This window comes from Bradyrhizobium sp. 33ap4 (assembly GCF_032654765.1).
GTDB classification, from domain to species: Bacteria; Pseudomonadota; Alphaproteobacteria; order Rhizobiales; family Xanthobacteraceae; genus Bradyrhizobium; species Bradyrhizobium australafricanum.
Genome location: NZ_JAUMTJ010000045.1, coordinates 1 through 57,671 on the forward strand (window position 1 = coordinate 1; position 57,671 = coordinate 57,671).

At 58.5% G+C, this 57,671-nt stretch carries 46 protein-coding genes and 4 pseudogenes; 18 read left to right on the forward strand and 32 right to left on the reverse strand.

All coding sequences use genetic code 11. From position 1 onward, the window contains the following. Positions 1 to 604: 604 nt before the first annotated feature. The 4 genes and pseudogenes from Q2M23_RS29540 to Q2M23_RS29555 all read left to right on the forward strand — a co-directional run bounded on the left by Q2M23_RS29540 (position 605) and on the right by Q2M23_RS29555 (position 4,920). Positions 605 to 823 (forward strand): hypothetical protein, encoded by a 219-nt coding sequence (locus Q2M23_RS29540; RefSeq protein ID WP_069276352.1) that lies wholly within the window; start codon positions 605 to 607, stop codon positions 821 to 823. Between the two features lie 984 nt (positions 824 to 1,807). Beyond that, entirely contained in the window at positions 1,808 to 2,008 is a 201-nt protein-coding gene (locus Q2M23_RS29545; RefSeq protein WP_316397929.1) for a hypothetical protein, read from the forward strand. 43 nt (positions 2,009 to 2,051) lie between these two features. Then, positions 2,052 to 2,300 (forward strand): hypothetical protein, encoded by a 249-nt coding sequence (locus Q2M23_RS29550; protein WP_316397930.1) that lies wholly within the window; start codon positions 2,052 to 2,054, stop codon positions 2,298 to 2,300. Positions 2,301 to 3,438: 1,138 nt separating this feature from the next. Further along, positions 3,439 to 4,920 (forward strand): annotated as a pseudogene (locus Q2M23_RS29555) (TAXI family TRAP transporter solute-binding subunit). 538 nt (positions 4,921 to 5,458) lie between these two features. On the opposite strand, the gene Q2M23_RS29560 reads toward Q2M23_RS29555, so the two are convergent. Together Q2M23_RS29560 and Q2M23_RS29565 are read right to left on the reverse strand one after the other, a co-directional pair. Next, a complete protein-coding gene (locus tag Q2M23_RS29560; RefSeq protein WP_316397931.1) occupies positions 5,459 to 5,800 on the reverse strand; it encodes a hypothetical protein in 342 nt (113 codons plus the stop codon). Between the two features lie 26 nt (positions 5,801 to 5,826). Then, positions 5,827 to 6,393 carry a hypothetical protein gene (locus tag Q2M23_RS29565; RefSeq protein WP_316397932.1) on the reverse strand — a complete coding sequence of 189 codons (567 nt, stop codon included), beginning with the start codon at positions 6,391 to 6,393 and terminating at the stop codon, positions 5,827 to 5,829. A 446-nt stretch (positions 6,394 to 6,839) separates the two neighbouring features. Between Q2M23_RS29565 and Q2M23_RS29570 the strand changes: the two genes are divergently transcribed. Continuing rightward, positions 6,840 to 7,061, forward strand: a complete 222-nt coding sequence (locus tag Q2M23_RS29570; protein WP_316397933.1) for a hypothetical protein — start codon at positions 6,840 to 6,842, stop codon at positions 7,059 to 7,061. A gap of 146 nt (positions 7,062 to 7,207) precedes the next feature. Here the strand turns inward: Q2M23_RS29570 and Q2M23_RS29575 are convergent, their stop codons facing one another. Beyond that, positions 7,208 to 8,299, reverse strand: coding sequence for a nucleotidyltransferase domain-containing protein (locus Q2M23_RS29575; RefSeq protein WP_316397934.1), 1,092 nt, complete (start codon positions 8,297 to 8,299; stop codon positions 7,208 to 7,210). Between the two features lie 490 nt (positions 8,300 to 8,789). Then, the gene (locus Q2M23_RS29580; RefSeq protein ID WP_316397975.1) at positions 8,790 to 9,374 is read right to left on the reverse strand and encodes an ImmA/IrrE family metallo-endopeptidase; all 585 of its coding nucleotides are present in this window, start codon (positions 9,372 to 9,374) and stop codon (positions 8,790 to 8,792) included. A 719-nt stretch (positions 9,375 to 10,093) separates the two neighbouring features. Here Q2M23_RS29580 and Q2M23_RS29585 point away from each other — a divergent pair. Together Q2M23_RS29585 and Q2M23_RS29590 are read left to right on the forward strand one after the other, a co-directional pair. Continuing rightward, the gene (locus Q2M23_RS29585) at positions 10,094 to 10,867 is read left to right on the forward strand and encodes a helix-turn-helix domain-containing protein (protein ID WP_316397935.1); all 774 of its coding nucleotides are present in this window, start codon (positions 10,094 to 10,096) and stop codon (positions 10,865 to 10,867) included. Beyond that, complete coding sequence (locus Q2M23_RS29590) at positions 10,851 to 11,516, forward strand: nucleotidyl transferase AbiEii/AbiGii toxin family protein (RefSeq protein WP_316397936.1); 666 nt, start codon at positions 10,851 to 10,853, stop codon at positions 11,514 to 11,516. Before Q2M23_RS29585 ends, Q2M23_RS29590 begins: the two co-directional genes overlap by 17 nt. Before the next feature lie 518 nt (positions 11,517 to 12,034). On the opposite strand, the gene Q2M23_RS29595 is transcribed toward Q2M23_RS29590, so the two are convergent. Further along, on the reverse strand, positions 12,035 to 12,820 hold the full coding sequence (locus tag Q2M23_RS29595) for a cyclic nucleotide-binding domain-containing protein (protein WP_316397937.1): 786 nt from the start codon (positions 12,818 to 12,820) through the stop codon (positions 12,035 to 12,037). Positions 12,821 to 13,384: 564 nt separating this feature from the next. Then, entirely contained in the window at positions 13,385 to 14,767 is a 1,383-nt protein-coding gene (locus Q2M23_RS29600) for a carbohydrate porin (RefSeq protein WP_316397938.1), read from the reverse strand. A gap of 694 nt (positions 14,768 to 15,461) precedes the next feature. Here Q2M23_RS29600 and Q2M23_RS29605 point away from each other — a divergent pair. Then, on the forward strand, positions 15,462 to 15,827 hold the full coding sequence (locus tag Q2M23_RS29605; protein WP_316397939.1) for a response regulator: 366 nt from the start codon (positions 15,462 to 15,464) through the stop codon (positions 15,825 to 15,827). 92 nt (positions 15,828 to 15,919) lie between these two features. Here the strand turns inward: Q2M23_RS29605 and Q2M23_RS29610 are convergent, their stop codons facing one another. The 3 genes from Q2M23_RS29610 to Q2M23_RS29620 all read right to left on the reverse strand — a co-directional run bounded on the left by Q2M23_RS29610 (position 15,920) and on the right by Q2M23_RS29620 (position 18,187). Then, the gene (locus Q2M23_RS29610; RefSeq protein WP_225648806.1) at positions 15,920 to 16,147 is read right to left on the reverse strand and encodes a hypothetical protein; all 228 of its coding nucleotides are present in this window, start codon (positions 16,145 to 16,147) and stop codon (positions 15,920 to 15,922) included. 587 nt (positions 16,148 to 16,734) lie between these two features. Beyond that, positions 16,735 to 17,046: a hypothetical protein gene (locus tag Q2M23_RS29615; protein ID WP_316397940.1), complete on the reverse strand. Its 312-nt coding sequence runs from the start codon at positions 17,044 to 17,046 to the stop codon at positions 16,735 to 16,737. A gap of 25 nt (positions 17,047 to 17,071) precedes the next feature. Next, positions 17,072 to 18,187: a DUF1236 domain-containing protein gene (locus tag Q2M23_RS29620; RefSeq protein WP_316397941.1), complete on the reverse strand. Its 1,116-nt coding sequence runs from the start codon at positions 18,185 to 18,187 to the stop codon at positions 17,072 to 17,074. 225 nt (positions 18,188 to 18,412) lie between these two features. Here Q2M23_RS29620 and Q2M23_RS29625 point away from each other — a divergent pair, with 225 nt between their 5' ends. Next, entirely contained in the window at positions 18,413 to 18,640 is a 228-nt protein-coding gene (locus tag Q2M23_RS29625; RefSeq protein ID WP_057019402.1) for a hypothetical protein, read from the forward strand. Positions 18,641 to 18,913: 273 nt separating this feature from the next. Here the strand turns inward: Q2M23_RS29625 and Q2M23_RS29630 are convergent, their stop codons facing one another. Together Q2M23_RS29630 and Q2M23_RS29635 are read right to left on the reverse strand one after the other, a co-directional pair. Beyond that, positions 18,914 to 19,426: a PRC-barrel domain-containing protein gene (locus tag Q2M23_RS29630; protein WP_253603894.1), complete on the reverse strand. Its 513-nt coding sequence runs from the start codon at positions 19,424 to 19,426 to the stop codon at positions 18,914 to 18,916. Positions 19,427 to 19,590: 164 nt separating this feature from the next. Further along, positions 19,591 to 20,109 carry a glycosyltransferase gene (locus Q2M23_RS29635; protein ID WP_316397942.1) on the reverse strand — a complete coding sequence of 173 codons (519 nt, stop codon included), beginning with the start codon at positions 20,107 to 20,109 and terminating at the stop codon, positions 19,591 to 19,593. A gap of 314 nt (positions 20,110 to 20,423) precedes the next feature. On the opposite strand from Q2M23_RS29635, the gene Q2M23_RS29640 reads away from it, so the two are divergent. The 3 genes and pseudogenes from Q2M23_RS29640 to Q2M23_RS44135 form a co-directional block, all read left to right on the forward strand. Next, positions 20,424 to 20,609 (forward strand): hypothetical protein, encoded by a 186-nt coding sequence (locus tag Q2M23_RS29640; RefSeq protein WP_057019405.1) that lies wholly within the window; start codon positions 20,424 to 20,426, stop codon positions 20,607 to 20,609. A gap of 748 nt (positions 20,610 to 21,357) precedes the next feature. Then, positions 21,358 to 21,516, forward strand: coding sequence for a hypothetical protein (locus tag Q2M23_RS29645; protein ID WP_176731286.1), 159 nt, complete (start codon positions 21,358 to 21,360; stop codon positions 21,514 to 21,516). Positions 21,517 to 22,645: 1,129 nt separating this feature from the next. Beyond that, positions 22,646 to 22,740, forward strand: a pseudogene (locus Q2M23_RS44135) (DNA ligase); the annotation flags it as partial. Positions 22,741 to 23,016: 276 nt separating this feature from the next. On the opposite strand, the gene pyk reads toward Q2M23_RS44135, so the two are convergent. The 5 genes from pyk to Q2M23_RS29670 form a co-directional block, all read right to left on the reverse strand. Next, complete coding sequence (gene pyk / locus Q2M23_RS29650) at positions 23,017 to 24,429, reverse strand: pyruvate kinase (protein WP_316397943.1); 1,413 nt, start codon at positions 24,427 to 24,429, stop codon at positions 23,017 to 23,019. Positions 24,430 to 24,543: 114 nt separating this feature from the next. Next, a complete protein-coding gene (locus tag Q2M23_RS29655; RefSeq protein ID WP_253590501.1) occupies positions 24,544 to 25,020 on the reverse strand; it encodes an Lrp/AsnC family transcriptional regulator in 477 nt (158 codons plus the stop codon). Positions 25,021 to 25,364: 344 nt separating this feature from the next. Then, positions 25,365 to 27,143, reverse strand: coding sequence for an FAD-dependent oxidoreductase (locus tag Q2M23_RS29660; RefSeq protein WP_316397944.1), 1,779 nt, complete (start codon positions 27,141 to 27,143; stop codon positions 25,365 to 25,367). A 30-nt stretch (positions 27,144 to 27,173) separates the two neighbouring features. Further along, positions 27,174 to 28,004, reverse strand: a complete 831-nt coding sequence (locus Q2M23_RS29665; protein ID WP_233443082.1) for a phosphoenolpyruvate hydrolase family protein — start codon at positions 28,002 to 28,004, stop codon at positions 27,174 to 27,176. Then, complete coding sequence (locus Q2M23_RS29670) at positions 27,991 to 29,244, reverse strand: Tm-1-like ATP-binding domain-containing protein (RefSeq protein WP_316397945.1); 1,254 nt, start codon at positions 29,242 to 29,244, stop codon at positions 27,991 to 27,993. Before Q2M23_RS29670 ends, Q2M23_RS29665 begins: the two co-directional genes overlap by 14 nt. 221 nt (positions 29,245 to 29,465) lie before the next feature. Here Q2M23_RS29670 and Q2M23_RS29675 point away from each other — a divergent pair, with 221 nt between their 5' ends. Then, positions 29,466 to 29,966: a hypothetical protein gene (locus Q2M23_RS29675; protein ID WP_316397946.1), complete on the forward strand. Its 501-nt coding sequence runs from the start codon at positions 29,466 to 29,468 to the stop codon at positions 29,964 to 29,966. 1,502 nt (positions 29,967 to 31,468) lie between these two features. On the opposite strand, the gene Q2M23_RS29680 is transcribed toward Q2M23_RS29675, so the two are convergent. From Q2M23_RS29680 to Q2M23_RS29705, 6 genes and pseudogenes are all read right to left on the reverse strand, one after another. Beyond that, on the reverse strand, positions 31,469 to 32,380 hold the full coding sequence (locus tag Q2M23_RS29680; RefSeq protein WP_316397947.1) for an ABC transporter permease: 912 nt from the start codon (positions 32,378 to 32,380) through the stop codon (positions 31,469 to 31,471). 103 nt (positions 32,381 to 32,483) lie between these two features. Continuing rightward, positions 32,484 to 34,025: a sugar ABC transporter ATP-binding protein gene (locus Q2M23_RS29685; protein WP_316397948.1), complete on the reverse strand. Its 1,542-nt coding sequence runs from the start codon at positions 34,023 to 34,025 to the stop codon at positions 32,484 to 32,486. Further along, positions 34,022 to 34,984, reverse strand: coding sequence for an ABC transporter permease (locus Q2M23_RS29690; protein ID WP_092090605.1), 963 nt, complete (start codon positions 34,982 to 34,984; stop codon positions 34,022 to 34,024). The genes Q2M23_RS29685 and Q2M23_RS29690 overlap by 4 nt, the downstream gene beginning before the upstream one ends. A gap of 67 nt (positions 34,985 to 35,051) precedes the next feature. After that, positions 35,052 to 36,227, reverse strand: a complete 1,176-nt coding sequence (locus tag Q2M23_RS29695; protein ID WP_316397949.1) for a sugar ABC transporter substrate-binding protein — start codon at positions 36,225 to 36,227, stop codon at positions 35,052 to 35,054. 207 nt (positions 36,228 to 36,434) lie between these two features. Beyond that, on the reverse strand, positions 36,435 to 37,949 hold the full coding sequence (locus Q2M23_RS29700) for an amidase (protein ID WP_316397950.1): 1,515 nt from the start codon (positions 37,947 to 37,949) through the stop codon (positions 36,435 to 36,437). A gap of 252 nt (positions 37,950 to 38,201) precedes the next feature. Beyond that, positions 38,202 to 38,953: pseudogene (locus Q2M23_RS29705) on the reverse strand (IS5 family transposase). A 215-nt stretch (positions 38,954 to 39,168) separates the two neighbouring features. On the opposite strand from Q2M23_RS29705, the gene Q2M23_RS29710 reads away from it, so the two are divergent. Then, positions 39,169 to 40,140, forward strand: coding sequence for an MBL fold metallo-hydrolase (locus Q2M23_RS29710; protein WP_316397951.1), 972 nt, complete (start codon positions 39,169 to 39,171; stop codon positions 40,138 to 40,140). Positions 40,141 to 40,458: 318 nt separating this feature from the next. On the opposite strand, the gene Q2M23_RS29715 is transcribed toward Q2M23_RS29710, so the two are convergent. Next, positions 40,459 to 40,836 (reverse strand): nuclear transport factor 2 family protein, encoded by a 378-nt coding sequence (locus Q2M23_RS29715; RefSeq protein WP_316397952.1) that lies wholly within the window; start codon positions 40,834 to 40,836, stop codon positions 40,459 to 40,461. A gap of 1,359 nt (positions 40,837 to 42,195) precedes the next feature. Here Q2M23_RS29715 and nodU point away from each other — a divergent pair. Further along, positions 42,196 to 43,905: a nodulation protein NodU gene (nodU, locus tag Q2M23_RS29720; RefSeq protein ID WP_316397953.1), complete on the forward strand. Its 1,710-nt coding sequence runs from the start codon at positions 42,196 to 42,198 to the stop codon at positions 43,903 to 43,905. 154 nt (positions 43,906 to 44,059) lie between these two features. On the opposite strand, the gene Q2M23_RS29725 is transcribed toward nodU, so the two are convergent. The 8 genes from Q2M23_RS29725 to Q2M23_RS29760 form a co-directional block, all read right to left on the reverse strand. Continuing rightward, a complete protein-coding gene (locus tag Q2M23_RS29725) occupies positions 44,060 to 45,814 on the reverse strand; it encodes a phosphoenolpyruvate hydrolase family protein (RefSeq protein ID WP_410469789.1) in 1,755 nt (584 codons plus the stop codon). A gap of 51 nt (positions 45,815 to 45,865) precedes the next feature. Continuing rightward, positions 45,866 to 46,975 (reverse strand): sn-glycerol-3-phosphate ABC transporter ATP-binding protein UgpC, encoded by a 1,110-nt coding sequence (locus tag Q2M23_RS29730; protein ID WP_316397955.1) that lies wholly within the window; start codon positions 46,973 to 46,975, stop codon positions 45,866 to 45,868. After that, positions 46,975 to 47,799, reverse strand: a complete 825-nt coding sequence (locus tag Q2M23_RS29735; RefSeq protein ID WP_316397956.1) for an HAD-IIA family hydrolase — start codon at positions 47,797 to 47,799, stop codon at positions 46,975 to 46,977. Before Q2M23_RS29735 ends, Q2M23_RS29730 begins: the two co-directional genes overlap by 1 nt. Further along, on the reverse strand, positions 47,792 to 48,562 hold the full coding sequence (locus Q2M23_RS29740; RefSeq protein WP_069276330.1) for an SDR family NAD(P)-dependent oxidoreductase: 771 nt from the start codon (positions 48,560 to 48,562) through the stop codon (positions 47,792 to 47,794). Before Q2M23_RS29740 ends, Q2M23_RS29735 begins: the two co-directional genes overlap by 8 nt. After that, on the reverse strand, positions 48,559 to 49,500 hold the full coding sequence (locus Q2M23_RS29745; RefSeq protein ID WP_316397957.1) for a ribokinase: 942 nt from the start codon (positions 49,498 to 49,500) through the stop codon (positions 48,559 to 48,561). Before Q2M23_RS29745 ends, Q2M23_RS29740 begins: the two co-directional genes overlap by 4 nt. Continuing rightward, complete coding sequence (locus Q2M23_RS29750; protein WP_316397958.1) at positions 49,497 to 50,357, reverse strand: carbohydrate ABC transporter permease; 861 nt, start codon at positions 50,355 to 50,357, stop codon at positions 49,497 to 49,499. Before Q2M23_RS29750 ends, Q2M23_RS29745 begins: the two co-directional genes overlap by 4 nt. An 11-nt stretch (positions 50,358 to 50,368) precedes the next feature. Beyond that, the gene (locus Q2M23_RS29755; protein WP_316397959.1) at positions 50,369 to 51,301 is read right to left on the reverse strand and encodes a sugar ABC transporter permease; all 933 of its coding nucleotides are present in this window, start codon (positions 51,299 to 51,301) and stop codon (positions 50,369 to 50,371) included. 80 nt (positions 51,302 to 51,381) lie between these two features. Further along, entirely contained in the window at positions 51,382 to 52,767 is a 1,386-nt protein-coding gene (locus Q2M23_RS29760; protein WP_316397960.1) for an extracellular solute-binding protein, read from the reverse strand. A gap of 760 nt (positions 52,768 to 53,527) precedes the next feature. Here Q2M23_RS29760 and Q2M23_RS29765 point away from each other — a divergent pair. From Q2M23_RS29765 to Q2M23_RS29775, 3 genes and pseudogenes are all read left to right on the forward strand, one after another. Further along, positions 53,528 to 54,388: a site-specific integrase gene (locus tag Q2M23_RS29765; protein ID WP_316397961.1), complete on the forward strand. Its 861-nt coding sequence runs from the start codon at positions 53,528 to 53,530 to the stop codon at positions 54,386 to 54,388. A gap of 9 nt (positions 54,389 to 54,397) precedes the next feature. Further along, positions 54,398 to 55,567 carry an IS91 family transposase gene (locus tag Q2M23_RS29770; RefSeq protein WP_316397962.1) on the forward strand — a complete coding sequence of 390 codons (1,170 nt, stop codon included), beginning with the start codon at positions 54,398 to 54,400 and terminating at the stop codon, positions 55,565 to 55,567. Between the two features lie 441 nt (positions 55,568 to 56,008). Beyond that, positions 56,009 to 56,720: pseudogene (locus Q2M23_RS29775) on the forward strand (IS5 family transposase). On the opposite strand, the gene Q2M23_RS29780 reads toward Q2M23_RS29775, so the two are convergent. Next, a complete protein-coding gene (locus tag Q2M23_RS29780; RefSeq protein WP_316397963.1) occupies positions 56,687 to 57,565 on the reverse strand; it encodes a hypothetical protein in 879 nt (292 codons plus the stop codon). The pseudogene Q2M23_RS29775 and the gene Q2M23_RS29780 sit on opposite strands and share 34 nt — an antisense overlap. Positions 57,566 to 57,671: the final 106 nt, after the last annotated feature.

Here is a 57,671-nt window from a genome sequence, read left to right on the forward strand (position 1 = left end):
CTCGATGCTGCCGCCATGCGGGCGATCGACATCGGCGCGCGCACCTACGGCTCGGTCAAATCGATCCTTGCCAACAATCTCGATCGGCGTCCTTCACCCAAGCGCCCCGCGGACAACGCGCCGGTCCGCCGAAATGCTCTAGGATCACGCGACCGACTTGCCGATGCGGTTGTGGACCGTCCGCGCGCTGCATCGCTCCCGCTCAGCCATGGCCAGATAGGTCATCGTGCGCCCATGCCACGAGCCGCTGAACGCCGCCGTGGTGGTGTCCTAGCCAAGCTAGCCAATCGGCCACGGTCTGGGCCTGGGCGATTTCACCAGCCTTCGGCACGATCCGGACGCGGGTCTCGTTGTAGCCCTAGGCCAAGACAGCATCGGCCGCCGTCCAATTCCAGACCTGCGACGCTCTGAAACTTGAGCTCGGAGTCGCCGAGCGCGTCGAGCACTACGATCCCACGGTTGATCGCACCCTTAAGGGTGGAGTGCTGCTGCTTCGGTGTCATCGGACAGCTCCCGCTTCGCGCTTGCGCTTCAGCTTAGGAACAGCACCGATCGATCCCGGTTGACTTCTGAAAAGGCGAGGAATGCTCCGGTGCCCGTTACAATGGTAGCCGCGAAGGATCTTGAGCTTATCGCGCTGCGCGAAATCCGCAGCTTCCCCGGCGCAGAGTACGTCTGCCACGTCGAAGTCGAACCGGCTGGCAGCGATTGGGCGATAACGGCAATAGCCCGCGACGGCGCCGATCTCGATCGCATCCAGTATGCCGTCAGCCTGACCACCAAGAGGCTGAAACAGCGGTATGCGGTACGGTTCGATTGGTGAGCTTGTGCGTGGCGAAAGGTCATGGGCCGACGGGCTGCGCAATTCCGGTCGCCATCGAGCTCGAGACGGTGCAACCAGGCCTGGCCGCGCGCGTGCTGCGCGCAAATACTTCAACGAGCCATCTGACGGCCTCAGCGTCGTGGATCACAGGCATCGACGAGCGGATATTGCCTCTTGTTCGTGGCCGAGCAATGCCATTAGGAGCTACGCCCGCCCCCCTCCGCCGGAAAACGATACAAAAATTTGGGCAAGGCGTTCGCTACGTCTGCTGATGAGAATGACCATTAGGAAATCAGCAACCCGCTAGGCGCACGCTCCTTTGAGGGACGGGACCGTTGGGGACGCAGTACGGTCGCGTTTCGGAGGAGCTGGCGTGTAGGCCCTGACGTCGGCTCCTCTTTTAAAAGTTGTGTGAGGTGGGCAACTGCCGTTTCTCCGCGTACCCGCTAAAGGAAATGACACTGGGAATTTCAGGGCCCCAGCACTGGGAATGACAGGGCGCCGCCGCCATTTCGTTTTTGCCGCCGCCGCTTAGAGAGTAGCCAAGCTGATCAACGGCGATCGCCTCCTTAGGTGGCAGTGCGAGCCTTTCCGGCCGGCGAGGTCGGTGTCTGGCCCTTCCGCGCCATGGGTCCTCGACTTCGTTAATATACGCGAGAACACGGCGACGCGGGCAACGGTAGCAGGACGGGTTGCCGCGAGAGCCCTTGGGTGGTCTACCGTCTCCTCCCCGACGCACTGGATGGAGGCGCACCGCTGGTCCAGTACGCCCGCAACGGGACGCGCCCCCGCGCGCACCTTGCGGCTCTCTGATGACTTCATTGGCGCCGTAACCGCATGGGCCCCCAGCAGCCAGACGCCCCCGGCCACTCGAGGCCGCCGGCTGGTGGAGTTGGGTGTGCAGACTAAGGTCAGATGAGTTGACCAATAGGATCGAATGCTAGCGCCACGCGTTGTTTTGAGCCTGGAAAGGAGTTCAGCGCAATGGTCAACGTTCGAGAGCGAAGGAGCACACCAACAGGCGCAGAGAGAGAAGCCCGCGAGGTATTCAGACAGGCAGAAGCCAAGGAAGCTTTGACCGATTACGCTAAAGCGCAGAAGGCATTCCACGAGAATCGAGAACGCCTAAAGGCAGAACGGCTGGCGCGGGAGGCCGAAGCCGCCGGCCGCACCAAGGCAGATTGAGCGTCACAGAGGACCAAGTTTGGCCCACCCGGTGGAGGGTGAAATGGCCCTGCACTTCAGCCGCGTCAACACCGGCGATCTGGAGATATGGATCGCAAGCAGCGATGACTATTCATTCGTTATCTGCAGTGAGAGCCGAAGTGGAGCCGGATTGCACGGCTTTGTTGCGTCATACCGCCCCGACTTTGTGAATATGCCCGCGGCTCAAGTAGCCGGATCGCCTTTTAGCACGTTCGCTGAAGCCGAGCGTGCTTGCAATGCGTTTCTGGGTCGTCTCATTATTAAGGGATGACTACCCGAGGCTGGAGCGCGGTCTAAAGGCAAAAAATAGATGGATGCAGTCAAGACCGCGATTGGATGGTTGGAGCTACCCCACTGGCTCATCGCTGCGGGTGCATTACTGGTGATCGCCGGGCTAATTGGGCTTGCGATGAATCGTAGGCAGACGGAGATGGCCCAGAATCATCCTGTCAGCGCTCCGAGTGCTAAACCGCGTCAGCAACTGCCTCCGCTGCCGGATCTTCTCGACTCACGGCCACGAAGCGATCAGCGCTCGGCGCCTACCGACGGAAATCCGCCACTTACGAGTAACGATCCTAAATAGCGGTCCGAGCGTGAGAATCACGTAAGCTGCGGCTGTCTCAGCAGAGGGGATCGATCTTTTGCAAGCCGACGCAGCGACTTTTCGAGTTGGCGATAAAGTGCGTCTTAGCCAGCTCGGGGCCGACCGGATCAGGAAAGCCCCCTCAAAGACGGGACGCGTGGTGGGCGCCGGCAAAGCAAGCAAACTAGCATTCCGCGTCCTATTTGACGGAATGAAGTCCCCGGTTAGCCTGCATCAAAGCTACCTCGAATTGGATGACAGTTAGGAACAATCCGAGTCATTCCTGTCTACACCCCCGACTTGCGGTAGACCTGCTCTGTTCCGTATCTCAACCTTATTGACGATTTGCCCACTCTTCGATTCCTGCTCCTCATTGGGCGCGCGAACCCCCAGGAGTACATGTTCGGCGCAACCGTCCGGCATTTGGCCGAGCGGGCAAGAGGAAGCACGGCACCTATGCCGTCAGGGACCGCGGGCTGCCGCAAGATCGAAGGCCAACTCGGTTTAAAGAACTTTTCGAATCATCAGAGTAAGCGCGAGTTTCTAGAATCCCACGTGTGAAGCGCGTCGCGTCACTTTCTCCCGATCGCCAGACTTTATTCCAAGATCCGCGCGACAGCCAAACGGCTATCGACAGAAATGGCCGCCGCCGGCCACTGCGCTCGTTCCCGCCGCACAGGAGTGCTCCGCAGCCCGGCAAGTCGCCGCAAAAAGCCATTCAGTTCGCCGGATGAACATGAACCAAGGCATCCACCACGACGTTATTCTCGGAAACACGCAGTATCTGGGAAGCAGGAATTGCTTTGGATCCCGACTGGCAGCGGCAATGTTCTCGTCCAACGATGCGAGTAAAACCAGTGAGGCGGCCCGCCGATTGCGGAGAAGGAGCAATTCCTTATTGCTGGTCTTAGTCATTGGATTTCTGTTTTTTGGGGCCGCAGCGGGCGCTCTGTATTATGCGTTGCAGCCGGAAGTTCTCCGGATTGCAGTTGGACCGCCGGGAAGCAACGATCACAAGGTAGTTCAGGCGATTGGCCGATGCTTTCGCGAGCGAAAGCCGAACTATCAGGTTATCTCCGATCGCGACAGAGGGGGCAGTCGAAGCCATCGCTCTGCTTGGTGCTGGCAAGGTCGACCTTGCGGTCGGCCGTGGTGATCTGGAGATGCCGGCCGACGCGCAGACAGTTGCCACGGTACGCAAGAACTTCGTTGTGCTGTGGTCGCCTTCCGGACTTGCGGGCCAGAGCGCCAGGAGAAAACACGGACCGAAGATCAAGGAGATTGCCGACCTCGCAGGGCATCGTGTCGGCGTGATCGGCAGGACACCAGCGAACGCGACGCTGCTGCGGGTCATCTTGAGCGCCTCCGGCGTTGAGGTGGACAAGGTCGGGCTTTCGCACTTTGGCACGGACCACATCGATGAGCTGGCGCGCGACCTGACCATCGATGCGTTCATGGCGGTCGGTCCGCTCGACAGTAAAATCACGTCCGAGGCCATCGCCGCAACGGCCCGCGCGCGAGGTGAGCCGAAGTTTCTCCCGATCGACGCTTCGGAAGCCATCGCTTTGAAGCACCCTCGTTATGAATCCGAGGAAATTCCACCCAGCGTCTTTAATGCGAAGCCGGCTTGGCCGGACGACAAGGTTGAGACGGTCAGCGTCAGCCACCTAGTCGTGGCGCGAAAGACGCTGTCTGAAGCGACCGTGGCGGCCTTTTTCCGACAGCTATTCGCCATCCGTCAGGCGATTGCCAGGCAAGTGCCTGGTGCCGTGCACATCACCAAGCCAGACACTGAGAAAGACGCCGAGCTGCCGGTACATCGCGGAGCGGCGGCCGTCATCGACGGCAACGAACGCACTTTCCTCGACAGGTACGGCGACTACTTCTGGTTCGCGCTCCTACTTCTCTCCGGGATCGGTTCGGCCGGAGCTTGGTTGCGTCGCTATTTGAATCGGGACGAAAGGGAAGAAAATACCGGTCATCGCAATAGACTCTTGGCGATGGCCTCTAGCGCGCGGGCCGCGGAGTCAAATCAGCAACTGCTGGCTTTGCAGGGAGAGGCCGATGCCATCATCAGTGAAACCCTCGAATGTTACGATGACGGCGCGATCGAGGAGGAGGAACTCGCGGCCTTTGGCCTTGTGCTCGAATTGTTGAGGCATGCCATCGTGGAGCGGTGAGTGGAGCTGCAAAGGGCGCAGCCCGAAATCGGCTCGCGGCGGGGCGATACACCGCAGCCTCACGCCGCAAGGATGATCCGGCCGGGCGAAACCTGACAGCGCGATCGGTACTGGTGTCGTCAATTTAAAGGACCGGCCAAGGGCCCGGCACTGGTCAGTACTTGAGCTTGTGTCCGTGACGCACCTCGGTAGCTATGGCAGCCCCTGTAAGCCGGGCCGCAGCAAGACGCCAGCCTGGAAGGCGCTTATCGGCTCCTGGAATCGCCGCGGCTGCTGTGCTCGGCCGTCGTTCTGCTCGCCGGACGGAGGGGGATTGCTGTCGGAGTTTGGGCCCGAATCCGACGATCTCGAACACTTATCACAGGGACACTTGACGGAGATAAAACCGGACCTCGGCCGCGCCGGCTAATTCCGTAACTGCCCCTCCGAAAAAGGGGATAAAGTGCCCCGGGGGCGAGGAGCAGCAACATGACCTTACAAATCCCCGAGATAGTTTCCACCGGGATCGACTGGTGTCTTCACGATCGTGGGCAACACGATGCCCCCCCGAGATCCTGACGACGACGAAGAGGACGAAGAGCAAGTGTTGGTCCACTTTAAGAACAACTCGCTTGGGCTATAAGAGCGACTCGATTCCGGGCTCTGAGAACGACTCGATTTTGTAAGTCATTGCCAGATCATCTCAAACCGGCAGAAAATCTCGAACCCAAACATTAACGCTGCGCTGATTTCACCGTGAGTGCGGTAGGCGATTTCGCTGCGATCGCAACTATGGTCAGCGACCGCCGGGCCGTCGGCTGATCCGACGGCGTTGATCGCGATGCGAGGATGGTATTGCCGCTCGTGCTGGTGCCGCTGCTGGTAGTGCTGGAGATAGTGATGCCGGGGACGATCATCATCGACATGCCGACGAGCAGCAGCACCATGCTGATCATGCGGCGCCGATGATCGGCGCCTGCTAGGCGGTTTCTCTGGGTCCCATTCGTACATGCCGACGATGATGATCATCGTCGCGTCGCTGGCATTTCCGGCGCCTACTCTCGAGCGGCATCCAACTCGGCCAGCCGCTCCAATGCTTGATCTAGTGACCGGTCGTCCGCCTCGGTCTGCGCGCGCGAGACGTCGCGGTCCAATTGGTAGACCAGATCCGCAAGATCACGGTCGTTCAATGAGGGAACCAGAACAAAGGCCTCATGCTCGATCACCAAAAGCGGGACAACGTCTTCACCGTAAAGCTTGAACGCTTCGGTCGTCTGCTTCGGCAGCCACCATTCGCAGTCCCGCAACGGGACGCGGAATGCGCCGTCGTATTTCGTGAGAGCAAGGCGGTTGCTCAGCAGATCTTGATAGTCCTCGTCCCCGTTGAGCTCGAGCCCGCGCCTGACGGGCCCGTTCGTAAACCGCGCGTCTGGTTGCGCGAAGAGCGTCCATCTCCCCGCGGCGGCATTGCTGGCGAACGCCAACCCGCCGCCCTTCGCGGTTCGCGCCAGAAAGCCTTTTTTCTCGGATAGGCGGCCTTTGTAGCCCTTTTTGACCGTACAAGCCTGCCAAACGTCTACAACGGTAAGCGAGGGCAGTCCTCGAAGAATTTGGGACGGCACCCCTCTTCAAGCGCAACGGATGATATTCCAGAACAGAATGCAATCCAGTGTCGTAGACGGCGGTTAGCCAGTCCCGATGAACGCGCAAATGTTGCGGTTGAGCATTACACAAGCTTCTTTGTGTCGTCGACGACCTGCACGCTCCACTCTCCGACCCTGGAAGGCATCACCTGCCTGACCAGCGCCGCAAACCTTTCATCAGCCAACCTCGGCATCCGTCGCCCCTCGCTTTATGCCGTTTCTGCTCTCGCTTAGGCTTCCAGAAGATTAAGCCGGGGCCGCCGACGGCGATCCCGGCGGGACATCCGTCGATTCTTCCTCAACGAATCCTTGGAAAGTCGCAGGAGCCTTTAGTTCGAAAGCAACGGATTCTTTCGGCGATATGAATCGGAGGCAATTCTCTCCCGCGACGTCTCCAATTTTACGACGCACGTCGCGAGGCCACCATGACTGCTGCAGCCGAGAAACCGGCTCCAAAGGTGCCAGGCAATGATCTCCAGAAGGTGATCGATTTGCTCGGCAGGCCGCGCATCCTGCCACGCCGCATCACAAGCACCCTGGACGCCTACGAACTGCTGCTGGACGGCCTGCCCGGCTCCGTGTGGGCCCACTTAGTCAGTCACCTCCTCTTCATTCAATCGGACGCGCTGGAAAAGCCTTCGGAATGACCCTTCGCACCTTTCAGCGACGAAGGACGCTCCGGATAAGCCGCTCAGCCGGGAGCAACGCGGGCGGACCTGGAAGTTTGCCGAAATCCTGGCCAAGGCCACGGACGTGTTCGGTTCGCCTGGGCGCTCCTCTTCCGGTCCAGTTCCTACATGCGCGGCGCGGTACCGCTTTTCGCGAACAGAGGCGTCGCTTCGTCCACCACGTCCTTCGGCAACATGCGCAGTTGCTCCGCATCGAACGGCAGGTGGGTCAGATAGTTGGTCACCAGGGCGGCCACGGCTTCTGCCTGCGCTTCATCGCGCTTGCGCTTAAGTGGCTCCCTGTCTGCTCGACGAGACAGCCAAAGCTTATGCGCAGCCCAAACCCGCGGATCTGGAGCGACGATGCGTACCGGCTCTCCTTTTTCGTCGATAGCGATCGCCTCAAATGCCGGAGAATTTTGCAACCAGTCGAGTCCTTCGATTTGGACCGCATTAAGATCTTCGGGATCCGATCCGACCGTGTCTCGAGCTTCTTTCCAAGGAGGGTTCTGCATTGGCTTGATCAGGTCGACGAGATATCCGTCGCGATTGACGGCACGGAAGGTCTGCTTGGTCCTCTCGAAACTCGTGTCGACACGCTGAAGTATCTTCAAGAGTGAAGAATCCGAGACGTCGTCATCAGCGACGAACGTGAGCCTACCGCGTGCATCAAACAGCAAGTCGATGTCTTCAGTCGTGGCGAGGCCTGGATCGATCCTCACTCCCGACGAGGCCTCATAAGCATAGATCGCGTTTGTTCCGAGAATCCGAATACCGGCCCCCAGCATTCCAAAGCCGTCGAGTGCACGCATGATCCGAGCTCCGATCAGAGGGACACGGCCCAGACCGAGGGCACGATTGACGGCAGCTTGGCGGTCCATCGTATTCCGCAAGTTCTTCCATCGGTTCTCGGCCGCAGCGCGTCTTGCTTCGAAGTCGGCTTTCATTTTCTCAGTTTCGGGGGAGCGCGCGCCGAGCGAGCTTTGCTTCCGAAGCCCAGCTTTGTCGTAATAGCTGCGGGCGAGATATTCGCGTCCCTTGGATTCCACCCAGGTTACCGAGCCTCGCTGCGCATCCAACGTTGTTTTGGCGTGCCGGAGCGCTTGAAAGCGCTGCTGGCTGTTGACTACCTCGCGCCGTTGATCATTGTTAAGTTCTTGAAAATCCATGGTTTCAACACCTAGATGCGATTTACGCCGCCACTGTTGAAACTTCATTTATCATGTATTATCAATAGCTTCAACAGTTCCATCAAAAATAAGATCAAACTGTTGAAACGCGGAACTTTTGGTCTTTCGCCAAGAGCGCCGACGAGGCTGGTCCTCGAAGAGGTTGGGCTGGCACCTTCTTCAAGCTAGGCGGATGACAAGCCAAAACTGAATGCAACCCGATGTCGTTATGGTGGCCAGCCAGTTCCGATGAACACGTAGGAGGCTGCGGTCGAACATGACGCATGCTTCTTCGTGGTCATCGACGACCTGCACAATCACCGAGCCTGAAGGCACCTTCACGAAATCGCTGCCGCCGCTGGCATTACCCTGTGCCGCCCCTATCGGAGGGGCGGTCAACGGTCGGCGGCACGAAATGCCGGGGTGCCCTCTCGGCCCAATCGGCATGCAGACGCTGCTCGGCGGCACCGGCGCATGCCTCATCCGCATTGCATGATGGGCACCGATCAAATTGCTCACCGCGCGGCGGCAATCGCGATCATGCTCCTCTTGGCCCATCGGCCAACGGCCGTCCTTCAGGACAATACGATCTCGACGTCGAAACGCCGTCCCGCGACTTCTTGCGTGCCGGCCAACTTGCTGGCACCTCCGGCGCGAAGTCCAATTCCGGAGGCTCTCTAAGCCTGATCTTATGTATGCTGAACTGCTTCCAAAGATACTGCGCCTGGCCTTCGTTGATAGCGCCCGCCCGCTTGGCAGCAAATACCAATGACGCCATAGAGACGCGCCACTCCGGCTTCAAGGCAGCCAAGAGAGGTAAGTCGACCTTACGACCAGCGAAATAGGGCTTCACGTCCTCAGTGGGCAAGAGAAAATTCGACGTGAACTGGTCAGCCTCATTTTCCATATCCGGCGTCGGAAACTTGTGCATCACTATATGGCCGAGCTCATGCCCCAAGGTGAAGCGCATCCGATCGGCGGGTTGAGTTGAATTCAGAACGACGAGAGGCGGCATGCCAGCCACCGAGAAGGTGACTCCACTGATCGACGATCCGCCAAAGTCGGAATGCGCAACGACAATTCCGGCGTCCTCTCGCCTTGCCTCGGCAACATCGGCCGCCAGGGCGGGACTGGATCCTGTTCAGCCGCCGCCAGAGGAATCGGGCTACGGCCAAGGCAAAGACAGATCCTCCGCCGTCGCCGCTGTGCGCGCCGTGCTGCCGGCCGCGGATCGCGAGGTGTCGGCCATTGAGATCGGCCGGCATTCCGGCGAGCCAAAAGTGCCTGGCCGGGCCGGACTCCAACACCTTGCAGGTTTGCTAGGCGCGGTGGATTACGATGTGCCAGCGGCTTGCGGGACATTCGCGATCTGTCAAGCCGCGAGGTCGGGCTCGGCTTCGACGTTGACGATGCCTGCAGAGTTCTTTTTTCGGCGAGAGCCGCTTCCAATAGTTCGACGGCCTCGTCATAGCCCGGTTCCTCGGCCCAGGTGGCCAGCGTCCTACAGCGGATCTCATAATTCCAGGTCGCAGCGAACAATCCGGCATCGGGCGCCGGCATTTCCTTGAACGCCTTTAAGAGTCCTTGCGCGGTCCTGTTGATGGCGGCGCACGTCTCCGCGCGGGCTTGCCGACGATCTTGAAAACATTCAAGCCGCCTACCTGGACGCCGGTCTCTGGCGACAATCGCGATAAAATTGGAGGGCCGCGCCCCTAAACGAAAAATGCAATTTATGCGAGTTCTGGCGGTCGCCTACCACCTGCATGCGACGCCCGAATTTACAGCTTGTTAGGATGGCTAACAGATATTACATATATTTCATTTATTACAGATGGAGGTTACATGGCCGAAGCTCTGACCCGTCTCAAGATTGAAAGTAACGAACGTGATGAGGCGCGGAAGGGAGCCAATTTCCTGAGCAGTGCCGCAATGCTCAAGCACGCTGGTCTTTTTGTCACCCAGGCTGACGGGGAGATAGTCGCAGCAGAAATGCCGCCGTCCCTGCTCCTTGCCATGAAAAGCATTCTCACGGTACTGGCTGAAACGGGTGAGGTTCTCCTCCTCAGGTCAGACCCTGAAATCTCACCCGAGAAGGCGGCCGAAATTCTCGGCATCTCACGGCCACTGGTTTACCAACGGATGGATTCCGGCAAACTTCCGTTCCGGTTGGTTGGGAGGCACCGACGTGTTCTCGTCAACGACGTCATGATGCTGAAGCGCCTCGAGGATCAGCGGCGCGGCTTGACGGATGCGCTTGATGTCGACACAGACGAAGCGACAGATCCTGCGACAACAACGGAGAAGAGCAGCCCCTTCTCCGCTCGCACCTCCAAATCAAGCGATATCGATCAACTCGTGCTCGGCACCACAAACGCTCCATATCGCCGAACGATGAGCGCGACCGATCTTGTGGCTCGCATCACCTCGAGGGATTGGCGAAATTGGATTGCACATATCGTAACGTTCTTCACGGAAGTGCGTCCCGAGCTTGTTCTGGAATTTGCGGAACGGCACGCCATTCCCATTCAAGATTTGGCGGCTTCCTATGAATCGATGAAGTCAACAACCGGCGAAAGCAGCCCAGCATTGGAGAGTGCACTTGAGCGGCTGGTGTAGACTCCTTGGTCGAACGCTCGACGGGCTGTCGGACCTCAAGCGGCAGGGACAGCCAGTCCCCGATTGGGTTCTGGGCGGCGGCACGGCCCTGATGATCTACGCCAATCATCGGCTGAGCCGTGACATCGATGCGTTCATCGATGACCCGCAATACCTTGCCTTGTTGTCGCCAGATACCACAGACGTATGGAATTGCATCGGCTGGGACAACACCGCGCACTATCTCAAACTCAGATATTCCGAAGGAGAGATCGACTTCATCGTCAGCGGGACTCTCACGGACCTTGATCCGATTGAAAAGGAAATCGACCTGACGTCAATTCGAACGGGATGGAAGCCAACGATCATGATCGAGCCGCCGGCGGAGATCGCGCTCAAGAAGATGTACTATCGTTCAACGATGCTTAGGCCACGCGACATCTTCGATATCGCGGTCACCAAGAAAAATTACGGCGACACCCTCACCGCAAACCTAGGCGCAGTTACTTCGAAGAAGAAAGACCTTCTTCAGCGTGTCAATGGCATCCGTGTCGACTACCTCAAGGCCGATCTTGCAGAGCTCGACATCCAACCTGGATGGGAGCATGAGCAGGAGACGTGCCTCGACACCGTTCGCGCACTCGTGGCACGGATTCCAGAAGCCGGCTAAGCATCAAATCGTTCGCCCTGGGCGGGGATTCTTGCGACTATTTCGGTACCTCAAGGTAAATCGATCAAACAATCCGAGGACTTTCTCGCAGCAAAACATAATCAACTAGAACCGCCGGATTCCGTCGAAGATCTTGTGCTTGATGAGACCAAACTAAGCGAAGGCGACCGGCAGGCAATCGAGCACCACATTTTGAACATCCGCGCTGCTACGGCGCGGGCGCTGTGATTGAAAGAGATATGCGTCGGCGCTTCCCTACCGGATGAATTCGTGGCCCGTGTGCTGACCGACCTGGCAACCGCCGAAGCGGAGACGCCCGGATTCGTCCTTTATCCCTTGACCAGCTTCGGCATGAAAATGCCCGGACTCTTCCAGTCCGATCCGGCTCTGAAAGACTACATCGTTTTCCGAGCCGCAGGGTTCGCACCGAGTACGGATGACCGCTTCGAACTTAGGTCGTGGCCGCGCAGACGGCGGCGAAGTACCCGACGGCCGAAATCCATCGCCCCGAACTGCTATCAGTTCGCGAAAGGCGCATGCGGCGCGATCTGGTTCTGCGCGATGATGGCTTCGGCACGCGCGAGATTTTCCAGCAGGCGCTGGCTGGTCAAGACGAGGAAGTAATAGCCGAACTGCGGGTTTTGGAAGTAGATCTCGAGCAGCTTTTCATAGCTGATAGTCAGGACGCGGCCATCCTCGATACATTCGATCGTCGCAGTCCGGCGGTTGTCGGGCGTAAGGAAGCCAAGCTCGCCCATCAAACGCCCCGCTGGAAGCTCAACGTTGATTTCGATGACCCGGAATTTGCCGGTCACAGTCAGTAGCATTTCATTGGCTGGGTCACCCTTCTTCATCAAGATATCGCCCTTGCGATACTTGCGGTCGGTCATGAACGGCTTGAGCCACTCCATCGACATGTCCCCCTTTGTTGCGGTGCGCGCCTTCTTCACGAGAGCGACCATTTGACGGAGACGATAGGCATTGATGGGAATCATCAGGAGATAAAGAAGAAATGTCGTGACGGCTCCGGTGAGCGCACCGAAGATGGCGAAGAATGCGCAACCGATCATGTTCGCGACCCGCAGCGGCACCATCGTGTGCGTCAGCAATGTAGCGACAAAGAAGATCGCGCCGACCAGGGCGAACATATTGGCAAGCGTGATGTTGTGCAGAAAGATTTCCAGCAGGCGGTTGAAGATGGCGTCCCAGGTCACGTTGTTTGGATCGAGACCCATTTGGACCAGAATCTTCGCGAACCTGAAATTGTCGGTTGCTGCATCAAGAATGCGGTCCAGCATGGACATATCTCCTTTGTAGTCAGTGAAGCCAGCTTACCGGAAGTGGCTTTATCGCAGCACAGCAAAACTTGGTCGCCGACTTCCGAGACGGTCATTTTCGACGGTTTCAGCGGTGATTGTCGGCTGCCTGATGTCCGCCTCTTTCCCGGAAGCGTCGCACCGGGGCCTGCGGGGAAGCGTTGCGTTGGCCAGACCCTGTGATTCAAGCTTCCAAACTGGGGCTCGAATCATGCCCTCCGAACTTGCCATTATGAATGGATTGCCATGCTGGTGAACAAACCGCGTGGCGTTCCTCGGGTTAACGACGGCCGATTGCACGGCCTTCACCATCTTCGGCAGTGTCTTGATGATCTTGTTCTCTGCGAAACAGATGTCCTTCAACGTATCATGGGAAATGTCTTCAAGCTTTTTGGGTTTCTTAGGCGGAGCCCTCCTCGATGGTTCGATACCGTCTTCCGCCCATCGCCTCCTAATCGGGAACGACCGGCCACTGACGAACGCTCTTTTTGAATCCTCGGTTGGCACAACAAACCTTGTGGACGTCCGCGGCAGAACCGGGCCCTAACGCCTTCAGAACTTCACCACGGTCCGCAGACCGAAGACCGATGCGTCCTTGAGTCGGAGACCTTTCATGTTGCTGAGCGGATCCGTTGCGCCGCCGCCGGGGCGGCGCACGAACTGAAAGTTCGGCTGGAGCGTGACTCCGGCATGGATTTCGTACTGATAGACTGCCGTTAAAAGCGTCTCCGAAGTCCGAACGGGCCAGGCGGGTCCGTAGACCGCCTGAAAGTCGCGATCGAGAGCCTGCGCCCGAGGCGAGACATGTGCGTAGGCTGCCGAGATCCCCAGCTTGTCGTGGGGACGCGCCTCGTCGAGACCGATGAACTCAACGCCACCATCCGCATAGTAGTCGATCAGGTTCTGGGCGGGCGGACTATAGGATGCTCGCGCGAAGACGCCGATGCCACGCTCGTAATCGTGTCCTACGCGGAAGAGCTTCTGCTCGAAGACGGCATAAAGCCCATAGTCGCCGGCGAAAGTTGCGGGGATTCCCGTAGTGCTGGGATCAGCGAGAGATAGCCCGGACGTGTCGAACCTCTGGTCGTTGAAGTTCCCGAAGTGCCGCCAACCGCCTAGTTTCAGCTTGCCGGCCAGGCCAGGATCGCCTTTCTTGGCGTTCCACTGAAATTGGGCTTCGTACAGCGTTAGTGGCGGATCGTTGATCCGGAAATTGACGCCGTAGCGATTGCGAAGCTGCGGGTCGTCGGGCCCAGGGCCCGCCGCGTTGCCGTCGAAGACTGCTCCGACGAGCGTCAGGTTGTCGGTCACGTCGGCGCGGAAGCGAGCGCCTAGAGCGGCGAGAGGCGGCGATGGACCCCCACTGGGCATGTTCAGCGCGAATATCGCCGGCCAGCCGAGCGACGCGTTCGTGAAGACGTCGGTATATTTGGAGGTGGCAAACTCCGAGTCGGCTGCGAGCTGGCCCGCTCGCAAGGCGATCTTATCGTCGTTCCACTTCTTCTCGAACCACATCTCGTACAGACGGGTCGTCGGCAGCGCTTCGATGCCGCTAACATCGAGATAATTGAGGAGCGATCCGCGCGACAGACCTCCGCCGTCGATGCGGAACACGTTGGCATGAAAGGTTAGTCCCTGAAGGCCGACGAGTTTCTCGAAATCGAGGTCGGCGGCGAAATTGAAGCGGTCTTCGTAGACGGCGCCGGGCTTCGCGCCGCCGGATGGATTTCCGAGCACCTCTCCGATGTAGGTGACGGCGAACTTGACGCCCTGCTTTTCGAACGGATTGGGCAACACGCCGAGCGTCGTCTCCTGGACGGTGCTCTCTCCCGTGTCGGGATCGTTCGGCTTGAGATCGTCGGTCTTCTTGTCCTCCTGAGCCGCAGCGCTCCCGCAGATCAGCAACAGGAGGATCAGACTTGCCCAACCGCGCATGCGCCACGCACCTCCGTTCTTATGTTGCAGCTTTCGAACAGCGAGGCAACCGGCACGACGGCACGCGCTTGTCGACGCGGCGGACGCCTTGTGTACGAAACAGCACACAGGATGCGATCCGCAGTTGATGTTCCAAACCATGTAGGTTCAAACGATAGCAGGACGCTGCAGCGGCCGAAGGGCATAACGATCAGAACCTCAACCAAACAAGAACCAGGGTAGTTTCCTTCAGCGGCTCGATCCAGGCCCGATCACCGGCGCCTCGGATGACGGCTCGTCGGGAATCGGGATCTCCAGCCGGGCGGTGACCAGCAGCAGCCACCGCCTTTGCTGCCCTCTTTCACCAAACCGACGGATGCGTCCCCGGCGGCGGCCAAGCTGTAGCGTGCCGACCGGCCTCGTGCCGAATGAAGAGAAGTCCACCGCCGACGTGAGTATTCGAAGGATGTAACCTCCAGCCAATGGCTGCTGAGCCTCGCATGGCGGAGCCGATCAGTCGTCAGCCGCGTTTCCCCAGCAGCCTGCCCCTGCACCGCAGCCGTCCGCGCCGCCACCTTCGCCACGCACGAAAGCGGCCCCCCGACGGCGCCGCGAGGTAAGCCAGAACAGGCCCAATCGGGGGCTATCCGTCAGGAACGGCTCCGCATTTTGGCCGTTCGACATGCGTAACAAAGCTATCGGATATGAGCTACCAGTGAGCGTACTTCTTATCGAGGACGACCCTCTGATCCGCGAATTGATCGTCGAAGCGCTGCGCGAGGCAGGTTACCACGTGATCCACGTGAGCACCGGGGAGGAGGCACTGGCGTGGTGCAAGCGCCACGTTGCGGACGTGCTGGTCACCGATGTCCGGCTGCCCGGACAGCTCGATGGATGGCAGATCGCGGAACGCTGCCGAGAGCACGATCCGGAACTGCCGGTCATCTACGCAACGGGCTTCTCGCCTGCCACACCCCGTCCCGTCCCCGGCAGCCGCATCGTGCATAAGCCCTTCCATCCGGACGAGATTGTTCGGATGATCAGGGAGTTCGGCGCAGAAAAGGGGGCGCGGCCGGGTTAGCCGCTCTCCTCACCGCCGAGCCTTGGCCGCGATCGCCGTAGCCTGGACCGCGATCTGATCCGTCGCTTTGATCACCACGCCTTTTCCCTCGATCATCCCTTCGGCAGGCCTAATTGCTCGACGGCCCGACCGCAGATCTCGGCGGGGTCCTTGAGGCCGGTCTGACCGATCTCGATGATCTTCTTGGCGATCAGTTCGGTCAGCGGGTCGTTGCGATCCTGTACGCCGATCGTGCGCAGGGCCTGTTCGTAGGCTCTTGAAAGCCGGGTGATCTCTTCCGGCCCCAGCGGCGAGTTTTGAAGTATTCGGTAGATGGCCATTATTGTTCCCTGCAGGGCGCAGCATAGCACCGTGCTGAGCGAGCATGCATCTTGGCAGCCAATTTGAGCTTTCGCGGACTGGCCCCGCCTGCGTCCGGGCTGCCTGCCAGCGCCGGGCGGAAGACAGCCGTGGCGGCCACGGACGGCCCCCCTTTTCGGAGCTGGTCGATAAAAACGTCGCTGCGCGCAGGGGGAACGCTGGCGCGAGCACCGGGTTTGCCCGCCCCAAGGGGCGAACCCCGAACTGGCGCCGCCTCACAGCCTCAAGCGCCCCGAACTGGGCCTCCATCCGCCAAATAAGAGCCGCGAGGCGAAGATCCAGCCCTCGATCTCTTCCCCTAGAGGGTTATTCATCATCGCGTGCAGCGGCGCCACCATGGGTGCCGAGAGGTAGCGAGCAACTCAGCGCAGGTCGATCTAGGCGAGGAGCGCCTGGATTTCGGCGCGCCCATTCGAGCCGGGGTCGCGTTCGAGCCGCGCCAGCGACTGTCCTTCTATCCCAGGAGCTTCGCAACAGCAGACATCTTGTCCCCGCGGGAACGCAATCCCGTGGAAAGGGCCGCTCTGGGAGCGGCCCTCTTGCTAGATCACCAGCTCCTTGTGCCGAAGCTAAAACCGATGCTTGGGCCGCCGCCGTAGTAGCCGTAGCCGCGATCGCCCGGCCCGCTATAGTAGCCGTAGCTCCGGCGGACCGCATAGCCGTCGTCTTCGTCGTAGTAGCGTTGGACATAGCGGGGGCCGCGGGTCCGGTAGCAGCGGCCATACTCATTGCAGACCAGTCGCACCTGCTCGATGCCCGCGACCTCCGTCGACGCGATGGCCGCAGGCGCCAGAGGGGCGGCAGTCGCCGACGACGCCATCAGGGCACCAACGAGAGCTCCTAGTGTGATGGTTTTCATGGGGTGTTCTCCTTCCCTAGCCAGGTCAGTCGATCTCTTCGATGATGCGGCGCTCATGGGGCTCGACGATGTAGGTCCGGCTGTCCCGGTTGATGTACCGGTACTCGCGAAGAGTCGGAGCATCCCGATAGACCTCTTCGGGGAACGCTTCGATCTCCACGTCTTCCGGCACGCGCTCTCCGGTGCGGATTTCGGTACGAACCGTGCTGCCGGTGGTGCGACGCTCGCGCTCGCGCTCGACCGGCCGTGCCTTGGCGTGCTTGCGGATCACCTCGCGGTCCCTATCGGTGAACGTCGTCTTGCGCTGCTCGGTGCGCGCCGGCGCCGCGGCCGTGGAGCGACCCGAGTACGGCAGCACCGCGACGATCTTATAGCTGGAGGGCTCCACGATCACGATCTCGTCCTTCACCAGCACGAAGTCGTAGCCCCGATACTGGGGCACGATCTCGACGACCTCCGCGGGCAGCGGCTGCAGCCGTACATCGCGCGGCACGACCGTGCCGACCGACAGTGAGAAGTTCACGTTGTTGAGCGGCTGCACGTTGAGGTGTGAAATCGACGTGCTGATCCGGGTCCGCTGCTGATCGTTGATGTTCACGGACGCATTCACGTTCGTGCTCGACGAGCGATTGGCCGTGTTCTGCTGGCTGCTCGGCTGCTGGGCCGTGGTGGTCGGATTGCTACCCGTCGGAGACTGAGCCTGATTGGTGCCCGAAGCCGGTGGGTTCGCGCTCTGCGTCTGATTGTTCGCAGGCGGGTTGGTCTGTGCCTGGTTCGAAGGCGGATTGGTCTGGTTGGAGGGCTGGCTGGTCTGCGCCTGGTTGGTAGAGTTGTTCGACGCGGGCGCTTGCGTGGTGTTGGTGCCCGTCCCGGAGTTGGAGGTTTGGCCCGCAGCGCTCTGGCCGGTCGATGACAAAGGCTGCGTCTGGGCCGAATTCGTCGAAGGATTGGTTTGCGCCGATCCCGAAGCGGAGTTGGACGTCGGTATCGACGTCGAAGACGACGGCGGTGCCGATGTGGAATCCTGCTGACGCTGCGCAGCTGGCGGATTGGAGCTCGACGTGCTCGGAGAAGATTGTGCGAGAGCCGAAGTCGCGAGCGCGACTGCGGCGGTCGTAGCCAACAATAAACGCTTGTTCATCTGAAATCCTCCTAATTGGTCGCCGAACAACACCGGACGACGGGCCGGGTTCCTGCTGGAGAAGTTTCGGCAAATTAGCTGGACGGGCGCAGCCAGACGTTCTTCGAGCCGCGAGAAATTGGTCCAGTGACGCGGCGGCGTGCCTTCCGGCTACCGGGAGAAACGGAACTTCGCGCGCGCCTCCTCGTTGGAAGTGACTACTTAGAAGGCATTGGAGGAGACACCATGAAGAAGCTGATCGTATGCGGCGCTCTCGCTGCCTTCGCCCTCGGCGCCCAGGCCGCCAGCGCCGCCGAGTTCTACATCGTTCGCGACGCGACGACCAAGAAATGCACCGTCGTCGACACCAAGCCGACGACGACCACGACGACGGTCGTGGGCGACGGCGTCTACAAGACCAAGACGGAAGCCGAGACCGCCGTGAAGACCACCAAGGTCTGCACCGAACAGTAAACGGCTATCGCGGGGCCGAGCCGGCCTCGCGAAAACGTTCTGACAGCCACTGGAGGAGAAGACGCCCGTACTGATCTTATGGGCCATTCCCGTCGCGCTCGTTGTTGGCGGCGGCGGCTGTTGGATAGTTCACATACACTGAGCGAACGGTCGTTCGCATGAAAGGCTCGCCCGCAACCCAGGCGAGCCTTTTCTGGACCCACTGGGCGCTGGCCGCCGGGCAGAAAAAAGGGCCCCAGCATGGGGGCCCTTTTTCCGTGAACTCTCGTCGTCCTAGTTGTAGTCCGAGTATTTGAACTGCGGGAGTGCCTTCAACTGCTCCTTGTTGCCGCTCATGACGGCGTGGTCCGGGACCCAATCGTTCGCATTGCGGTTCGTCGTGTTAGTCGAAGCCGCCCCGGTGGTGGTGTCGGTCGAGGTGGTCGAGGTGCTGCTCGAGCTGGTCCGGACCGGCTCCTCGACGAACTTCAGCTTGTCCATCGAGACGGCGATATCGTGCTCGCCCATCCCAAGGAAGCCGCCGACGCCGATCACCACCGCGTTGATCTTGCCGCTCTTGTCGACGAGCAGTTCGTTGATGTCTCCGAGCTTCTCGTTGGCCTCGTTGTAGACCTTCAGGCCCATCAGCTTCGAGGCGCGCCAATTGCCCTTGAGCGCCATCTTCGCATCGGCCGGCTGGGCAGTGGCCGCCGGCGCGCCGCGATCGGCCGGCTGAGTGGACTGCGCGAATGCAGCGCCGCCGATTACGGCAGTGCCGAGCAGAGCGACGGCAAGAAAGCTTTTCATCGATTATCTCCTCCAACGTGAGCCGCACCTTTCAGATGCCCGGCCCCAACGCCCGCGATTGCCACTTGTTCCTGATCGCTCCTTCAGTCGGACGGGCCGTCCGCAAAAGATTCGCTCCATACTTCATAGGATGGGGACTGAGGCCCACTGTCGACTTTCCGTGCTCACGAGCCGGACGGCAATTGCCTCGCCCTCGCAGCAGAGGCAAGCCGGTGGAAGTGCGGACCACCGGCTTCGAACAGTCTTTCGGTTGCTTCGCGCAGTCGCCGGGCCAGCTGGACCTTCGGCTGGGAGAAGAAGCACTTCGCCTTAAGTGCGGCTGTCGCGAGAAGAACAAAGTCGCCGCGGCGGAAAGAATGGTTTTCATGCGAGTCCGGCAACTCAACGAAGCCGTTCGGACCGCCCGGCGAGATGTGGCTGCCCCTTTCTCCAACCCTTCGCGGCGTCCCGATCGAGCAGCTCGCGATATCGGCGTTCTTACCCCTTCGCCATCCGGCTCGCAGCGAAGCGCTCCTCGCACCGGGCGCGGAGCACTGTTCTGTTGAACCAGTCCATTCGTTCACCGCCCTGATCGCCTGCCCCTCGTTATCCACGATAAAGCCGGTGATGCCGCCCACCACTTCGGGCACCGAGCCCGCTCGGTAGGCAATCACAGGCGTTCCGCACGTCATCGCTTCGATCAAGGACGAACCCGAACGCCTCTGGCCACTTGATCGGAAACAGCAAGGCGGCGGCCCAAAGAATGGCTGCTTCCTGATTTCGTTCAACGAGGTATTTTGGCGGCCAAGGAACGCAATATGGAACGAGGATGCAGTTGTTGACCTAGCTTATCATCTGATTTTTATATGAGCCATTTTGACGACAAGACCGCAGGGCGGCGCTTTTGGTTTGGCATCGCTGTGATGGTTTCGGTCAGCGCCTAATCCATAGTCGAATAGCGGAAAATTAACCCTCTTCTGCCGCCAACCTCCTGATCGGCGGCCACAGGCCAGGCCTCATGACGGACACCACCGCCCAAACAGCCCGACTGATGAAGGTGACGGAGGCAATCGTGGCCGAACTGAACCGCCAGGGTGTGGCAGAAGCCGTGGCTGACCTCGGGTTCGATCCGCTCGAGATGGCCCGCGTGGCGATCCGCGCGGCTGACGGCGACGTTGTCCCATTTCGTCGGCCGCAGACCTGAGACATGCCAAGGATGGTCTGCTAGCCTGCAAAGATGGCAAGCAATGAAGACACCAATCCCGCGCTTAACTCCAGTGAGGACTTGGAGGATATCCAAGTTCATGCCTCGGGGGTGCTGGCAATCGACGATGACTCCGAGACTGGCATATTCACCGTGGTGACGCCCGGTCGGGCACTACGAGTTCCTGATTAATCAACAAATAGCCAACGAGATCGTGCAAAAGCTCCGTGAGTTCATCCGCGGAGACAGCACTAAACCCACAAGATGAGTGAGCCGGCGCCGCCCTTCTTGGCCCACCGTTATAGGCAGCGACCGTCATGGCTGGCGCAAGATCGCCCTGGGCGACGCGCCAGTTCGCCGCCCGCGGTCTCCTCGCCTACTACTCGGGCTATGGCTGTAGCCATTCGATCGAGCTCACGCCAGCCAAGATCGGCCAGTGGCCCGATCGCACCGGGCTCTCCCGCCTCGATCTCCATTTGCCTGTAAGCCCTGCGGTCGTCGCGGGGCCGACGTCGGGCCGCATGTTGAGGCACCCCAAAGATGGGAACAGCATGACGAGGGCGAAAGGAAAATTCCAAGTGAAACGGCGCCGAGGCTGCGGACTGAATGAGTTTTGAGGTCGTGAGTTTGCGCAGCCACGGTAGGTAGCTTGACTTCTTATTCGACGAAAGTAACAGTCAGACTGATTTTGAAAATGATTGCTGCGATTTTTGCTGTCGGAGCGCCGCTCCGGCGACCGGAGATTGACATGGCTGCAGTGCTTGCAAGATTTTTTCCCCGGGCGTCGTCAGGGTCGATCGCAGAAATCGAGTCGCTGGTCTCCGTTGCAATCTTCAGCGGTGTTGGCCTTCTGACGGGTCTGATCGTATTGCTATTGGACCAGTATATTCCGGGCGAATGGTTCTGAGACGCCTGCCCCTGCCGTACCGCTACGTAGTCGTTAGATGATCATGGTACAGTTTTCATGTCATCACGGCGTCTCAAGAGCGTTGCTCAGCGCTACCATCATTTCAGGCGCCCTCAAATGCGAGCAGTGCGCCAAAGCCAGTCCAACGTTGGGCCGGGCTCTATAGTCACTCTGACTGGAAATGGGTGGCCGCTGAATATGACGGGCATCACGCCGGTCCCCAGAAAGCGCTGGCCGGACCACCCGATGCGGGATGGCAGGATCTAGTTTGAGAAGATCAGCTACCCGATGATCCACCAGGACGCGGCGCCGCCGGCGCAATACTGGGCCGGGCTAAGACGCGGTCGATGAGAAGAAGTGGCCCCGAGAGCGGCACCTTGGTCAGAATGACCCAGGCTGGTAAGGATCCTTTCGCGTGAGAGCTCAAAGAAGTAGTCCCAGCGCGGCGGCACGTCGCTGGGGCTCAACTTCCGTTGGTTTCGGGATGCCGTGGGGGACAGCATCGGGACTTGGTCAAAACCGCTCCAGCGGGGTCCTGTTCCTAACTGACCAAAAATAGGCCTTGGTTTCTGCTTAGAGACAACCCGCTCAGAACGGTTTTACGGTTATGCAGCCGGCTAGCGAAATTCATTTGGTCCGCGTGACAACCGATGACGGCGAAGTTCAGATTTGGCTTGCCGCGACCCCACGCGAGGAGGCCCTTGACCGAGTGCTGGACGTTGTCCCGGAAGGATGGGCGGTTGGCTTGGTTCAACGACCATTGAGCGCTGAGCACATCGCAGCGTTGGACATGACGGTCGGACAGGTCAGACGGCATCAAGTGTCCTAATCCCCGCAGCGAATTGCCTAGATTGTGCCCGGAGTTCTCCATGGGAGAGCAAAGCTCCTCCCAACTATTTCCGGGAGGGATCATTGTTCCATCATCATCGGCCGTGGGTAATCCGTGGGCGTCGGTGGCAGACAGCCCGGTGGTGCTCCCGCCTGCGTAACATAGGAGGCGAGCGCCATGAGCGAGCTCCTTGCTTTCCAAGCAAATTGATCCTCTCGACAAGCATTGCTGTGAGGAAGACGGAGCGATTGCGAAAAGAGGCCCGTGCAGGTTACCAAGCCCATCCAAGTACAGAACGCCATCTGGATTGAGCCGAAGCTGCTCCCGAGATCGAGTACCGCGCCAAATCCGCCGAGGGCAAGACGCGGCCGCCATTCTTCTGCAGCGTGCGCTGAGGATCTATGAGCGCGCCGCGCCGTAGCTGCCGCGATAATCCGCGCTGGATCAGCGCGGCGCACCCGGACCCGCCATACATTTCGAGGGGCATTTGACGTTGTCTTGCCCGACACCGCGAAGGTTCAGAACGCTGAACATATTAAGGGCGGTTTACGATTCATCGTTTCGGCGGCGCCTCCCAAACCCGCAATCAAGCTATTGCCCCGACCAAAGCTCTGCTGCGTGCCCATCAAGGAGCTGCATCATGAGCAGCCAGAGCCATTCAAGGACTAGTCTTAACATACGACAACGCGAAGATTGTTTGTCGCGCCTCTAAGTCCAAACGGCACTCCAGAGACGACCACAGCCAACTCGCCCAGCCGAATATAGCCTTCGCGCTGCGCGGTCGCCGAGGCGATCCGCGTCATCTCCTCATAGCCAGAGGGATCGCTGGACACGGCACTGTGCACCCCCCACAACAGGCTCATGCGCCGCGCCACTCTTTCATCCGGAGTAAGGGCAAGGATCGGCACCGGCGGCCGGCTGCGCGAGATCCGCGCGGCCGTCGTCCCGCCCGCCGTGAAGCCGATGATGACCTCGGCGCCAATTGTAGCGGCAAGATCTGCCCCCGCGGCCGCGACGGCATGCGAAGGGGTGCTCTCCACGTCGGCTCGAGAAGCCTCGATCAGTGGCCGATAGAGATGATGCCGCTCAGTGCTCTTGATGATGCGATCCATCATGGCCACCGATTCAATCGGGTAGGCCCCGCTTGCCGATTCAGCAGACAGCATCACAGCATCGGCTCCATCATAGATCGCGGTCGCGACATCTGAGGTTTCGGCCCGCGTCGGCGTCGGCCCAGCCACCATGGAATCCAACATTTGCGTTGCGACGATGACGAATTTTCCGGCACGCCGACAGGCGCGTAGGAGCTCCTTTTGCCGGCCTGGCACCTCCTCGGGCGGGATTTCGACGCCAAGATCACCGCGCGCTACCATAATGCCGTCTGACAAGCTGATGATGTCGTCGATGCGATCGAGCGCCATCGGCGTCTCGATTTTGGCAATCAAACCTGCGGCCTCGCCAATCAGGGCGCGTGCCTCGATCAGGTCGGACGGTTTCTGAACAAAGGACAAGGCCACCCAGTCGACCCCAAGATCAATGCCGAACGCGAGGTCGGCGCGATCTTTCCTGCTGAGCGGAGATAAGTCGAGCATCGCCCCCGGTACGTTGACCCCCTTGTGGTCCGAGATCCGGCCTCCAACCGCCACTTGCGCAACGATTTCTGCGTCTCCTGGCTCGGTGATCCGCAAGCGCACCCGGCCATCATCAATGAGAAGATCTTGTCCGGGGTGCGCGGCTGCAAAAATCTCCGGATGAGGCAAGGGTATCGATTGCTTTGCTCCTTTAGCTCCATCGATCACAAAGCGGACCGTTTCACCGGCACGCAAAACCAGCCCGCCGTCTTCGAGGGAGCCGATACGAAGCTTTGGGCCTTGTAGATCCTGCAGGACGCCTATCGGCCGGCCGAACTCTCGCTCGAGTTCACGGATACACGCATAGACTTTGGCATGGTCTTGATGGCTTCCGTGACTAAAGTTTAGCCGAAAGACATCTGCACCGGAAAGATAGAGAGCACGTATCTTCTCAGGCTCGGCACTTGCCGGACCGACGGTTGCCACGATCTTGGCGTGACGCGAGCGATGCAACGTATCCCCCATCTGAAAGAATGAGATCGATCTAGCGATAAAGTCAAAAACAGACGCTTGCGGACTGCGTTCGACGGCAGTTGAGCACCCCAATGCCCTCCCCTCGTCAGTCGCTCAACACCATGCGATGGACGCTATCGGCAAGGTGAATCCTGCTTTGAATCGATCCATGACAACCATAGTTTCAATGCGCTTTATGTCTGCACTTTCTTCGGTAAGGCGCCGGGCAAACCGCTCGTAATCTTCCATGTCGTTCATGGTAACTAGCAAGACGACGTCGGCAAGACCAGTAACGTAGAATGCGCTCATCACTTCAGGCATCTTACGAATTTGCCGCTTGAGGCGATCAACAGTGTCGGCACGCGCGCGCTCTAAGGAAATGAGGACGACTGCCGTCACATTCCGCCCAATTGCTTTTGGAGAAATGATGGAAACGTCGGCCTCTATGATACCCTTGGATCGAAGGCGCTTCAGCCGACGTTGCACTCCGGATGCGGATAGGCCGACCTTTGCTCCAAGTTGTTCGCTACAGAGGCGATTGTCTCGTTGGACGAGATCAAGAAGACGAAAATCGATCTTGTCGAGTTGCATCACTGTCTCGCGGCCAGCTGACGGCGATCGCGCCGGGGAAACGGACGCCTGCGCGGCTTGTCCTGACATTTTCGATTCGTCACCGCGCAGCCAAGCTGTTGAACGATCGATTTCCGCTGTCATATGCCTTGGAACACCCATTGGGACCCCAGCTCTTTGCGATACATCGAACACAGTTGGCGCGGCGATCTCCCCGTCCGCCGGGCTCACCACGCTCGAACCCGGCCGCCGGGACCCACGTCCGCCGAGAGCTGCTGATGAGAAGGCCGTCCGAGTCCGGTTCTATCGATGCGCGCCCGGGCCCGAACACATATTCCCCCGCGACGCACGAATGTGGTTGACGATCAAGCTCCCGAAGCGACGGCTTTTTGCTCCTGATCTGCGGAAAGCATTATTGCGTTGATGGCGCGATATGCGAATACGATGGCGGGACCGATTGTTATGCCTGCCCCGGGATACACTCCGCGCATCGGCGAAGTCATGTCGTTGCCGCACGCGTAAAGCCCCTGGATTGTATTGCCTTGTGCATCCAGGACGTTTCCGTAACTGTCGGTCGCCAATCCGGTCGCCGTGCCAAGCGTCGCCGGAACGATTGGCAACGCGACAAATGGCCCGTCTTTGATTGGTCCAAGATTTGGATTTTTTCCCACGGCCGGATCGCCGAGGGTGCGATTGAAAGCCGATTCCCCACGCATAAAGAGCGGATCCCGCCCTTGGGCAGCGTGCGCGTTGTGTTCCTCGATCGTCTTTTGAAGCACAGCGGAATCTAGTCCCAGCTGCTTTGCGAGCTCCGAAATCGTTTCACCTGTCTTGATGTAGCCAAGCCGGACATATTTGCCGATGCTCAACGTCCAGGGCCATGGCAGCAGGTGTCCCATGCCCCTCAATCGCACGAAATGGTGGTCGCAGATGAAGTAAAATCGCTTATCTGCTGGATATCCGTTCTCAAACATTGCCAGGCAAATATCGTGGTACGAATTCGATTCGTTGACAAAACGTCTGCCATTTGGACCGACAGCAATGACCCCAGGACGGCCGCGGTCGAGCCAACCGTATGGGACGACCTGCGCCCTTCTACCGCGCTTCAGAATTGAGACTGGGGTCCAGAAGCCGGCGGATGCAACGTCTTTGTCGATGGCGGCCCCGAGCGCGGTTGCAAGCCCAATGCCGTCACCGTTAACATCGGTATGGGCCAAGGTAAGATCATGCTGGTGTGCACCACTGAGGTGCGTCCTCAACTGCGCGTTCCGGGCAAAGCCGCCAGTTGCGAGAACAACACCACGCGAGGCACGCACGTGGACGTTGAGGTTGACCCGCTTGACGACGGCACCGGTGACGCGCCCGCCTTCCTTGATGAGTTCGAGCGCCGGAGAGGATGGCCAAATCTCCACGCCGTACTCGCGCAGGCTCACCAGCAGCCGCGCGATCAAGGCATTGCCTCCGCTGAGCTCAGTACCACGCCTGAAGCTGAGCCGATCCCGCGTATAGCGGCTCAGGCGAGTTAGGACGTGTTTGAGCGAGGCAACAGATTGGAGCGGGTTGAGAAAGCTTCTCACCTCACTTGATGAGATCATCATGCCCCCGAGCACAACCCGAATGGGGTCGCCGATCAAATCGAAATCCTTGCCTAGAAGCCGCCCATCATAAGCGGCCGGGCTCAGTGCCCGCCCCCTATCAGCGCCGCCACGTTGGCTCGAGTGATAATCAGGCGTAGAGGCCAGGGTAAATTTGACGCTCGTGCCGTTCTCGAGGGCGGTTAGCGCCGCTGGGCCGTCTTCAAGATAAGCATCAATGAATTGCGGGCGATAATGAACGCCAAGTTCGTGCTGCAGATATGTCCTCGCATTGGCGATGGTGTCAGCGATGTTAGCCGCGCGCGCCTGAGCAGAACAAGGAACCCAGATCATGCCATTCGACAGGGCCGTCGTTCCACCAAGACGTGGAGATTTCTCGCACACAATGACGCGCAGCCCCGCCTTTGCCGCATAGAGCGCCGCCGACAATCCAGCCGCGCCGCTGCCGATCACGAGGACATCTGTTTCCCAGTCCTGATCCGGCCTCGTTCCTCCTCTGGAGGTGAACGCGATCGTGTCAGGTTTAGCTCGGTCATTTGGTGTGGTCATGCGGCCTCGCTGCACGTATTGCAGTGAATGTCAGTGGGTTTGCGGTAGCGGGACAGCTTTGAATTCCGCCGCCGCTGTCTTCACTGCCCGCTCAATTGGAATTCTTTCGATTGAGGATGCGCCAACAAAGCCGACACATTCGGTCGTTCGATAGACCTCGATCGTATCTTCAGGCTCGGCAATTGCCCCGCCATGACAAAGCGAGAGAACGTCCGACCGGACGCTTCGCGCCGCCGCGTTGATCTCATTGATGCGCCCGATCGCCTCCTTTATGGATTGGCCGTCCTCGTGACCAACCAGGCCGCCGCGCGTTGCGCCGACATGTGGGACGATGCAGTCGGCCCCCGCACTTGCCATGGCTTTGGCGTCTTGAGCGCTTGCGACATAGGCGAGCGAAAAGATATTCTTCTTGCGCGCGAGAGCGATCAGTTCGACCTCACGTTCAAAGCCGAGGCCGATGCGGCCGCGGCGGTCACGCCAGTTGTCACCCATGGTGGAGATCGTTGGGTAGTTGATGACGCCGGAGAACCCAGCAGCCCAGAACTTGTCCAAAAGAGCATCGAGGTCGAGCCGGAGAGGATCCCAAGCCTCGATGCCGCCAACCACCGGCACGCTAGACACCACATTACGAATTTCCGCCGCAAGCTCGAGCGTGCGTGCGTTGGAATCGCCAATCCGGCTCGTGGGTAGCCCCATCAGGCGCGACAGGCCGGTCGAGTAGACTACCAGCATGTCGGCACCTCCAAGAACGGCACATTTGGCGACCAGGCCGCAGCTACTACCTGCCGCGAGAATTGCTTTTCGCTCCGCCACCTGTCCTTCGATCCTGGAAAGAATTTCGGTTCGCTCAAACATCCGCATGGGATGAACCTCGTTGCGTGAGTTGTTCCAGGATCCATGCCGCGGCAACCTCGGCGAACTCGCCATCGTTAATGTGACAGTTCAGGTCGCGGACCCTGACGTGCGCGGGGAGATGTTCCTTGACCGCATCCAGCCAAGCCTTGTCAGCGACGGGATCGTAGAAGATGCCGCCTGGGCGGTCGTAATCGGACACCCCTTTCGCCGGCCAAAGGACAATTGCGGGTCCTTTTGCTTGCGATAGGCGTTCTGCCGTGAACCGGCCAATGCTCGCGTTCTCAGATGCAGTTGTGCGCATGAGCGTCGTGTAAGGCGTGTGGGCGTAGAACTGGCGAGCGCGAAACTGATCAGGAACGCTCGATGGCAGGCCAAAATTGACCATATCGACCGCACCGGGCGCGATCACTTGCGGAATGTTTTGCCGCGACGCTGCCTTGAGCCGATCCGGACCGGCGCTTGCGGTGCCTCCAACGATTTCGTCTGCGAGCTCCGTTGTGGTCAAATCAATGACGGCGTCGAATTCGCCAGCAGCGATCAGCTGCTCCATCTTACGGCCGCCCGCCCCGTTCGCCGGAAAGACGATGGCGTCTACGCCGGCATCGGCAAGGCGCGCTGCGCACTGGTTGGCCGCTGGCGTGGTCACGCCGAACGCAGTGATCGCAACGATCTTCTTGTCTCGTCCAAGCTTGACGGGAGCATAGCGCGTGGCCGCAATGGCCCGCCCCGCATTCTCGAGCACCCTTGTGGTAAAGGCGTTGATGCCGAAGAGATCGACCAGCGTCGGATAGAGGATGATGTCGCTTTGAGTGGCCAATTCGGCGAGTAACGCAGGCCTTGCGCTGCTCACCAGAAGTTTCGGAAAGCCATAAGGCAGCTCAGACACAACCTCGCCGAAAACCGCGCTCCCCCTGCCCCCCGCAACCCCGACAATCGCGCTGATCGTTCCTGAGCCCAGGAGGTCACCAACCCTAACGCGTGTCCTTTCAGCAATCCGCTTCAAGAGTTCGGTCGGAGCCTTCGCATCGGCTTGTTTGTCGCCGTCATCCCTCTTCGTGCCGACGTCGATCAGGATGGTCGTGCGGCCACACGCCTCGATAATGTCGGCGAGATAAGATGCCTCGCGGCCCTTGGTATCCAGCGTGGCCACAATCGCGACCGCGTCCGTAGTCGCGGATCCAGTCGCCAGTTCGGACAGGCTACCATCCCGGGCCGACCTCTGGCCGTCCGTACAATGGTGAGACACGATCTTCCTCCCAGAACCATTCCTAACAACAGGTGGTCTAGACCCGGCTATACCCGGGTATAAGATCGGCGAGTCCTCCAGATGGGTAAGATTGGGTAGAAGCGGTGAGAGCGAGAGTTCCCGGCAAACTTGCCACCCACATGTCGGACATAGCTAAAGGCGCACAATTGCAAGTCTACGCGCCCTCTTTGCGCAGCCTTCCGGAAGGCTCCCTGCTAGTCATGGCGACCCTGCCAATCCTCGACTGGAACGACTGCCTTATGCGAGACTTGCGTACCCTCGACAAGGCAACGTCCGCTCCTCATGTCTATGCGGCGATCCTCATGATCGATCCCTTCGCATGCTGGGAGGATATTGCCGAATCGTTGAAGGATGCCGGCATCACCGGTGTCGCCAATTTCCCGCCGGCATCTATGATCGAGCGGTCGGCGGCGGGCGTGCCTATTGATGCCGGACAGGAGCTCGAACTTCGGCGGATGGAATGGTTCACAAGCCTTGGTTTCAAGGCGTTGTTTGCCATCGCGAGCGATTCCGAAATTACCGCGGCGGAGACGCGACTTGGCTCCCATCTAGACGGACTCATCCATCTACCAGCAGAGGCTCTTACCCGGACGATGAGCGAACAGATGGAGCTGGTAAGCCTTGGCCAACATGGATCGTCACTACCAATGTTCGCGCTTTTGGATGGAGCGGCTTCGACGGGGCCAACTGGAGCAAAGTGATGAGCGGGACTGCTCTCCAAGATCCGCAGCTTCCTGATGAGAGATTTTTCTTGAAAAACCCACCGCAACGCTGGGCGCCTTTCCGCGATGAAGCCTGGTTCGTTTGACCTTCGATAAATCATTCTCACGCTGACAGCGCATTTTTAGACTTGGTTGGTGCGGCGGCGATCAACAGCGGTGTCAAGGCCGTCCTGATATGGGTATCTGGGAGCGTCAACAGCTCGTTACCATTTGGGGCGGCATTCAGCGCGCAGTTTTTGCATTTCTTACTCGGAGCGACAACGCTGGGCTCCCTCGCGAGATGACCGCGTCGCTAGCAGAATCAGTCGTAGCTGGCATCGCAATAGGCATTAGCTAGAAGTTGAATGCGGCCCATCGCTGACTGCTGCTATTACGGCTATTGTCGCAGGATATGGGGGCTGATCGTCGTGATGCCGCTGAAACGCCGCGGGATCACAGATTTTCGAGCGCGCGACTTTGCGACGAGGGTGCACGGCATCGAGACATGCGGGCAGCGCGGGCGTCCAGGTCGATGAACTCGCCGGCTCCGAGCCTCGCATGACCCTGAAGCACTCGTCACATCGTTTCCGATGCCGCCCTGTCCAATGATCTCGTTCGCAGCCGTCACTTCTTTTCGTTAAAATGCGATTGCACAACGGCTAGGTGTTTCAGGCACGACCATCGTTACGCTGCCCCGTCGATCTGCCTGGCTGCAATCAGCTTACTCTGTCGACTACAATGATGAAGCTCAAAAAAACCGCTGCCGGGCTTTCTCCGGCAGCGGCTCAAGTCTCGGGAGAAAGCAGACGATCCGGTCTGCCAGCGGACCCAAGAGATCAGAACGGAATTCTGGCCGCCGGTCGCAATTATTCAGATGATCCCGGATTGGTCACTGCGTACGAGCTCAGCATCTGGGTAGCATTGGGTAAATCGACCGCATCAGGCGCAGCTGTCTTCCGGTCTGACGCGAAGGTTAGCTCTAGAAACCCGATGTTTGCGGAATGTCACGGCACCAATTCGCTCAACAGATGCTCGCCGGCACTATCGGCCCGCGCGGCTGTCAGAGCAACCGACACTTCGTCATCCCTTGCGCAACTGGGCTTCCTTCCTGGTGCAGAAGGAGTCTCACCGCACACCCGTGCTTCCACAGGAACCGACGAGTCCGACACAGCTCGCTTCCGAAGCCACGCCCGGACCCGCATGTTCGCGGCAATGCAAGTGTACACGGACGGGCAGCCTCTCACCGATCGGAATTTTCTGACGACATCGGGCCAGCAAACAACTTGGATAGGCATTCGACTGATACATCCAGAAACGGAGCTCTCGACCCGCCATTCGCTTAACCGCCATCAGCAGCCTAACTGGCGATGTCGACCGACCGCACCTTTTCCTCAAGCGCTCGAGTGATCCGGCCGCAGGTCCTGTTTTCGGCATAATGTGCGTTTCGATGGCGCGAGCCACACGGAGGACGTTTTTGGTCCATATCGCGACTACAATGCGCGCTATTTAATGGAGGCTAGCCTGGATCGATCGAGAGTTATTGTAACAGATAGAACTACGATCAGGCCCGTCACCATGATTTGCAGGTATGTATGCACGCCTGCGATATTGAGACCATTTTGCAGCACGGCAATCACCAGAACACCGGTTAGCGTTCGATGGACTCCGCCTGAACCTCCAGATAGCGCGGTTCCGCCCATCACGACCGCGGCGATCGCCTGGAGCAGCAGATCGTCTCCCATGCGCGACGTTCCCGTCGATGTCCGTGCGACAAGGAGCAAGCCCGCAACTCCGCAAAGCATTCCGGAGACCACAAATGCGGCGGCTTTGGTACGAAGAACGTCAATCCCCGAAAGTCGAGCAGTTAGGCCACCACCGCCGATCGCAAAAAGGGCTCTTCCGAAGTGGCTTCTCGCACCGACAACGGACGCGACCACAAAAATGAGAAGTGCCAACACTCCAGAGTTCGGAATACGACCGATCACAGAACCGGAAGCAATCCACGTCAGGTTGGGGCTTTGAAAGAACACATTTCCACCGCCGCTGATCCACGTGGACACGCCACTAAGAATTGTCATCGTGCCTAGCGTGGCAACGAAAGAGGGCAGCCGTAGTCGAAGGACGAGCGCAGCATTGACGAGGCCACACAGAGCTCCAAGGGCTGCGGCAGCGACGGCTACTCCGGCCGCACCTATATTAAAGTCACGGATCAGAACCGCAGACGAAATTGCCACAAGCGTCACGATGGCTCCAACCGAAAGGTCGAGCGCTCCCATGAGAATTACAAATGTGATGCCTGTTGAGACGATCAGCAGGATCGAGGACTGCCGCATGAGATTGAAAAGATTTATCCAACTCAAAAAGCGCGGATTGATCAAGGCGAACACCGCGACCATTGCCATCAGCAGCAACAATGGCCCTATCGCATTTATGATGGGACGGTGACGGTTGTAAAACTGGGCAAACTGCGCCTTTGCTTCTACACCTGATCTCGATCTCGACCCGGTTGTCTGCGGCTCATACCATGTGTTGGACAAGTTCCTGCTCCGTTGGCTTGTTATCGGCAGGCGCGTTGCACAAGAACTGAATTTCTCCCTCTCGCATCACGAGGATGCGGTTTGACATTCCAATAAGCTCAGGCAAATCGTCTGTGACGAGAAGAATAGCTACGCCTTCCTCAGCCAAGTCCCTCAGGACGCCGTAGATCTCTTGTTTAGCGCCGACATCGACGCCGCGCGTGGGATTGTCGAGGACCAGCACCTGAACCTTTCGAGCCAGCCATTTAGCTATCACTACCTTCTGTTGATTCCCCCCGGAAAGGAACTGGCAAAGCTGTGCTGGCCCTTTGCATCTAACGCGCAAGCGATTGATGTACTTTTCGGCGAGGAGCCGTTCTCGGGAGCGTGAAATGAAACCAGATAGGCGTGAGACAAGCGGAAGCGAGGCCAAAGACATATTTGCTTGAACCGACATGTAAGGCACGATGCCTTCGGTCTTGCGTTCTTTGGGGACAAAACCCATGCCGCGCGCCATCGCCGCTTTTCCACGTCCGCGAAGCGGCAACGCTTCGCCGCCCACTTCGATGGTGCCGTTTGGGGGAACGGGTTCAAATCCGACGACGGCTTTGGCTACAGCCTCCTTGCCGCATCCGACAAGGCCGCCAATTCCAAGAATCTCACCTTTGCGAACCTCAAAGCTGACATTCTGGACGTTGTGGCCGCTTAGACCTTTGACTGAGACCGCGATGGGTGCCCCCTCGAGTTTCAGCTGGCGCTTTTCCATGAAGTATTCGTCGTCTCGCGTTCGGCCCACCATTGCTCGATGAAGGCTTTGTTCGGAGATCTGTTCTCCTGCGAACTCGCCAACGTTCCGCCCGTCCTTGAACACGTAGATGCGGTCGCAAAGCTCTACGTATTCCGCGAGACGGTGAGTAATAAGTACAAATGAAGCGCGACGACGGTACCGTCGAATCGACTCAAAGAGAATTTTGATCTGTCGCTCGCCGATTGCCGCTGTCGGTTCGTCGAGCAGGATGATTGGATGATCAATATGGAAATGTTCGGCCAAAACGAACGCCTTGGCAATCTCGATCATCTGCCGATCGTGAAACGCGTAGTCGCCTGTGCGACGGCGCGGATCGATGTAGTCAAGACCGAGGTCTTTGAGATGTCTTTCGCTTACGGCGATCATCGCTCGTCTGTCGACGATCCCTATCCGATTGACAAAGTTGGCTTCTAAAGAGAGGAATATATTCTCGTAGACAGCCAGGCTTGGAATAAGGGCCTGCTCCTGAAAGACCATCGAAATACCGGCCTCGACGGCCTCAGTATAGCTTGTCGGCTTGAAGCTCTTGCCGAAACGTCTCATACTTCCCGCGTTCGGTGTATGAATGCCGGCAATCATTTTGAGGGTCGTTGATTTGCCTGCTCCGTTTTCACCGGCAATTCCAACTATTTCATTCGGAAATACATCGAGATCGATCCCTTCGACGACGCAAATGCCATTGAAGCGCTTCGACCCGTTGCGCATCGTGTAGATGGGCGTCGGCACGCCGCTCATTTCACGTCCTCCGCGCTCGCACGATTGGTGTTCAGGAGAACAGCGAACAGAATGACGGTCCCTTGAATGATTGTTTGTAGATAGGGAGGCAGGGCAAGAATGTTCATGCCGTCTGAAAGGATCGTTATGAAAAGAACCCCGATTATCGTCAGGCGCACGTTGCCAAACCCGCCCGTTATCGCTGTTCCGCCAACGACCACTGCGGTGATCGTGTCGAGAGTCATATAACTGCCCATTGTGACTGTTGCGGACCCCAGACGAGCGGCCAGCAAGACACCGGCAACTCCTGCAAGAAGGCCGGACAATGCAAACGCCTGGATTTTGATCGTATTGACCTTAACTCCGATGAGCGCGGCTACTTGCTCGTCGCTTCCGATTGCGAGCGTCATCCGTCCGAAACGCGTGCGATCAACTACGAGAATGGCAACACCGTAGATCACCGCCGAAACCAGTACCGCATTGGGGACCAGATTGGCCAGTGCGCCCTGGGCCATATCGATTACGGCCGCGTGCGATACCGATAAGGACCGGCCATCTGAGATGAAAAGCACCGCTCCTGAAATCGTTGTTGCTGTTCCAAGCGTCACCAGAATCGAGGGAATTCTGAGATAGACGTAAACCAGCCCATTGATCGCGCCAAACACCAAGCCGACCAAACATGCGATGGGAACCGACCATAAGCCCAGGTCTGGTGCGAGCCGAGCGACCAGCATGCCGCAAAAGCTAGCAACCGCTCCGATCGATAGGTCGATAGAGCCCATCAGGATCACGAAGGTCGCCCCGATGGATGCGATCAAGAGGACGGAACTCGATAGTTCGATTGCCCTGATATTTGCGATGGTGAAGAACGATGGAGCCGCGAAACCAAAAGATATAATCGCGATTGTAACGACGACGACTGTTATGGCGCGCCGCCATAGCTCGCTATCTCTACGCCCAACCAGCGACGCTTCTAGCATTTTTGCGATCCGTCAACGTGAGGTAAACGCGATGCCCCTCCTCGAGAGAGAGGGGCATCCGGAGCGATCACTCGGGAATTCGCTGCTTATAGTGGCCGTTATACTCGGCCCTGAGCTGATCCACGCAACCGGAATCAACGGCGTCTTGATAAGCCTTCGGAAATTTGTATCCGGCCGGCGTGCGCGCTCCCCAGTACGTCTTCACGTCGATCGGCCACACATAGTTTTGAGCATCCCAGTCGCTGGGATGAAGAACCCGCGACATTTTCTTCCAATCAAACGGAAGCTTCTCGCCGGCAAGAAACGCTTGATACTTATCCACATTCTGAGCGGTGATCAGCGTGGCTCCCGTGTACATCATGCGTTCGCACGGGCTGGGCTTAAATCCCTTCGCAACATCGTATGCCCGCACGAGCGCGAAACCGGCTTGCCATTGTGGGGTAAAGCCCATTGTCGCAAGAATGCGGCCTTCCTTCACCAACTTGAGGGTTTCTCGATTGCCATCGAGGCCGACGATCGGAATGTGCATACCAGCGTCTTCGACGGCTTGCATCGCGCCCAGTGCAATCGAGTCGTTTTGCCCGAAGACAGCATCAATCTTGGAGTGAGCCACCAACAGATCTTCCATGACCTTGCGAGAGTCAACCTGATTCCATTTTCCTGGTTGGCGCGCGACGAGCTTGATGTTGGGATATTCGGCCAGCGCTTTATCGAAACCCGCGGTTCTGGAAATATCTGCATCTACCCCGGGAAAACCGGTAATGTGCGCGACGTTGCCTTTTCCGCCGATCTTGTCAAAAAGCAATTTGGCAATTCTATAGCTATTTTCGACATCATCCGGCGAGAAGAAGGTTGCAAAAGCATAGTTGTCGGCCCCCGCATCCAAAGGATGGAAGCCGGGCAACGACTCCCAAACAGCAACATGCACCGCACCGACCTTCTTCGCCATCTCAACGATGGGCTTTATGTTCGCCGCAACGAGGTTCTCGCCGAACGTGATCCTGACCCCCGCACCGAACTGGGCCTCATAGATTTCGATCTGCTTTGCGGCATCGCCTTTGCCCGAAAGGATGCGATAATTTAGACCTAGGGATTTTGCGGCTTGTTCGGCACCTTGCGACCAGTTGTTGAAATATTCGTTTTCTAATGTAGAAACTTCAGACAGGACATCCTCAGCGCTCGCACCACCCGCAACGCCCAGGAATGCGGCGGTAGCAAAAAGGTAAGTCGATAGTCTTCGCATTGATTGACCCTCCTCGTACTTGTTTGTTGTAGATGATTTGCCTTTCGTTCACGTTGGTCGGCAGGCGCGCCCGTCTTCACGATGGAATAATTCGGAACAAACGACGTGTTTGCCTGTGCGTCAGAACAGTCATCCCGGCTAAGCGAAGAGTTTCATAACGCAACGCGGACGCTGTGGTGGTCCGTTGCTGCCGGCATCATGCTCTAGTCACATCTTCTTCCAGTCTCCGATCCGCTCGAACGCATGCGCCGCCCTATAGATGGTTGCCTCCTCGAAGTGGCGACCGACGAGCATCAGACCGACCGGCAGGCCATCCACGATTCCGCATGGCAGCGACATAGCCGGATGGTGCGTGATGTTGAACGGAGCCGTGTTGGTGAACATCTCCGTCGCACGAGTGATATAATCCTCTCGGCTGACGTCATGTGGAGGGAGTTGCGTCGCCTTCATCGGCGTCGTCGGTAGAAGGAGCAGATCGTAGTTCTTAAGGGCCTTGTCGTAAGCTGCACTTAAGCGGCGAGACACGTTGACGGCCTTGCCGTAGAATCGCGGCCCGTACGTGTTGTTTACGTAGGTGCCGAGCAACAAGAACAACTTGGCCTGCTCGGACAGGGAGTTCGCCTTCTGGCGCCACCCTCGATGAAAGTCCATGAGCGACAGTGAAAAGAGGTCGGATCGGCTGGTACCAAAGCCGTCACCGAACATCATGGTTTGTGTGGCGCCCTCGGTACCGATCGGCGTCCAGATTGCGGCTCCTTGGAGGTGCATCGGTACAGAGACCGTTTCAACGGAGGCCCCAAGATCCTTGAACCGTTTGGCCGCTTCACGAACCGCTCCATTGACGCCAGCTTCCGCCCCGGGCTGTTCGAAGCCCTCCTTCAGAACGCCGATCTTCAATCCGCTGACGCTTTGACCAAGCGCTTTCGTGTACTCTTCGACTTTCGGTGCTTTGATGCGCGGATCGTAACCATCGTCTCCGGCGATTACCTCCAAGAGCAACGCATTGTCTGCGACCGTTGCGGTCATCGGGCCCGTGTGGTCGAGCGTCAGCTCGTTAGGCATGATGCCGGTATAGGGGACGAGACCCCAAGTAGGCTTCATCCCGTAGATACCGCAAAACGATGACGGCATGCGTATTGAGCCGCCCTGGTCGCCGCCGATCGCCATATCGACTTCGCCAAGCGCCACAACAACAGCCGAGCCCGAAGACGAGCCGCCGGCAGAGTAGCCCATTCTATGAGGATTGTGCACCGGTCCGAGCGCACCGGTATGGCTACCACCGGATGTGCAAAAGCATTCGCAATGCACTTTACCTGCAATTTCGGCACCCGCATCAAGCATGCGGGTGACAATGGTTGCGTCGATATCTGGTACGAACCCTTCGAGCGTCGCCGAACCGTTCATCATTGGGACCCCGGCCAACATGACGTTATCTTTTAGAGCGACGGTCTTGCCCTTGAGTTTTCCGCTCGGCGCTCCTTCGATTCTCGCCTTGCGGTACCACGCGTTGTGCAGATTTTCCTCGGCTTGGGGTTGATAGCCCGGGGTGCGTGCATATTTCACCGGAGGCAACTCGTCCGGAACGGCTTCGATGTATCTGTAAGCTTCGAGGGATTGGTTGATCAGGCCGCGAAAGGAGACGATGTCCTGGTCGGTAAGTGAAAGGCCGCATTGTGAGGCGACATCACGCAACTGGGCGGGTGTGGGCGGGACAACTGACACTGGGCGCTCCTGTACTATCCGACGGCAGACCCACTCTGCGATGGGTTCAATTCGGCAAGGCTACTCGACTGCGGGTTGGTCGAACCGAAGCGGATCGTTCACAGTGGGTAAATTTGGGTAATTCCGCCAAGAAAGAGGCCGCCGAGAGCAGAAATTTTCGCACTCACGCCATCTGCAGCGCTTCTTTTCGGGCACGCCGCATGCTGAAAACTAATAATTGCATGCGGCGACCGGCTCGGCAGAAGCAGCTAGCTAGCAGGAGGCGGACTCATTAAGGCGCAGCCATAGCCGGATTGACGCGAGTTGAACGAATGCGAGGTAGTTGGCGGCCAGCCTATCGTAGCGCGTCGCCACCCGACGACATTGTTTGATCCTGTTGAAGGACCGCTCGACCTGGTTGCGAGCACGATAGAGACAGGGGCTGAAGCAGATCGGATCGCTGCGATTGCTTTTCGGCGGGATGTTGGCCCACACGCCCTTCTTCATGGCAATCTCCCTGATCTAGTCCGCATCATAGCCACGGTCGGCAAGCAGCATTGACCCGGATTTCAGACGAGACAGCAGTTTTCCGCCGAGTCGAACGTCATGGGCCTCACCCGGGCTCAGCGCCAGCCGTACCGGCAGACCATTGCCATCGACCACCGCATGGATTTTGCTCGTCAGCCGCCGCGGACCTTCCCATCGATTGACGCTGGTTCCTTGTGATGCAGGCTCCATGCTGATGCACGCGGACAATGGAGGTGTCGATCATCTGGACAGCGGCATCATGGGCAGTGGCAAGCGCTTCTATGATGCGGCCGCAAACGCCACCTAACGAAGCGGTTGTAGCAAGTGGTGTATGGGCCAAACGCCGTCGGCAGATCACGCCAGGGCGCGCCTGATCGGAGGACCCAGAAGATGCCATTCAGGACCCGTCTGTCGTTCACCCGAGGAACGCCACGCGGCTTGTTCGGCAGCATCGGCTTGATGGCGGTCCATTCATGGTCGGCGAGTTCGTAGCGCATGATTCGAGCCCCCAGTTCGGGAGTTTGAATGACGGCAGTCCGGCCAAACGCAACGCACCTGACCCGCTCTTGGTACGGCGCTTACGCACAGGAGCGGACATCAACCAGTCCTCAATCTCTGCCAAATGCGTCGAAAATGACCCGAAGCCGACCTTGTGCAATGCACATCACCGTTGATATGCTCGATCCATTCAGTCAGCGGGGAGTCCCGAACGATGTCCGATATCTCGCGTCGGGCCGTGACACTTGGCGCGGCCGGTGCTTATGTCGCGTTTGGGCTCGACAAGCCGATCACGTTTGTCGACGCGGCTCACGCTCAACGGTCCGTCACTCAACCTTTCCGCAAATACAAGGTCGGCGACATTGAAATCTTCTCTCTGATCGATGGCATGCGTGACGTTCCGCTGCGGGAGGGCATGGTCAGGAATGTCAGCGTCGAACAGGTCAAGACCGTGTTGCGTGGTGCCGGTTTTCCCGACAATCAGGCGCCCCTGCGGTTTATCGTCATGGCGCTCAAGCTGCGCGATCAAGTGGTCCTGATCGACTCGGGTACGGGCGGTCATCCGATTTATGGTGAGGGGAACGGCCGGTTATTCGAGAGCATGGCGGCGGCGGGCCTTGACCCCAAGGCAGTCAAGACGATCCTCATCTCCCATCTCCACGGCGACCACATTTATGGCCTCATGAACAATGAGAGCGATGCGCAGGTCTTCCCGGATGCCGACATCGTGGTGCCCGCCGCGGAATTGAAATGGTGGACGCGCCCGGGAGTCGAGTCGATCGATCTCGGACCGACGCGCAAAGGCCTCGCCCAGCGAATTCAGGCCACGGTGGCGACTTGGAAAAACGTCAGGACCTTTGAGGGAGAACCAGAACTCCTGCCCGGTGTGCACGCCGTTCAGGCGCCCGGCCATAGCCCGGGAATGGTCGCGCATCTGGTCACCTCCGGCGGCGAACAGTTCCTGATCAGCGCTGACGTGGTCAATCTTGCGCCACACATTTCAACAAATCCCGAGTGGCAGCTCGCTATCGACCAGGATCCGCAAATGGCTGTCGAAACGCGAAGGAAGATCTTCGATCGCGCAGTCGCCGACGAGCTCACCATTTCGGGTACTCACTGGTTGATGCCGAACGTCGGCACGCTGGCCAAGGATGGCAGCAGGTACGTATTCGTAGCCGAGGGGTAATATTCCCGCGACTCTATCTGTTGGCAATTGGAACACGACTGCTGCTCGTAGCGGAGAACCGGTCGGCATCTAAGTCAGCTTTTCGCCCATCGCGACATATTGCGCTGCCGCCCGAAGTCGGCCGCCATAGGGGCAAAGCAGACATTGCTTTAGTCGCATCACGCCGCCGGGTTTATAGGTACACAACGCATCAATCAGAAAAAAGAGCCATAGGCGGCAGGTAGCCGGCGTCCGCAGTGTGAGGCCTGTCGGACCCCGCATAGCCGGATGAAAAGCTGACGAGCTTGCATATCCGCGCGTATTAGCTTGGTTCGGCCTTCAGCCTGGGGTAGCGGATGAGTGGTGATGCACGATTTTCCACTCGCCGTCCTGGCGGCGTAGTACGAAAGTGAATCGAGCCGGCGTGGTTACCTGGTGACCTTTCCACAGCTGTGAAAAGACATAACTCCCCACCACCAAAGAAACGTTGTGCGCCAACACCACGGAATGCCATACGTCCATTTTCACGGTAGCGCTGCCGCGAAAGTAAGTGCCTATCTCTTTGGCGCCGATATAGAGCTTCGCGCTCGATGTACCATGAAGCATCGCGTCATCTGTGTATAGCGCAACCAGGCGATCCGGCGCGTGCGTGTTGAAAGTTCGTTCCCAGAGCCCTAGGAACTCGCGGATGTCCGGCAACAAGCGTTCGTTGTTCACTACAAATCTCGAAGTCTGGCTGGCAAGTTGATGGAGCTGGGAATGCACCTTCCGCTACGCCGCTATTATCGGCAAGACCGGCTGCTCGCGATAAAGCGGCTAAGTCCCATTTTTCTTTATCCATGTTGACGACGAGGAGCCAGGTTTGGCGGGAGTAAGTAAAGTAAAGGTTGACAGTATCGCGCACGATGTCGACCAACAGTGGGTCGCTCGGCAGCTAGAATACGCGACCGCAGCCAAACAGCGGTTTATCCTGGGTGAGATCGTCTCGGCCGAAACTATCGAAATGCCGAAGGGCATTACAGCCCGCGCGCGCTGTGTGCGCTCCAGACGCAGAAAGCCCCACTGCGACTAACTCGACTGGAGTATCGAAGCAGTGTCGTAATCGACCAAGATCAGCGCAATGACGAGGAGCCCGGTCCTAAGGTATTCGCGCCCGCGGGGCCTATTCGGCGCGCTGCCAAGCGGCCGCGGTTTCTTACAATGATTGCCTGCTCTCCAGCGTCTATCAACCAATCCATGCAAAAGCTGGTGTCCTGAATGTCATGGCCCCGTCACTCCGTCGCGCTGTTGGCGCCCAACGGAGAAGTGCGGATGGCGCAAAGGCTGCCAAACTAGCCGACGTCTAGTCCGAGCGTCTCCACCGCTGGCGCGATCTAATGCGGATGGCGGAGAGAGAGATCGCGCAGCCATCTCATTCTGCCGGAAAGCGGCTTTGGCGTTGCGCAAGCCTCATCGAAAGCAATCGAGAGGGAGCATCTGCAACGCACTGTCGGGATCAGGTCATTCCGTTCTGTTCGCGACAGCCGCCCGATGAGAATAGGCGCAAAAAAGCAGCACTGGCGATTGGCACGCTCTTTGAAACTAAGAAGCCGTCCCGTCCTGTGACGAGCCATGCGAGAACAGACAATGTTGCAAAGACGCAGCCGACCCGACGAAGCAAGTCAAATTGGAGCTGACAAGAAGAATGAAGTGGGCCGCGCTCCTGCTACAGCTTGCACTTTCCTCTGCAAGACTCCCTCCTTCACGACGGTCGAGATTGGATTGAAGCATTGAGCTTCTTTCTCGATCCCGATGCACTGCTCGGTCGTGAATGCGAGGCTCGGCCCGCAAACCGCGACGGCTTTCCTTCGCATTGGCGCAAATCATGCACTGCGCTACGCGGCGCATCTAATGATCGGATCTCCGGTTGGAGCACGCCGCCGATACCGACACCGTCACGTGCTGGATGACATGCTGATCGAGATCGAGCGTGAGCGGCGTGTGAATGATTCGATCCGCGGCGACTGCTTACCCTGCCCTCGCGGTCCGAGTTGATCTTCGAATAATCGAATTGCCCGCATTAGACACGGAGGCATTATGCGCATCTGCGGTATCAAGCTGACGCATGACGGAGCGATAGCCCTTATCGAGGACGGCCGGCTTATCTTTTGTATCGAGCAGGAGAAGCGGAGCAACAATCCGCGGTATCAAACGATCGAGAATCTCGATGCAATCGTGCGGGCTTTGGCGGAACACGGTCTCGACCCGCGGGAGATTGATCAGTTCGTCATCGACGGCTGGGTTGGGACGGTGGCCTCCGAGTTCCGGATCCTCAGCGGTAGCGTTCCTATTACTCTCAAAGGGGCATCGTATATTGAACGCCATGCAGAGGGCCTTCTGACCTCGCAGGACGGTTTTGGCCTCAGGCTCGACGGCAGGGATTTCCCTTATAGAAGCTATCCGCACGTCACGAGCCACCTCGCCGCCGCGTACTGCACCAGCCCCTTTGCCAAAGCTGGACAGGGAGCTTTCTGCCTCTTGTGGGATGGCGGCACCTTTCCACGTCTCTATCATGTAGGACGACAGGGGGCCCGGTTCATCGAGTGCCTATTCCCAGTGATTGGGCACGTCTATGCCGCCGCGGGCCTTCACTTTGGGCCGTATAAGCAGGCGAACCGCGCCAACTGGGACCTAGGCGACCCCGGCAAGATGGACCCTGGCGGTGCCGGCAAGCTCAACTTGGGTCTTGCAGGCAAGCTGATGGCTTATATCGCCCTCGGGTCTGTTGAAGAAGCCATCGTCGCGGTCTTTCAGGAGCTCTATCAACAGCGCTTTGCGGCTGACACGAAGCTTGCCACTTATCGTACCGACATCAAGAGTATGGAATCTAAGCTTGCGGCCGTGCATGGTTTCTTCGATGCTAGCGAGCGCCGGTTGGAGGCCAAGGCACCCGAAAATGTGCTCGCATCGTTTCATTGCTTCCTCGAGCGTCTGCTCGTGCGCGAAATGGCAATTGCTTTGCAGCGGCACTCGTGTTTTGAGACTCGCAATTTGTGCATAGCCGGCGGCTGCGGGCTCAATATCAAGTGGAACAGTGCGCTACGTGCGGCAGGCCTGTTCGACGCTGTCTGGGTGCCCCCCTTTCCAAACGACAGTGGCTCTGCAATCGGAACCGCTTGCTCTGCAATGGCGGACAAAGGATTCGGACCGCTCGAATGGTCGGTCTACAGTGGTCCGGCACTGCATGGTAGCGATGTGCCGCCCGAATGGGACGCGGTGCCCTGTAGCATGCATGAACTCGCGACTATTCTCGCCAACAACAAGCCCGTTGTTTTTCTTACCGGCCGCGCCGAACTTGGACCTCGGGCATTGGGCAGCAGAAGTATTTTGGCAGCCGCCACATCGCCGCGAATGAAGGATTATCTCAACGACATCAAGCATCGAGAACACTTCCGGCCAGTGGCGCCGATATGCCTGGAAGATCGTGCGCCGGAGATTTTCGCTCCCGGGACGCCGGACCCTTACATGCTTTTCGATCACCAGACGCGGGCAGAGTGGCGGGACAAAATTCCCGCGGTTATACATCTCGACGGATCTGCGAGATTGCAGACGATCAGCAGGACCTCTCAGCACAAAATTGCCGAGCTTCTCGTCGAATACGAATCGCTCACGGGCATTCCGCTGCTTTGCAATACGAGCGCCAACCAACACGGACGTGGGTTCTTCCCGCATGTCGCAGCGGCCTGTGAATGGGGACGCGTGGAACACGTGTGGTGCGATGGCATGCTGTGGGCGAAAGGTCCGTAGCGAGCAATTGGCGACCGACGGCGCGCTTCACGCCAACTTCACTGAGCAAATGGAGCTGGTAAGCCGTGGCCACACGGCTTGTCAAACCAATGTTGACGCTTTTGGATGGGGCCGCTTCGAGCGGCTAGCTTGAGCAACGTGAACACTGGGACTGCTACTCTAAGATCCGCAGCTTTTTGATTTTGTTGTACAGGGTTTTTCTTGAAAGCCCCAGAGAACTAGCTGTTTTTCCGCGATGAAGTCTGTTTCGTTTCAAGCCTTCTATGATCCATTCCCGCTCGGAGAATGCATTTTTCGGCTTAGCTGGTGCCGACGCGTTCAACAGCGGCCTGAGGACGTCCACGCTGATATGCGCATCTGAGAGCGTCACGAGCTGGTTCACGATCTGGCGCAATTCCCTCAAATTGCCAGGCCAATTATGGCCAGCGAGCGCCAAAAATGCAGAATTTTCGATCGCCAGCGTTTGGGCATTCGAATCCCCTTTCGCCTCGACTGTGAAATGTTGAACCAGCTGAGGCAGGTCCTCCAGTCGGTCTGGCAAGGCAGGTAGCTTGATGTCGAGCCCTGAAAACAAGCCGAGCAGCCTGGGACATAGCACCGTTTGAAGGCCAGCCCCGCGAGCAACCGTGGCAGTCGCGATAATTCGAGCACTGGAGCGCACAATCGATGCGCCGTTCAAGGGCGCGAAACTACCGGTCTCGAGGTAATCGGCAAGCCTTTCCTGCCCATCACGCGAAAGCTGATCGAGATGCAGCAGCAATACGGTCGTATCGCTTGCACTTTCCAGCAGCGACAGTTGGCGTCTTCTGCTCTGGTCGCGCTCGGCCCCGAAAAGCGTACCGACCGTATCGATGGGCGGACCGGGTCGGCATTGAAACAGCGCTGCGTTCGCGTGCTTGCGATCACTGAAGGCATGGACGAGGCTCGCTATCCTTCGTTTGCCCGAGCCGGGCTCGCCCCAAACGAGCACTGGACTTGGATGGGAGGCTAGGCGCTTTGCGGTTTCAAGAACGCGTTTCATGATCGAGGACTGCGCGATGATGCCGTGCCTGAAGCCGCTCAACTGGAGTTGGCGCTCAAGCAGGTCGACCTTCTCCCGCAACAAGTGAAGAGTTTTAAATCCCGAGGTGACCTCAAGGACAGACATCTCCAGCGGGACGCGATCGAGCGAGGAGCCCCCAATAAAACCTTTAACCCCCGTCTCGCCGCAGATATCCAAGAGTTCATCAGGCTTCGTTATCGGCCCGCCGCCGAGGAGGCAGATCACATTTCGGTCGACGGATTGAGCCACACGTGCGACTGCGCTCGTGCGCGCGGCAAGCTCCGACAGGCTAATCGATGGGTCAGATGCGCTTTCAACGCCACGATTGAGATTGAAATTGATGCAGATGGCCTGAGTACCGGCTTCAACCATGCGCCTTGCTTCGGATTGGGTCCGGGTATAGGCGATGGTCATCAGGCCGCGTTTTGCCGCCTTGACCAGCAGCTCTATTTCCCGGGCGTAACCCAGGCCGGATTTCTCAAGCAATGACCTCCTATAGTCATCAATGTGGATGACCGAAGGGAAGTTAGTGACTCCCGTAAAGCCCCATCTGCTGATCCGGTCGAGCCAGCGATCAATGTCGAATTGCGGATCAAAGGTACAAGCGCCGAAGAATACTGGCAATTTCGTGCTGGGCAGGATCTCGGTCCGACCGAAGCCGGCGACGAATTCATTGCTATTGCGGATTGGAAGGATTGAGGCGGGTGAAGAGCCGCCCATCGCGCGAAATCGGCCGGCATTGAGCGCAAGAACGAAATCTGCCCCTGCTCGTTCGGCCGCTCTCGCAGCCATGCCCGATCCGATCCCCGCCCCCAGCACAAACGAACGGGAATTCCGGAAGAACTGCCTGATACCGCCTCCCTTCACCTCGACCGCCCGTGGCTATAGACCGCGTTCGCTTTTGGCGACTAACTAAAATTAGCTCCAATTTGCGGGCGCATGCAACCGCCGCAGAGCTTTTCCGTTCGTCATGAACAGATGGCAGTCGGCCGGGGAAGCCGCAAGACGAACTTTTCCGGAGTTTTTGAGCGGATCGGGCTTAGCCGCTTTTGCCACGACTGCCTCCTTTCCGGCGTTGCCATAAACGTAAGTGACGCTGCCGAGATGCTCGACGAAATCGAGATCGAGGTCGATCGCGATATCCTTCTCTGCGGGCGATGAGGAGAAATCATCGGGTCGAATGCCAAGCGTAATCGGCTTGCCGATGAGCGATTTGTCCGGCTCCACGGGGACACAGACCAGCGCACCCGCGTCCAGTCGAACCTCCATGCCCAACTCATGCGCTGCTTCGACCTTGCCGACTAGGAAATTCATTTTCGGCGAGCCGATGAATCCCGCGACAAACCGGGACGCCGGATTGTGGTAGAGATCATGTGGTCTTCCCACCTGCTCGACAACGCCGTCCTTGAGCACGACGATCTTGTCGGCCATGGTCATGGCTTCGATTTGGTCGTGCGTCACATAAATCATCGTGTTGCCAAGCTGCTTGTGAAGCTTGGCAATCTGAACCCGCATTTGGACGCGCAATTCCGTATCCAGGTTGGACAACGGCTCATCGAACAAAAACACCTTTGGCTTACGCACAATGGCGCGGCCAATTGCCACGCGCTGCCGCTGCCCGCCGGACAGTTGTCGAGGTTTACGACCCAGGAGGTGATCCATTTGCAACAGCGATGCAGCCTGGGCAACCCTGGCATCAATGTCGGCTTTACTAAGTTTCGCCATGCGGAGAGGAAAGGCGAGATTCTCGCGGACAGTCATATGCGGATAGAGAGCGTAGCTCTGAAACACCATGCCAAGGTTGCGATCAGCCGCATCAACGTCGTTGACGACCTCGTTATCGATCAGCAGCCGTCCATCGCTAATTCGCTCCAGCCCTCCGATCATGCGCAGCAGCGTCGACTTACCCGACCCGGATGGCCCAACGAAGACGACGAATTGGCCATGGTCGATTGCCAGGTCGATATTCCGCAGTACCTGGATAGTCCCGTAGGCCTTGCTGACACCTTCTAGACGAACGTCGGCCATCACGCTCTCCTCTGTCGCGGGCTTGCAACCACGGCCGGGATCTCAATCTCCGCCAGGCTCGATACGATGAAATCTGGTCGTGCCAGGGAAGGATTCTCTCGGGGCGGAACGCCGGTCGTGACCAGCACGGTCGGAAGGCCAGCTCGCTTACCGGCCTGAATATCCGTCGCAACCTGGTCACCGATCATCAGTGTGGCGCTGCGCACCGTCCCTAGGCGGGAAAGCGCCGTTTCGATCATGTGCGGCTCGGGCTTACCAACGATCAGCGGCTTGACCTGGGTAGCAGTAGCCACAGCCGTAATTATTGCTCCTGCTCCCGGTTCGAATCCATTGGCGGTTGGCAAGAGGAGATCGGGGTTTGTGCCGATGAGGGCGGCCCCGTTCAAGATCGCCTCAATCGCAATCCGCATCTTCTCATGTGTGATGTGGCGATCGAGACCCATCACCACGATCTCCGGCTCTTGGTCAGTCACGTCCAGACCTACCGCGGCGACCGCATTCACAAGCGAGGTCGCGCCGATGACATATACGCGGCTCGCGTCCGGGTACTTCGCGCGCGCGAGTTCTGCGGCCGCGATCGCGCTGGTAACCACTTCGTTCGGCACGATTGCAAGACCAAATGCTTGCAATTTGCGGGCGACGTCCTCCGGCGTGTGGGTCGAATTGTTTGTCACGAAACAGAACGGCAGTCCGGCCGCCCGCCAACGCGTAAATGCTTCTATGGCATCGACAATTGCGGCATCTCCGCGATAGAGGACGCCATCGAGATCCGAAATGATCCCAGCGACTGACGGCCAGTCAAGATGAGAGCTTGGGCTAGCCATTCATCAGCATCCCGCCATTCACGTGAACGATCTGTCCTGTCATGTAGGAAGCCGCAGGACTCGCGAGGAAGACGGCTAGCCCTGCGATATCCTCAGGCACTCCAACCCGTCCTAATGGGATCCGGCCACCATGGCGAGCTTCGGTCTCCTCCCGCGGGCGACCGTGCATGGGAGTATCAATGATGCCAGGCGCGATCGCATTCACGTTGATGCTGAGGGGCGCGCATTCATAGGCAAGTAGTTTGGTCATGTCGTGAACGATTGCCTTTGAAAGGCAATAGTCACCCCCGCCGGCCTGGTAGTTGAAAACTGCACCTTGCGATGACAGCGAGGAGCCCACATTGACGATGCGTCCGCCCTTGCTTTTCATGAAGCGCTCAACGACCAATTTCGAACAGCGCAGGACGGCGATCGAGTTGATCTGGATCGTACGTTCAATTTTTTCAGCGCTGCCGCTGAGCAGCGGCTGGGCAGATTTTATGCCTGCATTATTGACCAGCACGTCCAGCCGGCCAAAGTGCCTGGCGATTTCTTCGAGGACCCTACCGACGTCTTCCTCGCGCGCGACGTCCATAGCCATGGGCAGTATGCCGTTGCCATACGGCAGTCTTGGCAGAGTATCTCTGAGGTTCTCTAGATTGGCATCGGTGGCGACGACGTTCGCGCCTCCCTGGCGAAATGCATTCGCAATGGCAGAACCAATACCGCCACCTGCCCCGGTGACGAGCACCGTTCGGTCTGCAACTGAGAACTGTTCGGTCATTCCAACTCCAAGATCGTTTGAGACTGTAAGAACTCGTCAACTGCCTGGGCAGTCGGCATTGAGCTTTGAGCACCGCGCCGTGTTACACATAAGGCAGCCACCGCTAGCGCCCTTCTCACTGCTTCCTCTAGAGGCAGCCGCTGAGCGAGCGACGCTGCGAATGCCCCGTTGAAGGCATCGCCTGCGGCCGTGGTATCGACTACCTTGACCGGAAAGGCTCGCAGAGAAAAGGAGCGTGTAGCGTCGGCATAATAAGCTCCCTGCGCTCCGAGCGTGATCAGCGCGGCACCGGGCCCGAGATCAAGCAGCTTCTCCGCCGCGCGCGCGGCGCTCTCGAAGTCGCACACCTCGATGCCGGTCAGCTCGAACGCTTCCGTCTGGTTCGGCGTGACAAAATCAACGCTTCTCCACGCAGCAGATGAAAGACCTGGCCTCACCGGGGCTGGGTTGAAAATAAGCTCGAAGGCTTTCTCACGCTTCAGCTCGAACAGTCGATTGAGCGCGGGGATCGGCATCCCCATTTCTGCGACGACGATTGTATCGCGCTCTATGAATTTGATTGCGCTCTCGATCATGTCCGGCGCCACGTTCGAATTGGCGCCTGGGTCTATGACGATCATGTTGGAGCCGTCGTCAGCGACCATAACCACGGCCAAGCCCGAGACTTCGCCTGTACAGATCGTAAGTGCATCAGTGCAAACGCCGGCTTCCATGAGCGATTTTAAAAGCGACTGACCGGCATCATCATCACCGAGATGCGTGTAGAAGTGTGGTTTTAGGCCGAGGCGGGCGGCCGCGACGGCTTGGTTCGCGCCCTTTCCTCCAGGGTGACGTCTCACCGTACCCATCAGGCTTTCACCCGGTGTTGGAAGCCGCTCGACATTGAAGCACAGATCGAGATTCGTCGTTCCGAAGAACATTAATGGCCGGACGCTCATTTTACGGCACCGAAGGTTAGGCCGCGTTCTAGGTGACGCTGACCGATTACGATCAGAATGACGGGAATGATCATCGTCACGACCAGCCCTGCGGCCATGACCGGGTAGAATTGCACGCCTGGATTGAGCAGCTTGAGAAGAGCGACCGTTACCGGCGCCTTGGTCGAAGTGAGGATCAGACCTAAGGCGAAGTTGTGCCAAGCGAGCAGGAAGATGAGCAACGAGGCCCCGATCAGGCCGGGTTTCAAAAGCGGTAGCACGATGTGCAGCACAACTCGGACCGGTTTGGCGCCATCCATGGCAGCTGCCTCCTCGATGTCTTTCGGGATGTCTTCGATATAGGACCGGCTCAGCCAAACAATCATCGGCAATGTAACGACTTGGTAGACCCAGATCATCCCGATATAGGTGTCATACAATCCAATCGTCTGAAAGACGCTGAAGAGCGGGATGACAACCAAAAGGACGGGGGCAAAGCGGAAGCCCAAAATGAAGAAGGCAATGTCTTCCTTGAAAGGTATGTCTCGCCTGGCTAGGACGTAGCCGGCTGGCACTCCAATGAGCAGCGCGATGATTACGGAGCCCAGCGCAATGACGACGCTGTTCGTGACCGGCGTTAGGAAGTCGACTTTGATGGTGCCATAGCTGGTCGCTCCGGCCTGGCTGACATCAAACAGGACACGGAAATTCTCCAGCGTAGGCACGAACAGGAAGGTTGGCGGCCAGGTCATCACTTCAGCCTGCTGCTTCAGCGACATCATGGCGATCCAGACAAGTGGAAAGGCCAAGATCAATGCGCAAATACCGACGAGCAGGTTCAGAAGCACATTGACGGAGGTGGAGCGCTTCAATCGCATGGGTTGCATCCTCAGCTTACGCGCTGCCGAACGAGGCGCCATAGCTTCACCATGGCAAACGTTGCGATTAACACGATCATCCAATTGACGACCATAAGTGCGGCACCGCGCCCAAAGGCGAGATTCTGGAACGCGGTAATGTAAGCTCGCACCGAAAGTACGGAGGTGCTATTTCCAGGGCCACCTTGCGTTGTCCCAAAAATGATATCGAACTGATTGAGGGATTCGATCAGCCGAAACACGGCGGCGATCAGGATGTATGGCGCAATCAGCGGCAACTCGATGCGCCGGAAGGTTGCCCAGCCCTTCGCGCCATTTACACGCGCGGCCTCCTTGACCTCTTCATTGATGCCCTGAAGACCGGCGAAGATGATTAGGGCGAAGAATGGCGTATAGGTCCAAACGTCAATAAGGACGAGTGAGAACATCGCGCTGTTTGGATCTGAAATCCATGTAAATCTGCCTATGCCTGCCAGAGAGAGCAGGTAGTTCATGATTCCATTTTTCGGGTCCATCATTGTCGTCCACATGAGCGCTACGCTCATCGGAGGCAGGACGAGCGGCAGGAGAATGACGGGCCGCATCACGCGCGCCAGGAAGACGTCAGTTGCAAACAGCTTGGCAAGCGCCAGACCCAATACGGCTTGCGCAAGCACCGCCGATCCGGCGTAAACAAGAGTGGCACGAACGCTATTCCAAAAATCTCCTGTCTTGATCAATGCCGCGAAGTTGTTGAGGCCGATGAAGTGGACCAAAGGCCGGCCGAATTTGAGATCGGTCAGCGACTGAAACACGCCATAGAAAAACAAGATAAGAAAGCCAAGAAGTACGATGATAGCGGGGGTGATTGCGGCAACGCTCCACCAATCAAAGCGCGGATCTTGCACGCTGACCGCCTTGCGTTTTGGCGATGCAAGTTGACTGGTCGAAGACTGCAGCGTCACGAGCCCGTGGGATCCTCGGATGTCCATCTCAGTTCATCTTTAAAATGCAGGGCGGCGATGTTGCTCGCCGCCAGCGCGTTTCACATGGACGAGCGGATCTCGGAAGCGAGATCAGCCAGCGTGGCCTTCACGTCAGCTCCATTGACCATTTTTTGCATAGCGACGGCCCAAGCGTTCATTGCTTCTGCAAAGCCAGCACGAGCTGTAAATGCGAGTTTTGCTCTATCCTGCACGGTCTTGAACGTGTCCACGAAGTTATTGAACTCAGGCTTTGCCGCATATTCGAGCCAAGCCTTGTCACTCCAGGTAGAGGCACGCGGAGAGTTGACGAGCTTGGCGGCGACGGCTCCGTTCAGTTCGACCTGCTTTGACGTTGCCCATTGGATGAACAGCCAGGCTGCCCCCTTCTTCTTTGAAGCGGCATTCATCGCAAGAGACCAGATCCAGATGTTGGATTCGAAATTCTTGCTGTTAGGAGCGCGCAGCGGAGGCGCGAATGCGATCTTCCCCGAGCCAGGTTTGCCGGCCACGTCATTCCAAAAGCCGAACATATTGGAATCGATCGCCATCGCCGTGCGTCCCGAACTGATGCCATCGACCACCTGGTACCAATTGTCGTTCGCAAAGGACGGAGCCGCGCACTTCTTGATCATGTCCACATAGTCCTTGTGGAACGCGATCGACTCCGCCGAGTCGAGGCCAGTGTCCGTCTTGCCATCCTTGAAGACGAAATCATGCACCCCATAGGACCTGGCGATCGAGATCGCGGCCGTGTGGATGCTGCTCCAAAATCGCACGCCGCGCACGCCAAGGGGTGTGATCGCGGGATCCGCGGCCTTCAGTTTTTCGCAGGCCGCGGACATCTCCGGAGGAGTCGTTGGGACTTTAACGTCGTACTTGTCGAGGATGTCCTTGCGGTAGAGCAGCTGGATGTTCTCAAAGCCATGCGCAATGGCCCAGACCTGTCCGCTTCCCGGCTCGATCTGCCCCTCTTTGACCTTCCAGGTCAGCGCATCTCGAAGTGCAGGAAAGAAATCCTGATAGTCGTACCCCGCCGCCGTAAGTCTCGGATCGTTCAGATAATTGTCGAGCGGCTCAAGCAATTGACCCGGCGCAAGATCCCATGCTGGTTGGATGCCCGTCCCCACCACGTCCCAGCTCGTTGACTTGGTGCTGAGCTGGATTGTCAACTTATTCCAATAGGCATCGTCCGGATAAAGCTCGGGCGTCACTTTGATGCCCGTGAGCTTCTCGAACTCCGGCAACTGGGCTGCGACCGCGTCGGCATACGGATGAATGTCATAGGCCCAGACAATCGACGCGCCTTCAAACTGGCGCCAGTTGATCTCGTCCGCCCTGGCTTGGGTGAATATCATGCCCGTTTCAGCCAAAACCGTGCAGCAGATGAGAACGCTTCGGGCAAGGCTCATCCAATAACCGCGAAAAGCGGCGAGCTTCCTTGTCATCATTCCCTCCTAGGCTCTTTGGCCCGTAAACCCACGCGCCCTCGTCGTCCGGGGGCGCGGTGAAGGGATGCTAATCCGTCATTTTTCTGCCTTGAGCTGGTTTTCAAACCAGCGTTGGGTAACATTGGGTAAGACGCAAATTCACGCTTGGTGCCTACGACGCACCTGGTGGGTAAGACAGCATCACGGTCGGTTCCGTGAAACAGGTCCTTATCGGCGAAGCATGATCGCTTTCGTTGACTTGGGCTATCGACCTGACGAGGGTCCCGGCCTTCGGACCGGATGCGCAAGCGCTCGGCACGCTGACTTTCAAATATCTGAAAGCAGGGGCGCCGGTCGCGTGCGATTCGACCGCAGTCGATAGCTCGTCAGGACTGAGAGGGTCAGTGGCCGGAATCGGATGAGCAATGAGCTCGAGAGCCCGTCATCATGTCGGGCGTATCGAAGGTGATCCTTGCTTTCTTGATCGGCATACGATCTTGCGGTGTGCTAGCAATGTTCGGATTATCCACGCTGGCTGTCCAATAATCAGCTAGATTGCCGCCCAGAAACAAGACCTCGGTCTCCTCGCGCGGTATTCCCCCTATCCAATCTCGCAGCTCCTCATCTCCGGGAGCATGCCCACGCTCTAGGGTCTGTTGAGATTCAAGATTGAACGAAGCCGCTGACGCGGCATGTAGGGAGTCATAGCAAGGATTGCCTCCTGTCTGAGAGGATTGCGGGTTTTCGAAGCCCAACCCTTTAGACAGGAGGTTTTCCGATGGCTGAGATCAGCCCACTTCGCCGCCGCATGATCGAGGACATGACGGTCCGCAATCTGTCACCGGCGACGCAGCAATCCTACCTCAACGCCGTAGCGAAGTTGAGCCGATATTTCGGTCGTTCCCCGGACCGCCTTGACCTGGAGGATATCCGTGCCTTCCAGGTTCATCTGGTTGCGATAGGGATGTCCTGGCCGGCGCTGAACCAGATCGTCTGCGCGCTGCGGTTCTTCTACGGTGTGACGCTTGGTTATGACGCCGTTCCGGAGCGCATCGCCTATGCGCGTAAACCGCGCAAACTGCCGGTCGTGCTGAGCGCCGACGAGGTCGTTCGCTTCCTGGAAGCAATCCCAAGCCTAAAGAGCCGTACCGCGTTGACCACCGTCTATGCCGCAGGCTTGCGCGTATCGGAAGTGGTCCTCTTGAAGGTTGTCGACATTGATAGCCAACGGATGTTGATCCGGGTCGAGCACGGCAAGGGCGGCAAGGACCGTTACGTTATGCTCTCGCCGCAGCTTTTGAGGATTCTGCGGACGTATTGGCGGCTCACTCGGCCAAAGCGATGGCTGTTTCCCGGTCGCGACGACGAGCGTCCGCTCGTCCCGAACGTGCTGCATGCCGCGTGCCGTTCAGCCTGTGCGGCGGCCGGCTTGAGCAAGTCGGTGACAGTGCATACGCTGCAGCACACCTTCGCGACCCATCTTCTGGAGAATGGGGCCGACGTGCGCATCATCCAGGTGCTGCTCGGCCATGCCAGTCTGGCCAGCACGGCGCGCTATACCCAAGTCGCCACTAAGACCATCAGCAATACGCCAAGTCCGCTTGACCGGCTTCGCCTGGAGGTCGTGCCGCCCGGCTGAGCGGACCTGATGGCTCCGGTTCTGGAAGTGGCGGATATCTTCCGCCGCCACGGCGAAGCGTTTCGGCAAGCCCGTGCCGGGCATCTGGGCCGCGTCGAGCGGCGCGTCATGGGCGCGATCACGGCATGCCGGACGGCCGTGCTCGGCGGCCACGTCGAGCAATGCGACGACTGCGGTGCCACTCGCATCGCCTACAACTCCTGTCGCAATCGGCATTGCCCGAAGTGCCAGGGCTCGGCGCGCGCGCAATGGCTTGCCGAGCGACAAGCCGAACTCCTTCCCGTGCCGTACTTCCACGTCGTTTTCACGTTGCCGGCGCCGGCCAGAGAGATTGCTTTCCAGAACAAGGCGGTGGTCTATGCCATTCTGTTCCGCTGCGCGGCCGAGACGCTCACCACCATCGCAGCCGACCCCAAGCATCTCGGCGCTCAGCTCGGTGTGACCGCCGTCCTCCATACCTGGGGCCAGACGCTGCAACACCATCCGCATATCCACTGCGTCGTGCCTGGTGGTGGACCTTCGCTCGACGGCACGCGCTGGGTCGCTTGCCGGCCCGGCTTCTTCCTGCCGGTACGCGTCCTCTCCCGGCTGTTCCGCCGCCTGTTCCTGCAAGAGCTGCAAGCGACCTTCACGGCCGGCGAGTTGGGCTTCTTTGGCGATCTCACCCATCTCGCCAATCCCGCCGCGTTCGCCCAGCGCCTCGATCAATTGCGACGGACCGACTGGGTGGTCTATGCCAAGCCGCCATTCGGCGGGCCCGAACAGGTGCTGGCTTATCTCGGCCGCTATACGCATCGCGTCGCCATCGCCAACAGTCGGCTGATCTCGCTTGCCGATGGCAAGGTGAGCTTTTCCTGGAAGGACTATCGGCAGAATCGTAAAGCCAAAGTGATGACGCTTGATGCCGATGAGTTCATGCGGCGCTTTCTACTGCACACCCTGCCGGACGGCTTTCATCGCATCCGCCACTATGGCTTCCTCGCCAATGGCGGACGCAACAATAGAATCGCCCTCTGCCGTCAACTCCTTGACGTTCGTAACGCTCCGACTGATCAAGAAGCCGGCGACACCAAATGTGAGATCCCCGTCTGCCCGCATTGTGGCGGCACCATGCGGCGCATCGATGTCGTCCCGCGAGCCTGCCCGCGCGACCATCCGTTTCGTTGTGACACGTCATGACCAGCGCCTGCACCATCCACCCGTTCCGGGATCACCTTCTCGGTGGCAACGTTCGATGTCGCCGTGCCCGCCCTCGTCACCGCTCACCCTGTCAGTCACTCGGCCGCGCATCACAGCGCAGCAAATCGCTCGCGGCATCGCGCTCTCGGCCCAAGCAATGGCGCCGCTCACGTCCGATCAATATCGCGCCGACGCGCGGCGACCACAGGCGCGCCTTCTCCGCAGTTGGACCAGCTGCACTATCGCCATAGCGACCACAACTCCGCAGCTTCGTTCAATCCGGCTTCTATGAGGTCGCACGCGCCACCGCGCGCGCGGCTGGCCTTTGCCCCGCGACCTCACAGAACCCTCAAGATTCACAGATTGGAATGTTCGTGATTCAAGCTCCGAAAGGAGTTTTGGATGCACCGATTCGTTTTGACGGACGGCCAGTGGGCGAAGATGGAGCCGCTGTGTTTGGGCAAGCCGACTGACCCCGGCCGTACGGGAGGCGACAATCGGTTGTTTATCGAGGCCGTGCTGTGGATCGCCCGCACTGGCAGCCCATGGCGAGATCTGCCACCGACGTTCGGCAACTGGAACACGGTGTTCAAGCGGTATCGCGATTGGGTGAAGGCCGGTGTCTTCAGACGGATATTCGATGCCGTATCGGATGATCCGGACATGGAGTTCGCCATGGTCGATGCGACAATTGTCAAAGTTCACCGCCACGCACAGGGCGCAAAAGGGGACCAAAAATCAGGCCATCGGCAAGTCGAAAGGCGGCTGGACCACCAAAATCCTCGCGCTAACCGCCGCGCTTGGGAATCTGGTGCGCTTTATCCTGCTCCCTGGCCATCGCTTTGACACCGTTGGCGTCGCGCCCCTGATCAAAGACGTCGAATTCGGTGGCTTGATCGCCGACAAGGCTTTTGATTCCAACTGGATCATCGAAGACCTGAACAAACGCAAAGCCAAGATCGTCATCTCGCAACATCAAAGGCGCGCCCAGCCTCTCGACATCGACAAGGACATTTACAAATCGCGCCACCTGATCGAGAATTTCTTCGGCAAGCTGAAGGAATTCAAACGCATAGCAATGCGGTGCGACAAGACAGACGGCAGCTTCGAAGCGATGATCTACCTCGCAACCGCCGTCATCCATTCAAGGTGAATCTCAACAGACCCTAGAATATCGTTGATCTTTTTGATCGGCCAGGCGGTGACGCTTGGTACCGTATAAGTGTGCAGCTTCTTCGCGTTCCTTGCAATCGCGTTCGCGCCATTCTCGCTGTGGTCCTTTGAAAGGAGCAGTCGCGAGGGGGTCTGGGACAATGACACAAAAGCACTCTCTGTAACGCCTTTCGTGTGCCACGCCGCGAGACGCGCCATATCAATTTCGTCCTCCCTTTCGTCGTCCGAGCAGATAGCAGCCTTATAAACATGCGGGCTAGCCTGAGCACGCAAACCCGCTAGGGAACGCACATGCGCGATGGCACTCACCTCCTCGTCTAGAATAGGCTCACAATCGATGTCCTCGTTCTGAAAACGATGCAGCGGCAGATACGATGATGCCACCACATCGTCGAAAATGCGGTCGACTTCGACGCTGCCGGCATAAGATCCGGTGGTTCGTGGCCACTGTGCGGCTCGCTGCGCAGCGAGTTTGATCTCGTTCTTCAGCGCCTTAACGCTCGCTCCGGCTAGCGATGCGGCAAGTTCAGCGCGCCCCCTGACGAAGGATTCGGCCGCGCACCGCTCGCTTTCCTGGATGGCGCACGCTCTCCGATTGCCCCTCGTCAGGGTCGAGGGTGATCCAATCCGGGAATCGATCGAAGCGGCGGCTGAATCCGATGTTCGGTGTGACCGCAGTTCGCTCAGCTGCTGCTCAAAGTCCGCTTGATCCGGCGACGGATGTGCTGGTGAGCTGGTTTGTGCGCATGTAGGGCCGCCCGGCTGTTGCTGCGTCCGCTGCTGCTGGGTCAAGGGTTCTAATGTGTTTGGTGGATCGATGTTCATCTGTTCCCCTCGCGCATGGGACATTCAGTTTGATCTTGGCAGGTGCGGCTTTCGAGAAGCCGACAAGTGAGGAAAGGAATGCGACCGACGGCCAACTTTTCGGGGG

What these genes read in the sequence shown, in the direction of transcription:
- Q2M23_RS29540 (WP_069276352.1), top strand. Translation starts at nt 605, where the DNA reads ATGGTAGCCGCGAAGGATCTTGAGCTTATCGCGCTGCGCGAAATCCGC.
- Q2M23_RS29545 (WP_316397929.1), top strand. Translation starts at nt 1,808, where the DNA reads ATGGTCAACGTTCGAGAGCGAAGGAGCACACCAACAGGCGCAGAGAGA.
- Q2M23_RS29550 (WP_316397930.1), top strand. Translation starts at nt 2,052, where the DNA reads ATGGCCCTGCACTTCAGCCGCGTCAACACCGGCGATCTGGAGATATGG.
- Q2M23_RS29560 (WP_316397931.1), bottom strand. Translation starts at nt 5,800, where the DNA reads ATGATCATCATCGTCGGCATGTACGAATGGGACCCAGAGAAACCGCCT.
- Q2M23_RS29570 (WP_316397933.1), top strand. Translation starts at nt 6,840, where the DNA reads ATGACTGCTGCAGCCGAGAAACCGGCTCCAAAGGTGCCAGGCAATGAT.
- Q2M23_RS29575 (WP_316397934.1), bottom strand. Translation starts at nt 8,299, where the DNA reads ATGAAGTTTCAACAGTGGCGGCGTAAATCGCATCTAGGTGTTGAAACC.
- Q2M23_RS29585 (WP_316397935.1), top strand. Translation starts at nt 10,094, where the DNA reads ATGGCCGAAGCTCTGACCCGTCTCAAGATTGAAAGTAACGAACGTGAT.
- Q2M23_RS29595 (WP_316397937.1), bottom strand. Translation starts at nt 12,820, where the DNA reads ATGTCCATGCTGGACCGCATTCTTGATGCAGCAACCGACAATTTCAGG.
- Q2M23_RS29600 (WP_316397938.1), bottom strand. Translation starts at nt 14,767, where the DNA reads ATGCGCGGTTGGGCAAGTCTGATCCTCCTGTTGCTGATCTGCGGGAGC.
- Q2M23_RS29610 (WP_225648806.1), bottom strand. Translation starts at nt 16,147, where the DNA reads ATGGCCATCTACCGAATACTTCAAAACTCGCCGCTGGGGCCGGAAGAG.
- Q2M23_RS29615 (WP_316397940.1), bottom strand. Translation starts at nt 17,046, where the DNA reads ATGAAAACCATCACACTAGGAGCTCTCGTTGGTGCCCTGATGGCGTCG.
- Q2M23_RS29620 (WP_316397941.1), bottom strand. Translation starts at nt 18,187, where the DNA reads ATGAACAAGCGTTTATTGTTGGCTACGACCGCCGCAGTCGCGCTCGCG.
- Q2M23_RS29625 (WP_057019402.1), top strand. Translation starts at nt 18,413, where the DNA reads ATGAAGAAGCTGATCGTATGCGGCGCTCTCGCTGCCTTCGCCCTCGGC.
- Q2M23_RS29630 (WP_253603894.1), bottom strand. Translation starts at nt 19,426, where the DNA reads ATGAAAAGCTTTCTTGCCGTCGCTCTGCTCGGCACTGCCGTAATCGGC.
- Q2M23_RS29640 (WP_057019405.1), top strand. Translation starts at nt 20,424, where the DNA reads ATGACGGACACCACCGCCCAAACAGCCCGACTGATGAAGGTGACGGAG.
- Q2M23_RS29645 (WP_176731286.1), top strand. Translation starts at nt 21,358, where the DNA reads ATGGCTGCAGTGCTTGCAAGATTTTTTCCCCGGGCGTCGTCAGGGTCG.
- Q2M23_RS29655 (WP_253590501.1), bottom strand. Translation starts at nt 25,020, where the DNA reads ATGCAACTCGACAAGATCGATTTTCGTCTTCTTGATCTCGTCCAACGA.
- Q2M23_RS29660 (WP_316397944.1), bottom strand. Translation starts at nt 27,143, where the DNA reads ATGACCACACCAAATGACCGAGCTAAACCTGACACGATCGCGTTCACC.
- Q2M23_RS29665 (WP_233443082.1), bottom strand. Translation starts at nt 28,004, where the DNA reads ATGCGGATGTTTGAGCGAACCGAAATTCTTTCCAGGATCGAAGGACAG.
- Q2M23_RS29675 (WP_316397946.1), top strand. Translation starts at nt 29,466, where the DNA reads ATGGCGACCCTGCCAATCCTCGACTGGAACGACTGCCTTATGCGAGAC.
- Q2M23_RS29685 (WP_316397948.1), bottom strand. Translation starts at nt 34,025, where the DNA reads ATGAGCGGCGTGCCGACGCCCATCTACACGATGCGCAACGGGTCGAAG.
- Q2M23_RS29690 (WP_092090605.1), bottom strand. Translation starts at nt 34,984, where the DNA reads ATGCTAGAAGCGTCGCTGGTTGGGCGTAGAGATAGCGAGCTATGGCGG.
- Q2M23_RS29695 (WP_316397949.1), bottom strand. Translation starts at nt 36,227, where the DNA reads ATGCGAAGACTATCGACTTACCTTTTTGCTACCGCCGCATTCCTGGGC.
- Q2M23_RS29710 (WP_316397951.1), top strand. Translation starts at nt 39,169, where the DNA reads ATGTCCGATATCTCGCGTCGGGCCGTGACACTTGGCGCGGCCGGTGCT.
- nodU (WP_316397953.1), top strand. Translation starts at nt 42,196, where the DNA reads ATGCGCATCTGCGGTATCAAGCTGACGCATGACGGAGCGATAGCCCTT.
- Q2M23_RS29730 (WP_316397955.1), bottom strand. Translation starts at nt 46,975, where the DNA reads ATGGCCGACGTTCGTCTAGAAGGTGTCAGCAAGGCCTACGGGACTATC.
- Q2M23_RS29735 (WP_316397956.1), bottom strand. Translation starts at nt 47,799, where the DNA reads ATGGCTAGCCCAAGCTCTCATCTTGACTGGCCGTCAGTCGCTGGGATC.
- Q2M23_RS29740 (WP_069276330.1), bottom strand. Translation starts at nt 48,562, where the DNA reads ATGACCGAACAGTTCTCAGTTGCAGACCGAACGGTGCTCGTCACCGGG.
- Q2M23_RS29745 (WP_316397957.1), bottom strand. Translation starts at nt 49,500, where the DNA reads ATGAGCGTCCGGCCATTAATGTTCTTCGGAACGACGAATCTCGATCTG.
- Q2M23_RS29750 (WP_316397958.1), bottom strand. Translation starts at nt 50,357, where the DNA reads ATGCGATTGAAGCGCTCCACCTCCGTCAATGTGCTTCTGAACCTGCTC.
- Q2M23_RS29760 (WP_316397960.1), bottom strand. Translation starts at nt 52,767, where the DNA reads ATGACAAGGAAGCTCGCCGCTTTTCGCGGTTATTGGATGAGCCTTGCC.
- Q2M23_RS29765 (WP_316397961.1), top strand. Translation starts at nt 53,528, where the DNA reads ATGGCTGAGATCAGCCCACTTCGCCGCCGCATGATCGAGGACATGACG.
- Q2M23_RS29770 (WP_316397962.1), top strand. Translation starts at nt 54,398, where the DNA reads ATGGCTCCGGTTCTGGAAGTGGCGGATATCTTCCGCCGCCACGGCGAA.
- Q2M23_RS29780 (WP_316397963.1), bottom strand. Translation starts at nt 57,565, where the DNA reads ATGAACATCGATCCACCAAACACATTAGAACCCTTGACCCAGCAGCAG.